This is a genomic window from Anoxybacillus andreesenii (assembly GCF_030813005.1).
Taxonomy (GTDB): Bacteria; Bacillota; Bacilli; order Bacillales; family Cytobacillaceae; genus Robertmurraya; species Robertmurraya andreesenii.
The window spans coordinates 1-55662 of sequence record NZ_JAUSTU010000018.1 but is presented as its reverse complement, the minus strand read 5'-3'; the positions used below and the strand labels follow the sequence as shown (position 1 = coordinate 55662).

73 protein-coding genes, 1 rRNA gene, 1 pseudogene and 2 other annotated features (1 of these 77 only partly in view) are annotated in these 55662 nt (G+C 41.4%); of the genes and pseudogenes, 68 read left to right on the top strand and 7 right to left on the bottom strand.

All coding sequences use genetic code 11. The annotated features are described in order from the left end of the window. From J2S07_RS16500 to rpsI, 61 genes are all read left to right on the top strand, one after another. A protein-coding gene (locus J2S07_RS16500) for a PIN/TRAM domain-containing protein (protein ID WP_307151506.1) crosses the window boundary here: on the top strand, positions 1-452 show its final stretch. 631 nt of this gene lie to the left of the window's left edge; only the last 452 of its 1083 coding nucleotides appear in the window; the start codon falls outside the window, past its left edge; it ends in the stop codon at positions 450-452. A 16-nt stretch (positions 453-468) separates the two neighbouring features. After that, positions 469-1158, top strand: a complete 690-nt coding sequence (ispD, locus tag J2S07_RS16495) for a 2-C-methyl-D-erythritol 4-phosphate cytidylyltransferase (RefSeq protein WP_307151505.1) — start codon at positions 469-471, stop codon at positions 1156-1158. Continuing rightward, the gene (gene ispF / locus J2S07_RS16490) at positions 1158-1637 is read left to right on the top strand and encodes a 2-C-methyl-D-erythritol 2,4-cyclodiphosphate synthase (protein ID WP_307151504.1); all 480 of its coding nucleotides are present in this window, start codon (positions 1158-1160) and stop codon (positions 1635-1637) included. Before ispD ends, ispF begins: the two co-directional genes overlap by 1 nt. A 189-nt stretch (positions 1638-1826) precedes the next feature. Then, complete coding sequence (gene gltX, locus J2S07_RS16485; RefSeq protein ID WP_307151503.1) at positions 1827-3287, top strand: glutamate--tRNA ligase; 1461 nt, start codon at positions 1827-1829, stop codon at positions 3285-3287. 45 nt (positions 3288-3332) lie between these two features. Continuing rightward, positions 3333-3581 (top strand) — a binding site (T-box leader). Between the two features lie 78 nt (positions 3582-3659). Next, entirely contained in the window at positions 3660-4307 is a 648-nt protein-coding gene (gene cysE / locus J2S07_RS16480; RefSeq protein WP_307151502.1) for a serine O-acetyltransferase, read from the top strand. Position 4308: 1 nt separating this feature from the next. After that, positions 4309-5706, top strand: a complete 1398-nt coding sequence (cysS, locus tag J2S07_RS16475; RefSeq protein WP_307151501.1) for a cysteine--tRNA ligase — start codon at positions 4309-4311, stop codon at positions 5704-5706. 6 nt (positions 5707-5712) lie between these two features. Beyond that, positions 5713-6138 (top strand): Mini-ribonuclease 3, encoded by a 426-nt coding sequence (locus J2S07_RS16470; RefSeq protein WP_307151500.1) that lies wholly within the window; start codon positions 5713-5715, stop codon positions 6136-6138. Then, complete coding sequence (gene rlmB / locus J2S07_RS16465; RefSeq protein WP_307151499.1) at positions 6135-6875, top strand: 23S rRNA (guanosine(2251)-2'-O)-methyltransferase RlmB; 741 nt, start codon at positions 6135-6137, stop codon at positions 6873-6875. Before J2S07_RS16470 ends, rlmB begins: the two co-directional genes overlap by 4 nt. Before the next feature lie 5 nt (positions 6876-6880). Further along, positions 6881-7390 (top strand): NYN domain-containing protein, encoded by a 510-nt coding sequence (locus J2S07_RS16460; protein ID WP_307151498.1) that lies wholly within the window; start codon positions 6881-6883, stop codon positions 7388-7390. Positions 7391-7460: 70 nt separating this feature from the next. After that, positions 7461-8120 carry an RNA polymerase sporulation sigma factor SigH gene (sigH, locus tag J2S07_RS16455; protein ID WP_307151497.1) on the top strand — a complete coding sequence of 220 codons (660 nt, stop codon included), beginning with the start codon at positions 7461-7463 and terminating at the stop codon, positions 8118-8120. Between the two features lie 231 nt (positions 8121-8351). Beyond that, positions 8352-8495 carry a 50S ribosomal protein L33 gene (gene rpmG / locus J2S07_RS16450; protein WP_307151496.1) on the top strand — a complete coding sequence of 48 codons (144 nt, stop codon included), beginning with the start codon at positions 8352-8354 and terminating at the stop codon, positions 8493-8495. A gap of 51 nt (positions 8496-8546) precedes the next feature. After that, a complete protein-coding gene (secE, locus tag J2S07_RS16445; protein WP_307151495.1) occupies positions 8547-8726 on the top strand; it encodes a preprotein translocase subunit SecE in 180 nt (59 codons plus the stop codon). Between the two features lie 141 nt (positions 8727-8867). Continuing rightward, positions 8868-9401 (top strand): transcription termination/antitermination protein NusG, encoded by a 534-nt coding sequence (gene nusG / locus J2S07_RS16440; protein WP_307151494.1) that lies wholly within the window; start codon positions 8868-8870, stop codon positions 9399-9401. A 170-nt stretch (positions 9402-9571) separates the two neighbouring features. Continuing rightward, positions 9572-9997 (top strand): 50S ribosomal protein L11, encoded by a 426-nt coding sequence (gene rplK / locus J2S07_RS16435; protein WP_141434103.1) that lies wholly within the window; start codon positions 9572-9574, stop codon positions 9995-9997. 149 nt (positions 9998-10146) lie between these two features. Continuing rightward, positions 10147-10845, top strand: a complete 699-nt coding sequence (gene rplA, locus J2S07_RS16430; protein ID WP_307151493.1) for a 50S ribosomal protein L1 — start codon at positions 10147-10149, stop codon at positions 10843-10845. A gap of 50 nt (positions 10846-10895) precedes the next feature. Next, positions 10896-11040 (top strand) — a sequence feature (ribosomal protein L10 leader region). Positions 11041-11203: 163 nt separating this feature from the next. Continuing rightward, a complete protein-coding gene (gene rplJ, locus J2S07_RS16425) occupies positions 11204-11704 on the top strand; it encodes a 50S ribosomal protein L10 (RefSeq protein WP_307151492.1) in 501 nt (166 codons plus the stop codon). A gap of 55 nt (positions 11705-11759) precedes the next feature. Further along, on the top strand, positions 11760-12125 hold the full coding sequence (gene rplL / locus J2S07_RS16420; RefSeq protein ID WP_307151491.1) for a 50S ribosomal protein L7/L12: 366 nt from the start codon (positions 11760-11762) through the stop codon (positions 12123-12125). A 110-nt stretch (positions 12126-12235) separates the two neighbouring features. Further along, a complete protein-coding gene (locus tag J2S07_RS16415; protein WP_307151490.1) occupies positions 12236-12841 on the top strand; it encodes a class I SAM-dependent methyltransferase in 606 nt (201 codons plus the stop codon). A gap of 266 nt (positions 12842-13107) precedes the next feature. After that, positions 13108-16665, top strand: a complete 3558-nt coding sequence (gene rpoB / locus J2S07_RS16410; protein ID WP_307151489.1) for a DNA-directed RNA polymerase subunit beta — start codon at positions 13108-13110, stop codon at positions 16663-16665. Positions 16666-16791: 126 nt separating this feature from the next. Further along, positions 16792-20391, top strand: a complete 3600-nt coding sequence (gene rpoC, locus J2S07_RS16405) for a DNA-directed RNA polymerase subunit beta' (RefSeq protein ID WP_307151488.1) — start codon at positions 16792-16794, stop codon at positions 20389-20391. 152 nt (positions 20392-20543) lie between these two features. Beyond that, the gene (locus tag J2S07_RS16400; protein ID WP_307151487.1) at positions 20544-20792 is read left to right on the top strand and encodes a 50S ribosomal protein L7ae-like protein; all 249 of its coding nucleotides are present in this window, start codon (positions 20544-20546) and stop codon (positions 20790-20792) included. A gap of 101 nt (positions 20793-20893) precedes the next feature. After that, the gene (rpsL, locus tag J2S07_RS16395) at positions 20894-21316 is read left to right on the top strand and encodes a 30S ribosomal protein S12 (protein WP_307151486.1); all 423 of its coding nucleotides are present in this window, start codon (positions 20894-20896) and stop codon (positions 21314-21316) included. A gap of 38 nt (positions 21317-21354) precedes the next feature. Next, positions 21355-21825 (top strand): 30S ribosomal protein S7, encoded by a 471-nt coding sequence (gene rpsG, locus J2S07_RS16390; protein WP_307151485.1) that lies wholly within the window; start codon positions 21355-21357, stop codon positions 21823-21825. Positions 21826-21876: 51 nt separating this feature from the next. Next, complete coding sequence (gene fusA, locus J2S07_RS16385) at positions 21877-23955, top strand: elongation factor G (protein ID WP_307151484.1); 2079 nt, start codon at positions 21877-21879, stop codon at positions 23953-23955. Between the two features lie 116 nt (positions 23956-24071). Beyond that, complete coding sequence (gene tuf / locus J2S07_RS16380; protein WP_307151483.1) at positions 24072-25259, top strand: elongation factor Tu; 1188 nt, start codon at positions 24072-24074, stop codon at positions 25257-25259. 327 nt (positions 25260-25586) lie between these two features. Continuing rightward, complete coding sequence (gene rpsJ, locus J2S07_RS16375) at positions 25587-25895, top strand: 30S ribosomal protein S10 (protein ID WP_003354783.1); 309 nt, start codon at positions 25587-25589, stop codon at positions 25893-25895. 75 nt (positions 25896-25970) lie between these two features. After that, positions 25971-26597, top strand: a complete 627-nt coding sequence (gene rplC / locus J2S07_RS16370; RefSeq protein WP_307151482.1) for a 50S ribosomal protein L3 — start codon at positions 25971-25973, stop codon at positions 26595-26597. A gap of 29 nt (positions 26598-26626) precedes the next feature. After that, entirely contained in the window at positions 26627-27250 is a 624-nt protein-coding gene (rplD, locus tag J2S07_RS16365; protein WP_307151481.1) for a 50S ribosomal protein L4, read from the top strand. Beyond that, complete coding sequence (gene rplW / locus J2S07_RS16360; RefSeq protein WP_307151480.1) at positions 27250-27534, top strand: 50S ribosomal protein L23; 285 nt, start codon at positions 27250-27252, stop codon at positions 27532-27534. Before rplD ends, rplW begins: the two co-directional genes overlap by 1 nt. Before the next feature lie 31 nt (positions 27535-27565). After that, positions 27566-28396 (top strand): 50S ribosomal protein L2, encoded by an 831-nt coding sequence (gene rplB / locus J2S07_RS16355; protein ID WP_307151479.1) that lies wholly within the window; start codon positions 27566-27568, stop codon positions 28394-28396. Positions 28397-28456: 60 nt separating this feature from the next. Then, the gene (gene rpsS, locus J2S07_RS16350) at positions 28457-28735 is read left to right on the top strand and encodes a 30S ribosomal protein S19 (RefSeq protein ID WP_307151478.1); all 279 of its coding nucleotides are present in this window, start codon (positions 28457-28459) and stop codon (positions 28733-28735) included. 17 nt (positions 28736-28752) lie between these two features. Continuing rightward, positions 28753-29094 carry a 50S ribosomal protein L22 gene (rplV, locus tag J2S07_RS16345; RefSeq protein ID WP_307151477.1) on the top strand — a complete coding sequence of 114 codons (342 nt, stop codon included), beginning with the start codon at positions 28753-28755 and terminating at the stop codon, positions 29092-29094. A gap of 3 nt (positions 29095-29097) precedes the next feature. Continuing rightward, positions 29098-29754: a 30S ribosomal protein S3 gene (gene rpsC, locus J2S07_RS16340; protein ID WP_307151476.1), complete on the top strand. Its 657-nt coding sequence runs from the start codon at positions 29098-29100 to the stop codon at positions 29752-29754. A gap of 2 nt (positions 29755-29756) precedes the next feature. Then, the gene (rplP, locus tag J2S07_RS16335; RefSeq protein ID WP_307151475.1) at positions 29757-30191 is read left to right on the top strand and encodes a 50S ribosomal protein L16; all 435 of its coding nucleotides are present in this window, start codon (positions 29757-29759) and stop codon (positions 30189-30191) included. Beyond that, positions 30181-30384 carry a 50S ribosomal protein L29 gene (gene rpmC, locus J2S07_RS16330; protein ID WP_003351417.1) on the top strand — a complete coding sequence of 68 codons (204 nt, stop codon included), beginning with the start codon at positions 30181-30183 and terminating at the stop codon, positions 30382-30384. Before rplP ends, rpmC begins: the two co-directional genes overlap by 11 nt. A gap of 22 nt (positions 30385-30406) precedes the next feature. Then, positions 30407-30670, top strand: a complete 264-nt coding sequence (gene rpsQ, locus J2S07_RS16325) for a 30S ribosomal protein S17 (RefSeq protein ID WP_066321295.1) — start codon at positions 30407-30409, stop codon at positions 30668-30670. A gap of 40 nt (positions 30671-30710) precedes the next feature. Continuing rightward, complete coding sequence (rplN, locus tag J2S07_RS16320) at positions 30711-31079, top strand: 50S ribosomal protein L14 (protein WP_307151474.1); 369 nt, start codon at positions 30711-30713, stop codon at positions 31077-31079. A 35-nt stretch (positions 31080-31114) separates the two neighbouring features. Next, on the top strand, positions 31115-31426 hold the full coding sequence (rplX, locus tag J2S07_RS16315) for a 50S ribosomal protein L24 (protein ID WP_307151473.1): 312 nt from the start codon (positions 31115-31117) through the stop codon (positions 31424-31426). 25 nt (positions 31427-31451) lie between these two features. Further along, a complete protein-coding gene (gene rplE / locus J2S07_RS16310; RefSeq protein ID WP_307151472.1) occupies positions 31452-31991 on the top strand; it encodes a 50S ribosomal protein L5 in 540 nt (179 codons plus the stop codon). 25 nt (positions 31992-32016) lie between these two features. Continuing rightward, complete coding sequence (gene rpsN, locus J2S07_RS16305; protein WP_009499044.1) at positions 32017-32202, top strand: 30S ribosomal protein S14; 186 nt, start codon at positions 32017-32019, stop codon at positions 32200-32202. Positions 32203-32232: 30 nt separating this feature from the next. Next, complete coding sequence (gene rpsH / locus J2S07_RS16300; RefSeq protein ID WP_307151471.1) at positions 32233-32631, top strand: 30S ribosomal protein S8; 399 nt, start codon at positions 32233-32235, stop codon at positions 32629-32631. Between the two features lie 31 nt (positions 32632-32662). Next, positions 32663-33199, top strand: coding sequence for a 50S ribosomal protein L6 (rplF, locus tag J2S07_RS16295; RefSeq protein ID WP_307151470.1), 537 nt, complete (start codon positions 32663-32665; stop codon positions 33197-33199). 32 nt (positions 33200-33231) lie between these two features. Then, positions 33232-33594 carry a 50S ribosomal protein L18 gene (rplR, locus tag J2S07_RS16290; RefSeq protein ID WP_307151469.1) on the top strand — a complete coding sequence of 121 codons (363 nt, stop codon included), beginning with the start codon at positions 33232-33234 and terminating at the stop codon, positions 33592-33594. A 24-nt stretch (positions 33595-33618) separates the two neighbouring features. Beyond that, on the top strand, positions 33619-34119 hold the full coding sequence (gene rpsE / locus J2S07_RS16285; protein ID WP_307151468.1) for a 30S ribosomal protein S5: 501 nt from the start codon (positions 33619-33621) through the stop codon (positions 34117-34119). Positions 34120-34133: 14 nt separating this feature from the next. After that, a complete protein-coding gene (gene rpmD, locus J2S07_RS16280) occupies positions 34134-34316 on the top strand; it encodes a 50S ribosomal protein L30 (protein WP_307151467.1) in 183 nt (60 codons plus the stop codon). Positions 34317-34349: 33 nt separating this feature from the next. Beyond that, on the top strand, positions 34350-34790 hold the full coding sequence (rplO, locus tag J2S07_RS16275; RefSeq protein WP_307151466.1) for a 50S ribosomal protein L15: 441 nt from the start codon (positions 34350-34352) through the stop codon (positions 34788-34790). Further along, positions 34790-36082, top strand: a complete 1293-nt coding sequence (gene secY, locus J2S07_RS16270) for a preprotein translocase subunit SecY (protein WP_307151465.1) — start codon at positions 34790-34792, stop codon at positions 36080-36082. Before rplO ends, secY begins: the two co-directional genes overlap by 1 nt. A 57-nt stretch (positions 36083-36139) precedes the next feature. Next, positions 36140-36793: an adenylate kinase gene (locus tag J2S07_RS16265; RefSeq protein WP_307151464.1), complete on the top strand. Its 654-nt coding sequence runs from the start codon at positions 36140-36142 to the stop codon at positions 36791-36793. Further along, complete coding sequence (gene map, locus J2S07_RS16260) at positions 36790-37536, top strand: type I methionyl aminopeptidase (RefSeq protein WP_307151463.1); 747 nt, start codon at positions 36790-36792, stop codon at positions 37534-37536. The genes J2S07_RS16265 and map overlap by 4 nt, the downstream gene beginning before the upstream one ends. A 341-nt stretch (positions 37537-37877) precedes the next feature. Beyond that, on the top strand, positions 37878-38096 hold the full coding sequence (infA, locus tag J2S07_RS16255) for a translation initiation factor IF-1 (RefSeq protein ID WP_019157108.1): 219 nt from the start codon (positions 37878-37880) through the stop codon (positions 38094-38096). Positions 38097-38131: 35 nt separating this feature from the next. Beyond that, on the top strand, positions 38132-38245 hold the full coding sequence (rpmJ, locus tag J2S07_RS16250; protein ID WP_003156543.1) for a 50S ribosomal protein L36: 114 nt from the start codon (positions 38132-38134) through the stop codon (positions 38243-38245). Between the two features lie 21 nt (positions 38246-38266). After that, positions 38267-38632 carry a 30S ribosomal protein S13 gene (rpsM, locus tag J2S07_RS16245; protein WP_077210496.1) on the top strand — a complete coding sequence of 122 codons (366 nt, stop codon included), beginning with the start codon at positions 38267-38269 and terminating at the stop codon, positions 38630-38632. A 21-nt stretch (positions 38633-38653) separates the two neighbouring features. Further along, a complete protein-coding gene (rpsK, locus tag J2S07_RS16240; RefSeq protein WP_307151462.1) occupies positions 38654-39043 on the top strand; it encodes a 30S ribosomal protein S11 in 390 nt (129 codons plus the stop codon). A gap of 177 nt (positions 39044-39220) precedes the next feature. Beyond that, positions 39221-40165: a DNA-directed RNA polymerase subunit alpha gene (locus J2S07_RS16235; protein WP_307151461.1), complete on the top strand. Its 945-nt coding sequence runs from the start codon at positions 39221-39223 to the stop codon at positions 40163-40165. A gap of 66 nt (positions 40166-40231) precedes the next feature. Then, positions 40232-40594: a 50S ribosomal protein L17 gene (gene rplQ, locus J2S07_RS16230; RefSeq protein WP_307151460.1), complete on the top strand. Its 363-nt coding sequence runs from the start codon at positions 40232-40234 to the stop codon at positions 40592-40594. Between the two features lie 589 nt (positions 40595-41183). Beyond that, the gene (locus J2S07_RS16225; protein WP_307151459.1) at positions 41184-42023 is read left to right on the top strand and encodes an energy-coupling factor ABC transporter ATP-binding protein; all 840 of its coding nucleotides are present in this window, start codon (positions 41184-41186) and stop codon (positions 42021-42023) included. Further along, entirely contained in the window at positions 41999-42868 is an 870-nt protein-coding gene (locus tag J2S07_RS16220) for an energy-coupling factor ABC transporter ATP-binding protein (RefSeq protein ID WP_307151458.1), read from the top strand. The genes J2S07_RS16225 and J2S07_RS16220 overlap by 25 nt, the downstream gene beginning before the upstream one ends. After that, on the top strand, positions 42865-43662 hold the full coding sequence (locus J2S07_RS16215) for an energy-coupling factor transporter transmembrane component T family protein (RefSeq protein ID WP_307151457.1): 798 nt from the start codon (positions 42865-42867) through the stop codon (positions 43660-43662). Before J2S07_RS16220 ends, J2S07_RS16215 begins: the two co-directional genes overlap by 4 nt. A 9-nt stretch (positions 43663-43671) precedes the next feature. Continuing rightward, a complete protein-coding gene (truA, locus tag J2S07_RS16210; RefSeq protein WP_307151456.1) occupies positions 43672-44421 on the top strand; it encodes a tRNA pseudouridine(38-40) synthase TruA in 750 nt (249 codons plus the stop codon). A 161-nt stretch (positions 44422-44582) separates the two neighbouring features. Then, positions 44583-45020 (top strand): 50S ribosomal protein L13, encoded by a 438-nt coding sequence (gene rplM / locus J2S07_RS16205; protein WP_307151455.1) that lies wholly within the window; start codon positions 44583-44585, stop codon positions 45018-45020. Positions 45021-45038: 18 nt separating this feature from the next. Further along, positions 45039-45431 carry a 30S ribosomal protein S9 gene (gene rpsI, locus J2S07_RS16200; protein ID WP_307151454.1) on the top strand — a complete coding sequence of 131 codons (393 nt, stop codon included), beginning with the start codon at positions 45039-45041 and terminating at the stop codon, positions 45429-45431. 152 nt (positions 45432-45583) lie between these two features. Here rpsI and J2S07_RS16195 read toward each other — a convergent pair whose 3' ends face one another. Beyond that, positions 45584-46150: a Uma2 family endonuclease gene (locus tag J2S07_RS16195; protein WP_307151453.1), complete on the bottom strand. Its 567-nt coding sequence runs from the start codon at positions 46148-46150 to the stop codon at positions 45584-45586. A gap of 178 nt (positions 46151-46328) precedes the next feature. Between J2S07_RS16195 and J2S07_RS16190 the strand changes: the two are divergent. Further along, positions 46329-46607 (top strand): annotated as a pseudogene (locus J2S07_RS16190) (DUF3887 domain-containing protein); the annotation flags it as partial. Positions 46608-46743: 136 nt separating this feature from the next. Here the strand turns inward: J2S07_RS16190 and J2S07_RS16185 are convergent. Genes J2S07_RS16185 through J2S07_RS16170 form a run of 4 tightly spaced genes read right to left on the bottom strand, consistent with a single transcriptional unit; the run spans position 46744 to position 49938 of the window. Then, complete coding sequence (locus J2S07_RS16185; RefSeq protein WP_307151452.1) at positions 46744-47382, bottom strand: response regulator; 639 nt, start codon at positions 47380-47382, stop codon at positions 46744-46746. Between the two features lie 12 nt (positions 47383-47394). Next, positions 47395-48513, bottom strand: coding sequence for a GAF domain-containing sensor histidine kinase (locus tag J2S07_RS16180; RefSeq protein ID WP_307151451.1), 1119 nt, complete (start codon positions 48511-48513; stop codon positions 47395-47397). Between the two features lie 40 nt (positions 48514-48553). Continuing rightward, a complete protein-coding gene (locus tag J2S07_RS16175) occupies positions 48554-48901 on the bottom strand; it encodes a VOC family protein (protein WP_307151450.1) in 348 nt (115 codons plus the stop codon). A gap of 11 nt (positions 48902-48912) precedes the next feature. After that, positions 48913-49938, bottom strand: coding sequence for an S-adenosylmethionine:tRNA ribosyltransferase-isomerase (locus tag J2S07_RS16170; protein WP_307151449.1), 1026 nt, complete (start codon positions 49936-49938; stop codon positions 48913-48915). Between the two features lie 188 nt (positions 49939-50126). Here J2S07_RS16170 and J2S07_RS16165 point away from each other — a divergent pair, with 188 nt between their 5' ends. The 3 genes from J2S07_RS16165 (at position 50127) to salA (ending at position 52559) form a co-directional block, all read left to right on the top strand. Beyond that, on the top strand, positions 50127-50570 hold the full coding sequence (locus J2S07_RS16165) for a YbaK family protein (protein WP_307151448.1): 444 nt from the start codon (positions 50127-50129) through the stop codon (positions 50568-50570). 83 nt (positions 50571-50653) lie between these two features. Further along, positions 50654-51376: an N-acetylmuramoyl-L-alanine amidase CwlD gene (gene cwlD / locus J2S07_RS16160; RefSeq protein ID WP_307151447.1), complete on the top strand. Its 723-nt coding sequence runs from the start codon at positions 50654-50656 to the stop codon at positions 51374-51376. A 127-nt stretch (positions 51377-51503) separates the two neighbouring features. Further along, positions 51504-52559, top strand: a complete 1056-nt coding sequence (salA, locus tag J2S07_RS16155) for an iron-sulfur carrier protein/transcriptional regulator SalA (protein WP_307151446.1) — start codon at positions 51504-51506, stop codon at positions 52557-52559. A gap of 62 nt (positions 52560-52621) precedes the next feature. On the opposite strand, the gene gerD is transcribed toward salA, so the two are convergent. Further along, entirely contained in the window at positions 52622-53182 is a 561-nt protein-coding gene (gene gerD, locus J2S07_RS16150) for a spore germination lipoprotein GerD (RefSeq protein WP_307151445.1), read from the bottom strand. A 215-nt stretch (positions 53183-53397) separates the two neighbouring features. On the opposite strand from gerD, the gene J2S07_RS16145 reads away from it, so the two are divergent. After that, on the top strand, positions 53398-54018 hold the full coding sequence (locus tag J2S07_RS16145; protein ID WP_307151444.1) for a KinB-signaling pathway activation protein: 621 nt from the start codon (positions 53398-53400) through the stop codon (positions 54016-54018). 8 nt (positions 54019-54026) lie between these two features. On the opposite strand, the gene pdaB is transcribed toward J2S07_RS16145, so the two are convergent. Then, positions 54027-54779 carry a polysaccharide deacetylase family sporulation protein PdaB gene (pdaB, locus tag J2S07_RS16140; RefSeq protein ID WP_307151443.1) on the bottom strand — a complete coding sequence of 251 codons (753 nt, stop codon included), beginning with the start codon at positions 54777-54779 and terminating at the stop codon, positions 54027-54029. A 133-nt stretch (positions 54780-54912) separates the two neighbouring features. Here pdaB and J2S07_RS16135 point away from each other — a divergent pair, with 133 nt between their 5' ends. Further along, complete coding sequence (locus tag J2S07_RS16135; RefSeq protein WP_307151513.1) at positions 54913-55137, top strand: hypothetical protein; 225 nt, start codon at positions 54913-54915, stop codon at positions 55135-55137. Positions 55138-55576: 439 nt separating this feature from the next. Then, positions 55577-55662, top strand: a 16S ribosomal RNA gene (locus J2S07_RS16130); the annotation flags it as partial.

The following is a 55662-nucleotide window of genomic DNA, read 5'->3' as shown; positions in this document are numbered from 1 at the left end:
GTGGGCGCAGGGGTCTTGATATACTGAACCGTATTCAAAAGGAACTCTCTATCAATGTGGAGATTTATGAGGGAGACTTTGAAGAGATTCAAGAGGTAGATAGCAAACTTGTGAAACTAGCAAAGCTAACAAATGGTGTTGTGGTAACGAATGATTTCAACCTCAACAAGGTTTGTGAGCTGCAGAAGGTTTCTGTATTAAATATTAATGACTTAGCCAATGCTGTGAAGCCGGTTGTTCTTCCTGGAGAGGAAATGAGCGTACAGGTGATTAAAGACGGGAAGGAACACAACCAAGGCATTGCATATCTAGATGACGGAACGATGATCGTTGTTGAAGGCGGCCGCGATTATATTGGGAAGCATATTGAGGTATTGGTGACAAGTGTACTGCAAACGTCAGCGGGCCGAATGATTTTTGCCAAGCCCAAATTATTAGAACGAGCATTGTAAAAAGAGGAGTTTGGTTATGGCTTATGAAGTCATTATTCCTGCCGCAGGACAGGGGAAAAGAATGGGTGCAGGAAAGAATAAATTGCTGTTGGAATTAAAGGGCATTCCTGTTTTCATTCATACATTACAGGTCTTTGAACGAGATGAAAAATGTGACGGGATCGTTTTGGCGATATCCCCTCAAGATGAAGAGGAATTTAACATCCTCTTAAAAGAGCATCAAATTAAAAAAATAAAAGCGATCGTCTATGGCGGGAAAGAGCGGCAGGATAGTGTTTATCACGGCTTGGAAGCCGCTGGTTCAGAAGGAATTATTCTTGTTCATGATGCAGCAAGGCCTTTTATTGATGTTCCTACCATTCATAAGTCGGTTCATGTAGCCAATGAATACGGAGCAGCTGTCGTAGCGGTGCCGGTAAAGGATACGATAAAAAGAGTTCTTTATGATGAAGTGGTTGAAACGGTAGATCGATCAAGCTTGTGGGCGATTCAAACCCCACAAGCTTTTCGTATTTCCATATTAAAAGAAGCCCATCAGCATGCTAAGGATACGGGGTTTTTAGGAACGGATGAGGCAAGTCTTGTCGAAAGAATTCAACATCCCGTAAAGATTGTGGAAGGAAGTTATGATAATATTAAGCTGACCACAAAGGAAGATTTGTATTTTGCTGAAGCGATCTTAAAGAAGATGAAAGGTGATACATGATGTTTCGAATTGGACAAGGCTTTGATGTACATCAATTAGCAGAAGGAAGGCCTTTAATCATTGGAGGAATTGAGATTCCATATGAAAAGGGACTACTAGGACATTCTGATGCGGATGTGCTTTTACATACGATTACAGATGCATGCTTAGGAGCAATTGGAGAGGGAGATATCGGGAGACATTTTCCTGATACAGACCCTGCATTTAAGGATGCTGATTCAGCCAAGCTGCTCGAGCATATTTGGAAAATGATTAGGGAAAAAGGCTATGAGCTCGTTAATGCCGATTGTACGATCATTGCCCAGAAGCCAAAAATGGCTCCCTATATTGAGCCGATGAAAGCAAGAATTGCTGAATTACTAGAGTGCACACCAGAGCAAATCAATGTGAAGGCAACGACAACAGAGCAGCTTGGTTTCACTGGAAGAGGAGAAGGGATTGCTGCACAAGCAGTTGTTTTGCTGCAAAAGGCAAAGTAATCCTTGTTTAATATTGGATGCTGGCTTTAGCCATATACGTATATGTGAACGAGTTTTACTCGGTACGAGTAACGTAGAGAACGTATACGTATATGGCGGTAAGAGTCACATTCTAGTTTCACATGGACTACTTTTAAAACAGCTAATCACGTGGTATCATTATTTCGATATAGAGGTAGGAGGAGCAATATGTCAAGTGATATTCGGGTTCGTTACGCACCAAGTCCAACAGGACATTTACATATTGGGAATGCGCGTACAGCATTATTTAACTATTTATTTGCGAGAAATCAGGGTGGTAAATTCATCATTCGCATTGAAGATACAGATAAGAAGAGGAATATTGAAGGCGGAGAGGAGAGCCAGCTCAAATATTTAAAGTGGCTAGGAATGGATTGGGATGAAAGCATTGATCTAGACGGGGGCTATGGCCCATACCGTCAATCAGAGCGAAATGAAATCTATGAACAGTATTATCAGGAGCTTTTAGACAAGGGCTTAGCGTATAAATGCTACTGTACAGAGGAAGAATTAGAGGCAGAAAGAGAAGCCCAAAGCGATTCCAAGCAAATTGCTGGATATTCAGGTAGATGTCGTCATCTTTCAGCAGAAGAAAGAGAGAAATTTGAACAAGAGGGACGAAAGCCAAGCATTCGCTTCCGTGTTCCTGAAGGCAAGGTGTACGCTTTTGATGACATGGTGAAGGGTCATGTTTCCTTTGAGTCGGATGGCGTGGGAGGAGACTTTGTTATCGTGAAAAAAGATGGTACGCCAACCTATAATTTTGCGGTTGCGGTCGATGATTATCTCATGAAAATCTCCCATGTTCTACGAGGGGATGACCATATTTCCAATACGCCAAAGCAATTAATGATTTATGAAGCATTAGGCTGGGAAGCACCTATTTTTGGGCATATGACACTAATCGTCAATGAAAGTCGGAAAAAGCTAAGCAAGCGAGATGAATCGATCATTCAATTTATTGAGCAATACGAGGAGCTTGGGTATCTTCCAGAGGCATTATTTAATTTTATTGCCTTACTTGGATGGTCTCCAGCTGGTGAAGAAGAGATCTATTCTAAAGAAGATTTGATTCAAATTTTCGATGCGGAGCGTTTGTCAAAATCACCAGCATTATTTGACAAACAGAAGCTTGCCTGGATGAATAATCAATATATCAAAAAGACGGATATTGAGAAGCTTGTTGAGATTTCCTTGCCTCACTTAATCAAAGCTGGACGAGTACCAGAACAGATGACTGATCAAGAGCTGCAGTGGGCTAAGGGCTTAATCGCTTTATATCAGGAGCAAATGAGCTATGGAGCAGAAATTGTGGAGCTTTCGGGTCTCTTCTTTAAGGATGACGTAGAGATGGATGAGGAAGCAAAGGAAGTCATTGCGGATGAGGATGTCCCAGCAGTATTAGCGGCTTTCCTGCAGGAGGTTGAACAGCTCGAAGAATTTACAGCTGATGAGATTAAGCAATCCCTCAAAGCTGTGCAAAAGGCAACGGGTCAAAAAGGGAAGAAGCTCTTTATGCCAGTTCGTGTTGCAACAACGGGTCAAACGCACGGACCAGACCTACCGAAAGCAATTGCGCTATTAGGCCGTGAAAAGGTTGCCAGCCGTTTAAAGCAGATTTTGGGTTAACAGATTGAAAAAAGTGTAATATAGTATATATACGAATTTCATAGTTGAAAAATGTTGATGAGGAAAAGTAGAAAAGTGATGCTTTAAAGAGAGAACCAACTTGGGAAAATATTTGTTTTTCCTCGGCTGAAATTGGTTCAGGCCCCTCGCTTTTTGAAATGCGCCTCTGAGTCCCACTTCGAACAAGGCCCTGTCCTCCAGTAGATTTGGGCGGATTGCTTCCGTTACAAGTGTAGAGTTGAGGCTGATTATAGCCTAAACAGAGTGGAACCGCGTAGATTATACGTCTCTGTCATGTTGACAGAGGCGTTTTTATTTGGAGAAAACGGCTTTCGTATGGAAAAAGAGCCTTGGAGAAAAGGGGGTTGGAAAATGTTTAAAAGACTGAAGGAGGATATTGAAGTTGTTTTTGAACAGGATCCAGCGGCCAGAACCTATTTAGAAGTCATCTTGACCTATTCTGGCTTACATGCGATTTGGGCGCATCGCGTTGCCCACGCATTTTATAAGCGAAAATTATTTTTTATTGCTCGAGTCATTTCACAGGTGAGTAGATTTTTTACTGGAATTGAAATTCATCCCGGTGCCAAAATAGGCCGCCGCTTTTTCATTGATCATGGCATGGGTGTGGTCATTGGAGAAACCTGCGAAATTGGTGACAATGTAACCGTCTTTCAGGGTGTTACCTTAGGTGGTACGGGAAAGGAAAAGGGAAAACGTCATCCCACGATTAAGGATAATGCGTTAATCGCTACAGGTGCCAAGGTGCTTGGTTCGATCACCGTCGGGGAAAATTCAAAGATTGGCGCAGGCTCTGTGGTTCTGAAGGAGGTCCCTCCGAACTCGACAGTGGTTGGCATACCAGGAAAGGTCGTCATTCAGGATGGAGTCAGACTTAATAAGGACTTAAATCATTCTGATTTACCGGATCCGGTGGCCGATCGTTGCAGAATCATGGAGGAGCAAATTAGGCAACTACAAGAAGAATTGAAGGAATTACAGCGTGAAAGGAGCCATTAATATGGGCATTAAAATATATAATACGCTAACGAGAAAAAAGGAAGAGTTTGTTCCACTAGAAGAAGGCAAGGTCAAAATGTATGTTTGTGGACCAACTGTCTATAATTATATTCATATCGGAAATGCACGCCCTGCCATTGTTTTTGATACAGTAAGGAGATATTTGGAGTTTCGTGGCTATGATGTGAATTATATTTCCAATTTTACAGATGTGGATGATAAGCTGATTCGAGTCGCTGGCGAGCTCGGGGAAGAGGTGCCGGTCATCGCCGATCGTTTTATTCAGGCTTATCACGAAGATGTTCAGGCGCTAGGATGCCGTCAAGCAGATACCCATCCTCGTGTCATGGAAAATATGGACATCATTATCGGTTTTATTGCTACTTTAATTGATAAAGGCTACGCGTATGAATCAGAAGGCGACGTGTATTTTCATACACGTAAATTCAAGGAATACGGAAAGCTTTCCCATCAATCGATCGATGAGCTTCGTATCGGTGCACGTATTGCTGTAGGGGAAAAGAAGCAGGATGCACTGGATTTTGCCCTATGGAAAGCGGCAAAGCCAGGGGAAATTTATTGGGAGAGCCCATGGGGAAAAGGTCGTCCAGGCTGGCATATCGAATGCTCCGCGATGGCTAGAAAGTACCTAGGGGACACCATTGACATTCATGCCGGGGGCCAGGATTTAGCCTTTCCACACCACGAGAACGAAATTGCCCAATCGGAGGCATTGACAGGCAAAGAGTTTGCACGATATTGGATGCATAACGGTTATATTAATATCGATAACGAAAAGATGTCTAAGTCATTGGGGAATTTTGTTCTCGTTCATGAAATTATTGAGCGCCATGATCCTCAAGTGTTGAGGTTTTTCATGCTATCTGTTCACTACCGCAATCCAATCAATTATTCGGAGGAGCTCCTTGAAAATACGCAATCAGCTCTCGAAAGGATTAAGACATCCTTCCAAAACCTTAAGCATCGGATTGAGGCTAGCTCTAATCTAACGGAAAATGATCAGCATTGGCTCGATCAGATTCAACAGCAGCACGGAGAATTTATTGAGGCGATGGATGATGACTTTAATACAGCGAATGCCATTTCAGTTCTTTTCGAATTATCCAAGCTTGCGAATCTGTATCTGATGGAAAAAAATACGGCGGTTACTGTCATTGAAGCTTTCATCAACGAATTCGAAACTCTTTTTGGAGTGCTGGGTTTAACACTTGAAGAGGAAATGCTGCTCGATGAAGAAATTGAAGAGCTGATTCAAAAACGAATCCAAGCACGCAAAGACAGGAATTTTAAGCTAGCAGATGAGATTCGTGATCAACTGAAGGATATGAACATCATTTTAGAGGATACAGCACAGGGCACTCGCTGGAAAAGAGGCTAATCGAAGATGCTTGAGTATGAACATCATTTAGAGGTAAAGCAATTAAATTCTTTGGCTCTAGCTTATATGGGTGATTCCGTCTATGAGGTCTATGTCCGCGAGCATCTTTTGCAAAATGGCAAGGTGAAGCCCAATCATTTGCATAAGGAAGCAACTCATTATGTATCAGCCAAGGCACAGTCGAGTATCATCCATTCTTTACTTGAACAGAAGCTCTTAACAGACGAAGAAATCGCTGTGGTCATGAGAGGGAGAAACGCAAAGTCAGGTACCGTACCGAAAAATACCGATGTACAAACCTATCGGTACGGTACGGCTTTTGAAGCATTAATTGGTTACTTGTATCTAATGAGACAGGAAGAACGGTTAGAGGAAATTATTGAGAAGTCCTTTGAGATTGTGAAGGATAAGAAGGGAGGAGTCACAACATGAATCAAGATTATATTATCGGCAAGAATCCAGTCATCGAAGCGTTAAAATCTGATCGGGATGTTAACAAAATTCTCATTGCGGAAGGCTCACAAAAGGGGCAGATGCAGCAGGTAATTGGACTTGCGAAGGAGAAAAATGTTCTCGTTCAATTTGTACCAAAGAAAAAAATTGATGGACTTGTTGAAGGGAATCATCAAGGAGTCATTGCCCAGGTGGCGGCCTATCAATATGCGGAGCTAGATGATTTATTTTCAATTGCCGAACAGAGAAACGAGGCTCCCTTCTTTATTCTTTTAGATGAAATAGAAGATCCTCATAATCTTGGATCGATCATGAGAACGGCAGATGCAGTTGGTGCCCATGGGATTATTATTCCAAAGCGTCGTGCTGTAGGGCTGACGGCAACGGTTGCCAAAGCCTCAACAGGAGCGATCGAATATATTCCAGTTGTTCGAGTCACTAATATGGCAAGAACAATAGATGAATTAAAGAAACGGGGCGTATGGATTGCAGGTACGGATGCATCGGGGAAAGAGGACTTCCGCACCTTTGATGGCACTTTACCATTGGGTCTTGTGATCGGAAGTGAAGGAAAAGGGATCGGGCGACTGGTTCGAGATAAATGTGATTTTCTCATTCGTTTGCCGATGAAAGGACAAGTGACATCATTAAATGCTTCTGTAGCAGCAGCACTTCTCATGTATGAAGTTTTTCGAAAACGTACCCCTCTTGAGTGATGAAAATGGACATCCTCATTGTGGACGGTTATAACATCATCGGTGATTGGCCAGAGTTGAGAGCCCTGAAGAGTAAAGATTTAGCAGCGGCCAGAGATCGCTTGATTGAGAGAATGGCAGAGTATCAAGCGTACTCTGGCTACCGTGTGATTGTAGTTTTTGACGCACAATACGTTAAAGGGGTCGAAAAGAAACTTCGAAATCATCAAGTGGAGGTTATTTTTACCCGAACAAATGAAACTGCCGATGAACGAATTGAAAAGCTAGCGATCGCGTTAAGCAATCGCAGAACTCAGGTCCATGTCGCAACCTCTGATTATACAGAGCAGTGGGCGATTTTTGGACAAGGAGCTCTACGGAAATCCGCCCGTGAGCTATTAATAGAGATGGAATCGGTGGAAAAGAAAATTGAAAACAAAGTCAAAAAAATTCAAGAAAAAAGCCCAAATTCGAAGATACCTCTTAGTCCGGAAGTGGCAGAAATTTTCGAAAAATGGCGCAGAGGTGAGCGATGAGCGGTTGACGGGGGAAAAACGGCTACTGTATAATATTTCTAACTAGCTTGTGCGGTCGGAGGGATCGAACTTGAGTGCTGACTACAGAACAAAGGGCGATGAGAGCTTTATTGATTACATCCAGCTTGAGGATGAAGAGTTAGTAGAATTGGTTCATCAAGGGACTGGTGAAGCCTTGGATTACTTGATTCACAAGTACCGTAATTTCGTGCGGGCAAAAGCTAGATCTTATTTTTTAATTGGAGCGGACAAAGAAGACATTGTTCAAGAGGGAATGATAGGTTTATATAAGGCAATTCGTGATTTTAAGGAGGACAAGCTCACTTCTTTTAAAGCGTTTGCAGAGCTGTGTATCACGAGGCAAATTATTACGGCCATCAAGACGGCAACAAGGCAGAAGCATATTCCGCTTAATTCTTATGTTTCTTTGGACAAGCCTATTTATGATGAGGAATCGGATCGAACGTTAATGGATATTATCTCTGGTGCAAAGGTGATGGATCCAGAGGAGCTGATTATCAATCAGGAAGAGTTTGATCATATCGAAGTGAAAATGGCGGAGCTTCTAAGCGATTTGGAACGAAAGGTTCTGGCCCTCTATCTTGATGGACAATCCTATCAGGAGATATCCGAGGAATTGAATCGGCATGTTAAGTCCATTGATAATGCGCTCCAAAGAGTAAAGAGAAAACTAGAGAAATATTTGGAAGTAAGAGAGTTGACGTTGTGATGGTGGTCGCCGATGGACGAGCGCACTCCGCATTTCTTATTGTCTAGCTCCATGCGCTATCGGCTCTTTGGTTTACAGCCAATCCGTCAAGGAGATTAAAGGACAATCTCCATGCCGGCTCGTCTTTACTTGTCGCCGATGGACGAGCGCATTCCGCATTTCTTATTGACACTAATGTTTGTCCATGTTACAGTTTTATAGATAAAATAGATGAAATTAGTGGGTGACAAGATGAATAAAAAGGTTGCCCTTGCTTGCAGTGTTTGTGGCTCAAGAAATTATTCTACCACAAGCAAGAAGGAATCAGAGCGATTGGATCTTAAGAAATTTTGCAGCACTTGTAATGCTCATACAATCCATCGAGAAACGAAATAGATGAAAGTTTAAATAGACTAGCAATCCCTTAAAAAGTTGGAGGTCTCACTCATGCAACGCATTGTAAATTTCTTCAAAGACGTTGGTCGTGAAATGCAAAAGGTCAGCTGGCCGAAGCGTAAGGAATTAACAAGCTACACGATTACCGTTATCGCCACTGTCGTATTCTTTACCGTCTTTTTTGCCGTCGTTGATTTAGGAATTTCTGAATTGATTCGATTAATTCCTTGAATAACCTAGGTATCTTAATGGTATAATGGAAAATATAACAGCAATTTTTTTACAAAGCCCGGTGACGGGTTTTTTAATTTGCAAAAAAATAGACAGGCCTATTTTGAATTGTAGGGAGGGAAGGACAAATTGTCCTGAAGAATGGAAAAGAATTGGTATGTAGTCCATACTTACTCTGGTTACGAAAATAAAGTAAAAACAAATCTCGAGAAGCGTGTCGAAACGATGGGCATGCAGGATAAGATTTTTCGAGTAATCGTCCCAGAGGAAGAAGAAACAGATATTAAGAATGGCAAGAAGAAAACAGTTAAACGCAAGGTATTCCCTGGGTACGTTTTAGTTGAACTGATCATGACTGATGACTCTTGGTATGTGGTTCGAAATACACCAGGTGTAACAGGGTTTGTTGGTTCCGCAGGCTCAGGCTCTAAGCCCACCCCACTTTTACCAGAAGAAATTAATTCCATTCTAAAGAGTATGGGTGTTGAAGAAAAACGCATCGATATTGATTTCGAGATGGGTGAATCCGTTCGCGTGAAGGAAGGTCCTTTCGCTAATTTCACGGGCTCAATTGAAGAGATCGACAAGGATAAAGCGAAGCTGAAGGTTCTTGTGAATATGTTTGGCCGTGACACTCCAGTTGAGCTTGATTTTACACAGATTGAAAAAATTTAATCCGAAAAACTTGAAATCGGCCTTGAAAAGTGATAACATTTCAAAGGTCAGTATGTCTCATTGTAGACAAAATATTGTCGAGTTCTTTATTTTTATATAAAGAAAACTAGATGAGTGGGAGGGGAAATTGCCCCTATTACCACATCACGGACTTTAAGGAGGTGTGTCTCGTGGCTAAAAAAGTAATTAAGGTTGTTAAATTGCAAATTCCTGCAGCTAAAGCGAATCCAGCACCACCAGTTGGACCTGCATTAGGTCAAGCCGGTGTTAATATCATGGGATTCTGTAAAGAGTTTAACGCTCGTACAGCTGAACAAGCTGGTTTAATCATACCTGTTGAAATTACGGTATTTGAAGACCGTTCATTTACGTTTATTACGAAAACTCCACCTGCTGCCGTTCTTCTTAAGAAAGCAGCTGGAATCGAGTCTGGTTCTGGTGAACCAAACCGTAATAAAGTAGCGACAGTTAAGCGTGACAAGGTACGCGAGATTGCTGAAACCAAAATGCCAGATCTAAATGCAGCTAGTGTTGAAGCAGCTATGCGCATGGTTGAAGGTACTGCACGCAGCATGGGTATCGTTATCGAAGACTAATCCATGCAAATTGTTTAAGGTTGATTAAGAGGTTGCGACGTTGAATTTAGTTTCACTCGCAACCTTTGTTCTGTGGAAAAACACTTGTGTTTTTCTGAAGTGGGAGGTTAGGTTATTCCGCTAAAACCACAATCAAGGAGGAAATTATAATGGCAAAAAGAGGTAAAAAGTATTTAGAAGCTACTAAGCTTGTAGATCGTTTTAAAGCTTACCCAGTTGAAGAGGCAATCGATCTTGCCAAGAAAACAAACGTTGCTAAGTTTGACGCAACCGTTGAAGTTGCATTTCGTTTAGGAGTAGACCCTAAGAAAGCGGACCAACAAATCCGTGGAGCAGTCGTTCTTCCAAACGGAACTGGTAAAACTCAACGTGTTCTCGTATTTGCTAAAGGTGAAAAAGTAAAAGAAGCAGAAGCTGCTGGTGCAGATTATGTTGGAGATGCAGAATACATCAACAAAATCAACCAAGGTTGGTTTGAGTTTGACGTAATTGTTGCAACACCTGATATGATGGGTGAAGTTGGTAAGCTTGGTCGTGTATTAGGACCTAAAGGCTTAATGCCAAACCCTAAAACAGGAACAGTTACATTTGATGTAACAAAGGCAGTTCAAGAAATCAAAGCTGGTAAAGTTGAATACCGCGTTGATAAATCTGGAAACGTTCATGTACCTATTGGTAAAACATCATTTGATAACGAAAAGCTTGTTGAAAACTTCAACACAATTTTCGATACAATGGTGAAAGTGAAGCCTGCTGCTGCAAAAGGCACATACATGAAGAATGTAACGATTGCCACTACAATGGGACCTGGAGTTAAGGTAGATCCTTCTTCTGTTTCTGGAAAATAAAAGTAATTGACAACGGGAATGATTTTTTATATAATCTATTCTGTTGTGAAAATATAATAACATTTGTACCGCAGACAGTAGGGGCATTGCGCTTAATTATCCTACCGAGGTCATACGATAGATTGAACTTAGTTGTTATGTAACTATTGTATACTACCTCCATGTCTGTTGATGTGGAGGTTTTTAACTTTATCAAACAGAAGCTTCCGCTTCTGCTCGATAAAGTTAGCCTCCGGCAGATGCCTCAGATTTTTAAAGGAAATTTTTCGAGCTTGCTCGAAAAAATCTGGGCGCAAATACGCCAAAGTGTATTTGATTGTGTCGGTATGAATGTAGAAATTCTACAGGAGGTGTAAAGATGAGCAACGCTATCGAACAAAAGAAACTAATCGTAGACGAAATCGCTGATAAACTTAAATCAAGTGTATCAACAGTTGTCGTTGATTACCGTGGTTTAAACGTTGCCGAAGTAACAGAGCTTCGTAAACAGCTACGTGAGGCTGGAGTAGAATTCAAGGTTTACAAAAATACTCTAACTCGCCGTGCGGCAGAAGCTGCTGAACTTACTGGATTAAACGAGGTTCTTACTGGACCAAATGCGATCGCATTCAGCACTGAGGATGTTGTAGCACCAGCAAAGATCATTAACGAATTCGCAAAGAAGAATGAAGCTCTTGAAATTAAAGCAGGTGTTATCGAAGGAAACGTTGCAACTGTTGAAGATATCAAAGCTCTTGCCGATCTACCATCTCGCGAAGGCTTACTATCTATGCTACTCAGCGTGCTTCAAGCACCTATCCGCAACCTTGCTCTTGCTACAAAAGCTGTGGCAGATCAAAAAGAAGAACAAGGCGCATAAGCTAGAAACTTTTTTGACCATTTAAAATAAAACAATTCCAAGGAGGAAAATAATCATGACTAAAGAACAAATCATTGAAGCAGTTAAAAATATGACTGTTTTAGAATTAAATGACCTAGTAAAAGCAATCGAAGAAGAGTTTGGCGTAACTGCTGCTGCTCCTGTAGCTGTTATGGGTGGAGCTGCTGCTGGTGCAGCTGCTGAAGAGCAAACTGAATTTGACGTTGTTCTTGCATCTGCGGGCGACCAAAAAATTAAAGTAATCAAAGTGGTTCGTGAAATCACTGGTCTTGGACTTAAAGAAGCAAAAGAACTTGTTGACAACACTCCAAAAGCAATCAAAGAAGGTGCTTCTAAAGAGGAAGCTGAAGAAATCAAAGCTAAACTTGAAGAAGTTGGAGCAAACGTTGAAGTTAAGTAATTTTTGATTAGGAAAATAGCTCGCTCTCGTAGCGGGCTTTTTTGCTTTTTGTGAGAATATTACTTATAATTGCGATTCAGGAAGTATTTTTAGATGCTAGAGGTGAGGCCATGTCTGATCATTATTATTCTCGGGAGCAAAAGGTGGAAAGCAACCCGTCCTTTTGGGACTTCACATTAAGAAATCACCGTATGAAATTTAAGACGGATAGTGGAGTTTTTTCAAAAAGGGAGGTAGATTTTGGTTCGCGGTTATTAATAGAAGCCTTCGAGCCACCTAGTGTGGAGGGTGACATATTGGACGTCGGATGTGGATATGGCCCGATCGGCTTATCCATTGCAAAAGACACCGGCCGTCATGTACATATGGTCGATGTCAATGAACGAGCTCTGTCACTTGCAAAGGAAAATGCTGCCCTTAACCAGGTTGGGAATGTTTCTATATATGAAAGTGACTGCTTGGTAAATGTTAAGAGCTACGATTTTGCCTGTATTCTAACCAATCCTCCGATTCGAGCAGGGAAAAAGATTGTTCATCAAATTTTTGAACAAAGCTATTCATATTTGAAAGAGAACGGGGAACTATGGGTCGTAATTCAAAAAAAACAGGGAGCACCCTCCGCCATTGAAAAATTAACGGACGTTTTTGGGAATGTTGAAACATTTGAAAAGAAAAAAGGTTACTATATTTTACGCGCAAAAAAATATTTGACTTGACATTTCCATTATGTTAACATTATACAATGCCAACATATTATAAACTGGCGCCTGTACTAAATTCAACAAAAATTGTATAAAGTTGGTTTTAGTGGGGGAAACTAACAAAATAATAGTTTGAAGTGTGAAGAATGTGGTTTTGAGAATAAAACCCTTTTTCTTTTTGTCTTATAAGATAGAAGGCTTTTGGCTAATTAGCCACTTTCTAATTTTCTTATAAATTTGCAGTATATGCACTATAACGCTTGATTTGAGGGGTGAATCAGTTGACAGGTCAACTAGTTCAGTATGGACGACACCGAGAGCGTAGAAGTTACGCACGAATCAGTGAAGTTTTAGAATTACCAAATCTTATTGAAATCCAAACCTCTTCTTATCAATGGTTTCTTGATGAGGGATTACGTGAAATGTTCCAGGATATTTCACCGATTGAGGACTTCACAGGTAATCTATCGCTTGAATTTATTGATTACAGTCTTGGCGATCCGAAATATTCTGTTCCGGAATCGAAGGAGCGAGATGTTACATACTCAGCACCGCTTCGTGTGAAGGTACGTCTTGTTAATAAAGAGACGGGTGAAGTCAAGGATCAGGATGTATTTATGGGAGATTTCCCACTAATGACTGAAACAGGAACATTCGTCATTAATGGAGCAGAACGGGTAATTGTTTCACAGCTAGTCCGCTCACCGAGTGTGTATTATAGCGGAAAAGTAGATAAAAATGGAAAAAGAGGCTATACAGCTACAGTAATCCCAAACCGTGGTGCTTGGCTGGAATATGAAACAGACGCCAAAGATGTAGTTTATGTGAGAATTGATCGTACGAGGAAATTACCTGTTACGGTTCTTTTGCGTGCGTTAGGATTCGGCTCCGATCAAGAAATATTAGATCTGATTGGAGACAACGAGTATCTTCGAAATACCCTTGAAAAGGACAATACGGAAGGTACAGACAAAGCGCTCTTAGAAATTTATGAGCGTCTGCGCCCAGGTGAACCACCTACAGTTGAGAATGCTAAAAGCTTATTGGTGTCAAGATTCTTTGATCCTAAACGATATGATCTTGCAAACGTAGGTCGTTATAAAATCAACAAAAAACTCCATATAAAGAACCGTTTGTTCGGGCAACGCCTTGCTGAAACGCTAGTAGATCCTGAAACAGGTGAAATTATTGCGGAGAAAGGCGTCATGCTTGATCGTCGTACTTTAGATCGTATTATCCCAAATTTAGAGAAAAATATTGGTTTCAAAACATTAAGCCCAATTAGTGGCGTAGTTGAAGATGATGTTCTTTTACAATCAATTAAAATCTATGCTCCAAATGAAGATGATGAGAAAGTAATTAACGTGATCGGGAACGCCTACGTTGAAGAGGCGGTCAAGAATATTTCACCTGCAGATATCATTGCTTCCATCAGCTACTTCTTTAACCTTCTTTATGGAGTAGGAGATACAGATGATATTGATCATTTAGGAAATCGTCGTTTGCGTTCTGTTGGGGAATTATTGCAGAACCAATTCCGTATTGGTCTTTCACGGATGGAACGTGTTGTTCGTGAAAGAATGTCTATCCAAGATACAAATACCATTACTCCACAGCAGTTAATTAATATTCGCCCAGTTATTGCTTCGATTAAAGAGTTCTTCGGAAGCTCTCAATTATCTCAGTTTATGGACCAGACCAATCCTTTAGCGGAGTTAACGCATAAGCGTCGTCTCTCAGCACTAGGACCTGGTGGTTTAACTCGTGAACGTGCTGGAATGGAAGTTCGTGACGTTCACTACTCTCACTATGGACGTATGTGTCCAATTGAGACTCCTGAGGGACCGAATATTGGACTTATTAACTCGTTATCATCTTATGCAAAGGTGAATCGCTTTGGATTTATCGAAACGCCGTATCGTCGTGTCGATCCGGAAACAGGCAAGGTAACCAATCATATTGATTACTTGACTGCGGATGAAGAGGATAATTATGTTGTTGCCCAAGCAAATGCACGCTTAGGGGAAGATGGCGCATTCTTAGATGAAGATATCATCGCTCGTTTCCGTGGAGAAAATACCGTCGTTCACAGAGATCGTGTTGACTACATGGATGTTTCGCCTAAGCAGGTTGTTTCTGCTGCGACAGCATGTATTCCGTTCTTAGAAAACGATGACTCCAACCGTGCACTAATGGGTGCGAACATGCAACGACAAGCTGTTCCGTTAATGCAACCGGAAGCTCCTCGAGTGGGTACTGGAATGGAATATGTATCTGGTAAAGACTCTGGTGCGGCCGTTATTTGTAAGCGCGAAGGTATTGTCGAGCATGTTGAGGCTAGAGAAATTTGGGTTCGCCGTGTTAAAGAGGTTGATGGTCAAGAGGTAAAAGGTGATCTTGACAAATATAGATTATTAAAATTTGTTCGTTCCAACCAAGGTACATGCTATAACCAACGTCCAATTGTTAAGGTTGGTGATCGTGTAACAAAGGGAGAAATTCTTGCTGATGGTCCTTCTATGGAGCTTGGGGAATTGGCTCTTGGTCGTAATGTGCTTGTTGCATTCATGACATGGGACGGCTATAACTATGAAGATGCGATCATCATGAGTGAACGTCTGGTAAAAGATGATGTCTATACTTCTATTCATATTGAAGAATATGAGTCAGAATCTCGTGATACCAAACTAGGACCAGAGGAAATCACTCGTGATATTCCAAATGTTGGGGAAGATGCACTAAGAAATCTGGATGAGCGCGGCATCATTCGCATTGGAGCAGAGGTAAAAGACGGAGATCTGCTCGTTGGTAAAGTCACGCCTAAGGGAGTGACCGAATTAACTGCGGAAGAGCGCTTGTTGCATGCAATTTTCGGAGAGAAGGCACGTGAGGTTCGTGACACATCCCTTCGTGTACCGCATGGTGGCGGTGGAATCGTCCATGATGTTAAGGTATTTAATCGTGAAGATGGTGATGAGCTTCCTCCAGGTGTCAATCAGCTCGTTCGGGTTTATATCGTTCAGAAACGTAAGATTCATGAGGGCGATAAAATGGCTGGTCGACACGGTAACAAAGGGGTTATCTCCCGAATTCTTCCTGAGGAAGACATGCCGTATCTACCAGATGGTACACCAGTAGATATCATGTTGAATCCATTAGGGGTTCCTTCTCGTATGAACATCGGTCAGGTATTAGAGCTACACCTAGGGATGGCGGCTAGACAGCTTGGCATTCACGTTGCTTCTCCTGTATTCGACGGAGCGACAGAGGAAGATGTCTGGTCAACCATTGAAGAAGCTGGCATGGCTAGCGATGCCAAGACGATCCTCTATGATGGTCGTTCTGGTGAACCGTTTGATAACCGTGTTTCCGTAGGGGTTATGTATATGATTAAGCTTGCACACATGGTTGATGATAAGCTTCACGCTCGTTCTACCGGTCCTTATTCACTCGTTACTCAGCAGCCGCTAGGCGGTAAGGCTCAGTTTGGTGGACAAAGATTTGGAGAAATGGAAGTGTGGGCATTAGAAGCCTACGGTGCAGCCTATACCCTTCAAGAAATTTTAACCGTCAAGTCCGACGATGTCGTTGGACGTGTTAAAACATATGAAGCAATCGTTAAAGGCGAGAATGTTCCTGAGCCAGGAGTTCCGGAATCCTTCCGCGTGTTAATGAAGGAGCTTCAAAGCTTAGGTCTTGACGTGAAAATTCTTTCAGGTGACGAGAAGGAAATTGAAATGCGTGACCTAGAAGATGATGATGAACAGCAAGCAGAGTCGTTAACAGTTGCTCCTGTAACCGAAGAATTTGAATCAGAAAAAGTTGGTTCAAAAGAATAATATATCCGCACGCTCTCAAAAAAACTCCTGCTTCCCTCATCGCTTATAGAAAATGGGAAGTGGGAGCTAATAATCTTAGATTAGCCATAAGGGTAAAACCTGTAGATCAAAAGGGAGGTAGGCCCCTTGCTTGATGTTAATAATTTTGAGTATATGAAAATCGGTCTTGCTTCACCCGATAAAATCCGTTCTTGGTCATTTGGTGAGGTAAAGAAACCAGAAACAATCAACTATCGTACATTAAAACCAGAGAAGGACGGTCTGTTTTGTGAGCGTATCTTTGGTCCTCAAAAAGACTGGGAATGTCATTGTGGAAAATACAAGCGAGTTCGTTATAAAGGTGTCGTTTGTGACCGATGTGGTGTAGAAGTAACAAGAGCGAAGGTTCGTCGTGAACGCATGGGTCATATTGAACTAGCAGCCCCTGTTTCACATATTTGGTATTTCAAAGGAATCCCAAGCAGAATGGGATTAATCCTTGATATGTCACCTCGTGCCTTAGAAGAGGTTATCTATTTTGCTTCTTACGTAGTGACAGAGCCTGGCGACACTCCTCTGGAAAAGAAACAACTTCTCTCAGAAAAAGAATACCGTGCATATCGTGAAAAGTACGGGAATAAATTTCAGGCCTCTATGGGTGCTGAATCTATTAAGAAGCTACTAACAGATATTGATTTAGATAAAGAAGTCGATATTTTAAAAGAAGAATTAAAAACAGCCCAAGGGCAACGTCGTACAAGAGCGATTAAACGTCTTGAAGTACTCGAAGCTTTCCGCAATTCCGGAAACGAGCCTTCTTGGATGATCTTAGACGTTCTGCCGGTGATTCCACCTGAACTACGTCCGATGGTTCAATTGGATGGTGGCCGTTTTGCAACCTCCGATTTGAACGATCTGTATCGTCGTGTGATTAACCGTAATAATCGTCTCAAGCGCTTGTTAGATCTTGGTGCTCCTAGTATCATTGTGCAAAACGAAAAGCGTATGCTTCAGGAAGCTGTGGATGCCCTTATTGATAACGGTCGTCGTGGACGTCCAGTAACTGGTCCAGGAAATCGTCCGTTGAAGTCTCTTTCTCATATGCTAAAAGGAAAGCAAGGACGTTTCCGTCAAAACCTTCTCGGTAAGCGGGTTGACTACTCCGGACGTTCTGTTATCGTCGTCGGTCCAAACCTTAAGATGTATCAATGTGGATTACCGAAGGAAATGGCGATTGAGTTATTCAAGCCTTTTGTTATGAAAGAGCTTGTTGAAAAGGGATTAGCCCATAATATCAAATCAGCAAAACGCAAAATCGAACGACTTCAGCCTGAGGTATGGGACGTTTTAGAAGAGGTTATTAAGGAACATCCAGTTCTATTAAACCGTGCCCCAACTCTACACAGACTTGGAATTCAAGCGTTTGAACCAACGCTTGTTGAAGGCCGTGCCATTCGCTTGCATCCACTGGTTTGTACAGCCTACAACGCCGACTTTGACGGTGACCAAATGGCGGTACACGTGCCGCTTTCAGCTGAGGCCCAGGCGGAAGCAAGACTATTGATGCTTGCTGCACAAAACATTCTTAATCCAAAAGACGGGAAACCGGTTGTTACTCCTTCACAGGACATGGTATTAGGAAACTATTACCTAACTTTAGAACGTGAAGGTGCTGTCGGTGAGGGAATGGTCTTCAAGGATACAAATGAAGCGCTTATCGCTTATCAAAATGGCTATGTTCATTTGCATACACGAATTGCTGTCCATGCAGGTTCCTTAAACAATGAAACCTTTACAGACGAACAAAACCAACAATTGCTCATTACGACTGTAGGTAAGCTTGTCTTCAATGAGATTTTACCGAAATCTTTCCCATACATTAATGAGCCTACAAAGAAAAACTTAGAAGAAGAAACACCTAAGAAGTACTTTGTAGAAAAGGGCTCTGACGTCAAGGAAATGATCAAGAATCTACCGTTAGTAGATCCATTCAAGAAGAAAATCCTTGGTAATATCATTGCTGAGGTCTTTAAGAGATTTAAGATTACCGAGACATCGAAAATGCTTGATCGCATGAAAAATCTTGGTTTCAAATACTCAACAAAAGCTGGTATTACAGTTGGTGTGGCCGATATTGTCGTCTTGAAGGAAAAGCAAGAAATCATCAATGAGGCACAAAATAAAGTAGATAATGTCATGAAGCAATTCCGTCGTGGTTTGATCACAGAGGATGAGCGCTATGACCGTGTTATCTCGATTTGGAGTGCTGCGAAGGACACCATCCAAGCGAAACTTATGAAGTCATTGGAGAAAACAAACCCAATCTTCATGATGAGCGATTCGGGCGCCCGTGGTAACGCATCGAACTTTACGCAGCTAGCAGGTATGCGCGGACTCATGGCAAACCCAGCTGGTCGTATTATTGAGTTGCCGATTATTTCAAGTTTCCGTGAAGGATTAACCGTATTAGAGTACTTTATTTCTACACACGGAGCGCGTAAAGGTCTAGCGGATACAGCTCTTAAAACAGCTGACTCAGGTTACCTAACTCGCCGCCTTGTCGATGTAGCACAGGATGTTATTGTTCGTGAGGACGATTGTGGTACTGACAGAGGTCTCCTAGTCTCTGCGTTGCGTGATGGAACAGAAATTATTGAGTCCCTAGAGGAACGCTTAATTGGCCGATATGCAAGAAGAGCTGTCAAGCACCCTCAGACAAACGAAGTAATTGTTCCGGAAAACGGCTTAATTACGGAAGATCTAGCACTAGAACTAACCGAAGTAGGAGTAGAGGAAGTTTGGATTCGCTCTGCCTTTACTTGTAATACTCGTCATGGTGTATGTAAAAAATGTTACGGTCGTAACCTTGCAACTGGTCAAGAGGTTGAAGTCGGCGAAGCAGTTGGTATTATCGCTGCCCAATCGATTGGTGAGCCAGGTACACAGTTAACGATGCGTACATTCCATACCGGAGGAGTTGCTGGCGATGATATCACTCAGGGTCTCCCACGTATCCAGGAAATTTTTGAAGCTCGTAATCCAAAGGGGCAGGCTGTTATTTCCGAAATCGAAGGTGTGGTTGTTGGCATCAACGAAGGTAGAGACCGTCAGCATGAAATTGTTGTTCAAGGTGAAATTGAGTCTCGCACCTATACAGCTCCTTATACAGCACGCCTAAAGGTTGCTGTAAACGACCAAGTCGAGAGAGGTCAAGAATTAACAGAGGGCTCCATCGATCCGAAAGAGCTAATTAAAGTTAAAGATGTGACCGCTGTTCAAGAGTATCTGCTTAAAGAGGTACAAAAGGTTTACCGTATGCAAGGGGTTGAAATTGGTGACAAACACGTTGAAGTAATGGTGCGCCAGATGCTTCGAAAAATTCGTGTCATCGATGCAGGGGAAACCGATGTATTACCAGGCTCCCTTCTTGACATCCATCAATTCACTGATGCCAACGAAAAGGCATTGCTTGAAGGTAAACTTCCAGCCACTGGTCGCCCAGTGTTACTTGGAATTACAAAAGCATCTCTTGAAACAGATTCCTTCTTATCAGCAGCATCCTTCCAAGAAACAACAAGAGTTCTTACTGATGCAGCGATCAAAGGAAAACGTGATGAGCTTCTCGGCTTAAAGGAAAATGTAATCATTGGTAAGCTCGTTCCAGCTGGTACTGGAATGCAACGTTACCGTAAAGCAGAGCCTGTTGCGATTATAGAAGAAGCAGAAGATGCTATAACGATTGAGTAACGAAATCCATATTGTGCGGCACTTATATACATATAGGTGCCGCATCATAATTTTTCAAGATGGAAATACAATTTGTTGTTGACATTGATTTTTGAAAATGCTAATATAGCAAAGGTGCTCCTATTAACCTGTTACTTTGGAGGATATGAAAGATGTCTTATGATAAAGTATTGCAGGCCCAAAATATTATAGTAGGAACAAAACAGACGGTTAAAGCGATGCGGAATGGCCAAGTAGTGGAAGTAGTTGTGGCAAAGGATGCAAATTCTTCGCTAACATCAAAAGTTATTAGCACAGCTACTGAAATGAACATTCCGATTACCTATGTGGATTCTATGAAATCACTAGGAAAAGCATGTGGTATTGAAGTCGCAGCATCAACCGTTGGGTTAATCCGTTAAAAACTGTTTTTGCAGATCGTTCTGTAAGAACTTTGTTTTTTGCTTCAAAATGAACCACCTGGATGTGTGGGCTTAAGAAAAATCGAAGGGAGGAAATCATAATGCCTACTATTAACCAATTAGTGCGCAAGCCTCGTAAATCAAAAGAGGAAACTTCAAAATCTCCTGCGCTTAATAAAGGTTATAACAGCTTCAAAAAAGCACAAACTAATGTATCATCTCCACAAAAACGCGGTGTTTGTACTCGTGTTGGTACAATGACTCCGAAGAAACCAAACTCAGCATTACGTAAATATGCTCGTGTTCGTTTAACGAATGGCATCGAGGTAACTGCTTATATTCCTGGTATCGGACATAACCTACAAGAGCACAGCGTTGTGTTAATCCGTGGCGGACGTGTTAAGGACTTACCAGGGGTACGTTATCACATTGTTCGTGGAGCATTAGATACTGCTGGAGTGAACAACCGTATGCAAGGTCGTTCTAAGTACGGTACGAAGAAACCAAAAGCAGCAAAAAAATAAACTAGACACTATCAGCTTCATTGAAAGGAGGAACAAGGATGCCACGTAAAGGTCCAGTAGCAAAAAGAGACGTTTTACCAGATCCGATTTACAACTCAAAGCTAATCACTCGTCTAATCAACAAAATGATGGTTGACGGTAAAAGAGGTAAAGCTCAATCCATTCTTTACGCGTCATTTGATATTATTCGTGAACGCACTGGCAAAGATCCAATGGAAGTATTTGATCAAGCATTGAAGAACATCATGCCAGTTCTAGAAGTTAGAGCACGCCGTGTAGGTGGATCTAACTACCAAGTACCAGTAGAGGTGCGCCCTGAACGCCGTACAACTCTTGGTCTTCGTTGGTTAGTAAACTATGCACGACTTCGCGGTGAGAAAACAATGGAAGAGCGTCTTGCGAATGAAATTCTTGATGCAGCGAACAACACTGGTGCATCAGTGAAGAAACGCGAAGATACTCACAAAATGGCTGAAGCAAACAAAGCGTTTGCTCACTATCGTTGGTAAGATTCAATATCTATTCAAACTATTACTCATACTAGGAAGGAGAAAGACCCAATGGCAAGAGAGTTCTCCTTGGAAAATACACGTAATATCGGGATCATGGCTCACATCGATGCCGGTAAAACAACGACCACTGAGCGTATCCTGTACTACACTGGTAAGATTCACAAAATCGGTGAAACACATGAAGGTGCTGCTCAGATGGACTGGATGGAGCAGGAGCAAGAACGCGGAATTACCATTACATCTGCTGCAACAACTGCACAATGGCATGGTCACCGTGTTAACATTATCGATACTCCAGGACACGTAGACTTCACTGTTGAAGTTGAACGTTCCCTTCGTGTATTAGATGGTGCGGTTACCGTTCTTGATGCTCAATCTGGGGTAGAACCACAAACAGAAACAGTTTGGCGCCAAGCTACTACTTATGGTGTACCACGAGTAGTGTTTGTTAATAAAATGGACAAAATCGGTGCTGACTTCCTTTATTCTGTAAAAACAATTCATGACCGTCTACAAGCAAATGCTCATCCAATCCAATTACCAATTGGAGCAGAGGATCAGTTTAATGCGATCATTGACCTAGTAGAAATGAAAGCACATTTCTATAGCAATGATTTAGGTACGGATATTGAAGTAAAAGAGATTCCTGAAGAATATCAAGCACAAGCTGAAGAATACCGTGAAAAGCTAATTGAAGCGGTAGCGGAGCTTGATGAGGAATTAATGGAGAAGTACCTTGGCGGAGAAGAAATTTCAATCCCTGAACTGAAGGCTGCAATTCGTAAAGCAACAGTTAATGTTGAATTCTTCCCTGTTATGTGTGGTACTGCATTCAAAAACAAAGGTGTTCAATTAATGCTTGATGCAGTAATTGATTACCTTCCATCTCCATTAGATGTACCTGCAATCAAAGGTACATTACCTGATTCTGAAGAGGAAGTAGAGCGTCATTCAAGTGATGAAGAGCCATTCTCAGCACTTGCATTCAAAGTTATGACAGACCCTTATGTAGGTAAATTAACATTCTTCCGTGTGTATTCTGGAACTCTAGAATCTGGATCGTATGTTCAGAACTCTACTAAAGGTAAGCGTGAGCGTGTAGGTCGTATTCTTCAAATGCACGCGAACAGCCGTCAAGAAATCTCCATTGTGTATGCTGGTGATATCGCAGCTGCGGTTGGTCTTAAAGATACAACTACTGGAGATACACTTTGTGATGACAAAAACCCTGTTATCCTTGAATCCATGGTATTCCCTGAGCCGGTAATTGAACTCTCAGTGGAACCGAAGTCAAAAGCGGACCAGGACAAAATGACAACAGCTCTTCAAAAGCTTCAAGAAGAGGATCCAACATTCCGTGCACATACTGACCAGGAAACTGGCCAGGTCATCATTGCTGGTATGGGTGAGCTTCACCTAGATATCATTGTTGACCGTATGAAGCGCGAATTCAAAGTAGAAGCCAACGTTGGTGCGCCACAGGTTTCTTACCGCGAAACATTCCGTTCTTCTGCACAAGTGGAAGGGAAATTCGCACGTCAATCTGGTGGTCGTGGACAATATGGTCACGTTTGGATCGAATTCTCTCCAAATGAAGAAGGAAAAGGCTTTGAATTTGAGAATGGTATCGTAGGTGGGGTTGTTCCACGTGAATACATCCCTGCAGTACAAGCTGGTCTAGAAGATGCTCTTGAAAGAGGGGTCCTAGCAGGCTATCCATTAGTAGACATCAAAGCTAGATTATTCGATGGATCTTACCATGATGTTGACTCTTCAGAAATGGCGTTCAAAATTGCTGCATCCATGGCATTAAGAAATGCTGCAGCAAAATGTAACCCTGTCATTCTTGAGCCAATTATGAAGGTCGAAGTTGTTATTCCTGAGGAATACATGGGAGACATCATGGGTGGAATCACTGCACGTCGTGGACGTGTTGAAGGTATGGAAGCGCGCGGTAATGCGCAGGTAGTTCGTGCCATGGTTCCACTTTCTGAAATGTTCGGTTATGCTACTTCTCTTCGTTCAAGCACACAAGGACGTGGAGTATTCTCTATGGTGTTTGACCACTATGAAGAAGTACCAAAATCAATTTCAGAAGAGATTATCAAAAAAAATAAAGGTGAATAATTGATTTTCACCCGTCTTTAAAGTATAACTACTTATGTAAGAGGTAGTAAGAAAGGAATAACCTTTCTTACTATCCATATACTTATTATTTTTATAATTAAAGGAGGATTTTCCTAATGGCAAAAGCTAAATTTGACCGTTCAAAACCACACGTTAATATCGGAACTATTGGTCACGTTGACCACGGTAAAACTACTTTAACAGCTGCTATCACTACTGTACTTGCAAAGAAAATGGGTGGTGAAGCAAAAGGTTACGACCAAATCGATAACGCTCCAGAAGAAAAAGAGCGTGGAATCACAATCTCAACTTCTCACGTTGAGTATGAAACTGAAAATCGTCACTATGCACACGTTGACTGCCCAGGACACGCTGACTACGTTAAGAACATGATCACTGGTGCTGCTCAAATGGACGGCGGGATTCTAGTAGTATCTGCTGCTGATGGCCCAATGCCGCAAACACGTGAGCACATCCTTCTTTCTCGTCAAGTAGGTGTACCTTACCTTGTTGTATTCATGAACAAGTGTGACATGGTAGACGACGAAGAGCTACTTGAATTAGTAGAAATGGAAATTCGTGACCTTCTTTCTGAATATGAATTCCCTGGTGACGATATTCCTGTTATCAAAGGTTCTGCTCTTAAAGCTCTTGAAGGCGAACCAGAATGGGAAGAAAAAGTTCTTGAGCTTATGGCTGCTGTTGATGAGTACGTTCCAAACCCAACTCGTGACACTGAGAAGCCATTCATGATGCCAGTTGAGGACGTATTCTCTATCACTGGTCGTGGAACTGTTGCAACTGGACGTGTTGAGCGTGGACAAGTTAAAGTTGGTGACGTTGTAGAAATCATCGGTTTAACTGAAGAGCCTAAGTCAACTACTGTAACAGGTGTTGAAATGTTCCGTAAGCTTCTTGACTATGCAGAAGCTGGAGACAACATTGGTGCACTTCTTCGTGGGGTTGCTCGTGAAGAAATCCAACGTGGTCAAGTTCTTGCAAAGCCAGGTTCAATCACACCACACGTAAAATTCAAAGCTGAAGTTTACGTTTTATCAAAAGAAGAAGGTGGACGTCATACTCCATTCTTCTCTAACTACCGTCCTCAGTTCTACTTCCGTACAACTGACGTAACTGGTATTTGTAATCTTCCTGAAGGCGTAGAAATGGTTATGCCTGGAGATAACATCGAAATGAACGTAGAGCTTATTGCTCCAATTGCTATCGAAGAAGGAACTAAGTTCTCAATTCGTGAGGGTGGACGTACAGTAGGCGCTGGCGTTGTTGCTACTATCGTTGAGTAATTAAACAGATTAAAATAGAAAGCAGATGGGTGACGATCCATCTGCTTTTTTTGTTTTATGGATAGATCGAAATAGAATAGTATGACTATTTTTCTTCCTCTTGAAAACAACTATGACTGTCTTTATAATAGTAAAAGTGTTAACGATAAAGAAGTGAAATTTACTGTTGCATTTCCTGCATAATTTATTGTATAATAGACAATGTTGGTCTTTGACTGCGATGATGTGAGAGGTTGCTGACACACCCGGCCGCTTTGCCATGGCGAGTGTGTGGGAAATTCTCACGGAGAATGTCTATTCTAAAATAGGCGAAAAGGAGGGAAAATAATGGCAAAACAAAAGATTCGTATCCGTTTAAAAGCATATGATCACAGAATCCTTGATCAATCTGCAGAGAAGATTGTAGAAACAGCAAAACGTTCTGGTGCGGCTGTATCTGGTCCGATTCCATTACCAACTGAAAAGTCTGTTTACACAATTTTACGTGCGGTGCACAAGTACAAGGACTCTCGTGAACAATTTGAGATGCGCACTCACAAACGTCTAATTGACATTGTGAATCCAACTCCACAAACGGTTGATTCTCTAATGCGTTTAGACTTACCATCAGGCGTAGATATTGAAATCAAATTATAATTCGTATCGATGCTTCTAATTGAGAAATTTAATGATGAAATAAACAAATGATGAAATTTAGGAGGTGTGACTGAAATGACCAAAGGAATCTTAGGAAGAAAAATTGGTATGACTCAAGTGTTTGCTGAAAATGGAGATCTTATCCCGGTAACAGTTGTTGAAGCAGCTCCAAACGTAGTTCTTCAAAAGAAGACAGTTGAAACCGATGGATATGTATCCGTTCAATTAGGATTTGAAGACAAGCGTGAAAAGCTTTCAAACAAACCTGAAAAAGGCCATGTTGCTAAGGCAAATACTGCTCCTAAGCGCTTCGTACGTGAATTCCGCGGGGAAGGCTTAAACGAGCTTGAGGTTGGTCAGGAAGTCAAAGTTGATATTTTCGCAGAAGGCGATGTAGTAGATGTAACAGGAATCTCAAAAGGTAAAGGTTTCCAAGGTGCAATCAAGCGTCATGGACAATCTCGTGGACCAATGGCTCACGGTTCTCGTTATCACCGTCGCCCAGGTTCAATGGGACCTGTTGCTCCAAACCGTGTATTCAAAGGTAAATTATTACCAGGACGCATGGGCGGAGAGCAAGTAACTGTACAAAACCTTGAGATTGTAAAGGTTGATGTTGAACGCAACCTATTATTAATCAAAGGGAACGTACCTGGAGCAAGGAAAGCTCTATTAAAAATTAAAAGTGCGGTTAAAGCGTAATTGATTAAGTCAGAAAGGAGGAAATAAGAATGCCAAAAGTTACATTATATAACCAAACTGGATCACAAGTTGGTGAAGTGGAACTTAATGATTCAATCTTTGGTATTGAGCCAAACAACCATGTGTTATTCGAAGCTGTTGTTGCTCAAAGAGCTTCCTTACGTCAAGGAACTCACAAAACTAAAATTCGTTCTGAAGTAGCTGGCGGTGGCCGTAAGCCATGGCGCCAAAAAGGAACAGGTCGTGCTCGTCAAGGTTCGATTCGTTCTCCACAATGGCGCGGAGGTGGTACCGTATTTGGTCCTGTACCACGTAGCTACAGCTATAAATTACCGAAAAAGGTACGTCGCTTAGCTATTAAATCTGCATTATCTTCTAAAGTATTAGAAGAAAACATTTTAGTATTAGAAAACCTTGCTTTTGAAGCACCAAAAACAAAGGAATTCAAGGCAGTTCTTAAAGGTTTATCTGTAGATTCTAAAGCGTTAATCGTTACAGCTAACTTAGATGAAAACGTAGCATTATCTGCTCGTAACATCCCTGGTGTAACTGTAGTAACTGCTGAAGGAATCAACGTATTGGATGTTTTAGGTCATGACAAATTAATCATGACAAAAGCAGCAGTTGAAAAAGTAGAGGAGGTGCTTGCATAATGGATGCACGCGATATCATTAAGCGCCCCGTTATCACTGAGCGTTCAACTGACATAATGGCAGAGAAGAAGTACACATTTGAAGTTGACGTGAAAGCAAATAAAACTCAAATTAAAGACGCTATCGAAGAAATCTTCGGCGTTAAAGTTGAGAAAGTAAACGTTCAAAACTATAAAGGTAAGTTCAAGCGCATGGGTAAATTCGGCGGATACACGAACAAACGCCGTAAGGCCATTGTAAAACTTACTGCTGACAGCAAAGAAATTGAATTCTTTGAGGTTTAAATCATTAAAACAAGAAGAGGAGGGAAAATAAATGGCGATTAAAAAGTATAAACCTACCTCTAATGGTCGTCGCGGTATGACAGTGTCAACTTTTGAGGAAATCACAACTGATACTCCCGAAAAGTCATTGTTAGCGCCTTTAAACAAACAGGCTGGCCGTAACAACCAAGGTAAAATTACTGTTCGTCATCAGGCTGGCGGTCATAAACGTCAATATCGTATTATCGATTTCAAACGTAACAAAGATGGAATACCAGGCCGCGTTGCTACGATCGAATACGATCCAAACCGTTCAGCAAACATTGCATTAATTCATTATGTTGATGGAGAAAAGCGTTATATTCTAGCTCCTAAGAACCTACAAGTAGGAATGGAAGTAATGTCTGGTCCAGAGGCAGATATCAAAGTAGGAAATGCTCTTCCATTAGAGAACATGCCAATGGGTACTGTTATTCACAACATCGAATTAAAACCTGGTCGTGGAGGACAATTAGTTCGTTCGGCTGGAACAAGTGCACAAGTACTTGGTAGAGATGGTAAGTATATCCTTGTTCGTTTAAATTCTGGTGAAGTTCGCATGATTCTAGGAACTTGTCGTGCTACTGTAGGTCAGGTTGGTAACGAACAGCATGAACTTATTCACATTGGTAAAGCAGGTCGTTCTCGTTGGTTAGGCAAACGCCCAACAGTACGTGGATCTGTTATGAACCCTAACGATCACCCACACGGTGGTGGTGAAGGACGTTCACCAATCGGACGTAAGTCTCCAATGTCACCATGGGGCAAACCAACTCTTGGTGCTAAGACTCGTAAGAAAAACAAGAAATCTGATAAATTTATCGTGCATCGTCGTAAAAAATAACGGGATTGGGCTACGGTTCAACCAAAGAGCCGTAGGGCAATCACGAAGGGAGGTTCACACATGGGTCGCAGCTTGAAAAAAGGACCTTTTGTTGATGATCATTTAATGAAAAAGATCGAAAAGCTTAATGAAACTGATGGCAAGCAAGTAATCAAAACTTGGTCACGCCGTTCTACGATCTTCCCACAATTCATCGGACACACACTTGCTGTTTATGATGGTCGTAAACATGTACCTGTATATGTCACTGAAGACATGGTTGGTCACAAGCTTGGAGAATTTGCTCCAACTCGTACTTACAAAGGTCATGCCAGTGATGATAAGAAAACAAGACGTTAATGAGAGGAGGCATTCAGATGCAAGCAAAAGCTGTTGCAAGAACAGTCCGTATTGCGCCTCGTAAAGCTCGTTTAGTTGTAGATCTAATTCGAGGAAAGCAAGTAGGTGAAGCAGTAGCCATTCTAAAACATACGCCAAAGGCTGCTTCTCCAATCGTTGAAAAATTATTAAACTCTGCCATTGCGAACGCAGAGCATAATTATGAAATGGACGTTAATAGCCTTGTTGTATCACAAGTATTCGTTGATGAAGGACCAACTTTAAAACGTTTCCGTCCTCGTGCAATGGGTCGTGCAAGTGCAATCAACAAGCGTACTAGCCATATTACTATCGTATTAACAGAGAAGAAGGAGGGATAATCAGTGGGTCAAAAAGTACATCCAGTCGGTTTGCGTATCGGGATCATCCGTGATTGGGAATCTAAGTGGTACGCAGGCAAAGACTATGCCGATCTTTTACACGAAGACCTAAAGGTTCGTGAGTATATTACAAAGCGTTTAAGCGATGCTTCTGTTTCTAAAGTAGAAATCGAACGTGCTGCTAACCGTGTGAACATTACTATCCATACTGCAAAACCAGGAATGGTTATCGGTAAAGGTGGTACTGAAGTTGAAGCGCTTCGTAAGGCACTTAACCAACTTACAGGCAAACGTGTTCATATCAACATTCTTGAAATTAAAAAAGCTGATATCGATGCGAAATTAGTTGCGGAGAACATTGCTCGTCAATTAGAAAACCGCGTATCTTTCCGTCGTGCACAAAAACAAGTCATTCAACGTGCTATGCGCGCTGGTGCTCAAGGTATCAAGACAATGGTTTCCGGACGTTTAGGCGGTGCTGATATCGCTCGTTCTGAATCTTACAGTGAAGGAACTGTTCCACTTCATACTCTACGCGCTGACATCGACTATGCAACTGCAGAAGCAGATACAACTTATGGTAAATTAGGCGTAAAAGTATGGATTTACAAAGGAGAAGTCCTTCCTACAAAGAAGAAAACTGAGGAAGGAGGCAACTAAGTATGTTATTGCCAAAACGCGTTAAATATCGTCGTCAACACCGTGGTAAAATGCGCGGTAATGCGAAAGGCGGCACTGAAGTAAGCTTTGGTGAATTCGGTTTACAAGCAACTGAAGCATCTTGGATTACAAACCGCCAAATTGAAGCTGCACGTATTGCGATGACTCGTTATATGAAACGTGGCGGTAAAGTTTGGATTAAGATTTTCCCACACAAGCCATACACAGCTAAGCCTCTTGAAGTCCGCATGGGTTCCGGTAAAGGTGCTCCTGAAGGATGGGTTGCAGTTGTTAAGCCAGGCAAAGTAATGTTTGAAATTGCAGGTGTTTCTGAAGAAATCGCACGTGAAGCACTTCGTCTTGCTGCACACAAGCTTCCAGTAAAATGTAAGTTTGTAAAACGAGAAGAAATTGGTGGTGAATCAAATGAAAGCTAATGAAATTCGTGACCTTACCACTGCCGAAATCGAACAAAAAGTTAAGTCTTTAAAAGAAGAGCTTTTCAACCTACGCTTTCAATTGGCGACAGGACAACTAGAGAATACAGCTCGCATACGTGAAGTACGCAAAGCGATTGCTCGCATGAAAACTGTTATTCGTGAAAGAGAGATCGGCGTTAATAATCGATAATTCTTGAGAGGAGGTTCGCACGATGAGTGAACGCAACCAACGCAAGGTTTACACAGGACGTGTGGTTTCAGACAAGATGGATAAGACAGTTACAGTTCTTGTTGAAACATACAAAAAGCATCCGTTATATGGTAAACGCGTGAAGTACTCTAAGAAGTACAAAGCTCATGATGAGCAGAACCAAGCAAAAGTCGGCGATATCGTTCGTATTATGGAAACTCGCCCACTTTCCGCAACAAAACGCTTCCGTTTAGTAGAAGTAGTAGAAAAAGCTGTTATTATATAATGCTCGGAATTAGTTTTGATCCCGAAGGGAGGTTACAAACATGATTCAACAAGAAACACGTTTAAAAGTTGCTGACAATTCAGGTGCTCGTGAAGTATTAACGATTAAAGTTCTTGGTGGTTCTGGCCGTAAGACAGCTAACATCGGTGATGTGATCGTTTGTACAGTGAAACAAGCAACACCAGGAGGCGTTGTCAAAAAGGGTGACGTTGTCAAGGCTGTTGTTGTTCGTACAAAGAGCGGTGCTCGTCGTGCGGATGGTTCATACATTCGTTTCGACGAAAATGCATGTGTCATTATCCGTGATGATAAGAGCCCACGCGGTACTCGTATTTTCGGACCTGTTGCTCGCGAACTGCGTGATAATAACTTTATGAAGATTGTTTCTTTAGCTCCAGAAGTACTATAATTCCAAACAAATTGCCTTTAAGGAGGTGCGAACAGATGCATGTAAAAAAAGGTGACAAAGTAATGGTCATCTCTGGCAAAGATAAAGGCAAAACAGGTGTGATTTTAGCGGCTTTCCCTAAAAAAGATCGCGTATTAGTTGAAGGTGTTAACATCGTCAAAAAGCACTCTAAGCCGAATCAATTGAATCCACAAGGTGGAATCATTAGCCATGAGGCACCTATTCATGTATCAAACGTTATGCCAATCGATCCGAAGTCTGGTGAACCAACTCGCGTAGGCTACAAAGTGGTAGATGGCAATAAAGTACGTGTTGCAAAAAAATCCGGTGAAGTTCTAGATAAATAGTTCATAGAAGAAGGGAGGTACAAGAATGAACCGCCTAAAAGAAAAGTTCCAAAAGGAAATTACTCCTGCTCTAATGAGCAAATTTAATTATAAATCAGTTATGCAAGTACCTAAGCTAGAAAAAATCGTTATCAACATGGGTGTTGGTGATGCAGTACAAAACGCAAAAGCATTGGATAATGCTGTTGAGGAATTAGCAACCATCACTGGTCAAAAGCCAGTTGTGACTCGTGCTAAAAAATCAATCGCTGGTTTCCGTCTTCGTGAAGGAATGCCAATCGGTGCAAAAGTTACCCTTCGTGGTGAGCGTATGTACGAATTCTTCGATAAATTAGTTTCTGTATCTTTACCACGTGTGCGTGACTTCCGCGGTATCTCTAAGAAGTCTTTCGATGGACGTGGAAACTACACACTAGGTGTAAAAGAGCAGTTAATCTTCCCTGAAATTGATTATGATAAAGTAAGCAAGGTTCGTGGTATGGATATCGTTATCGTTACTACAGCTAATACTGATGAAGAAGCTCGTGAACTTTTAACTCAATTTGGAATGCCATTCCAAAAGTAATCGCTAAAATAAGGGAGGCGAAAACGTGGCTAAAAAGTCAATGATTGCGAAGCAAAAACGCACGCCTAAATATAAGGTACAAGAATATACCCGCTGCGAACGTTGCGGTCGTCCACATTCTGTATACCGTAAATTTAAGCTTTGCCGTATTTGTTTCCGTGAATTAGCATACAAAGGACAAATTCCTGGTGTGAAAAAAGCAAGCTGGTAAACCCCATTTCTGGGAAGGAGGTAAAAAACAATGGTCATGACAGATCCAATTGCAGATTTCCTAACTCGCATCCGTAATGCGAATATGGTTCGTCACGAAAAATTAGAGGTACCTGCTTCTAATATTAAGAAAGAGATCGCTGAAATCTTAAAGCGTGAAGGTTTCGTTCGTGATGTGGAATATATCGAGGATAACAAGCAAGGCATCATTCGTGTTTTCTTAAAATACGGCCCAAACAACGAGCGTGTTATCACAGGCTTAAAGCGTATTAGTAAGCCAGGACTTCGTGTTTATGCAAAGACAAATGAAGTTCCTCGCGTACTAAACGGACTTGGTATCGCATTAGTATCTACTTCTCAAGGCGTTCTTACAGACAAAGAAGCTCGCGCTAAACAAATTGGCGGAGAAGTATTAGCATACGTTTGGTAATAGAGTTTCTTAAAGAATGGAGGTGCAATGAATGTCTCGCGTAGGTAAAAAACCAATTGAAATTCCAACAGGTGTTACTGTTACAATTAACGGCAACATCGTTACTGTTAAGGGTCCTAAAGGAGAATTAACAAATACCTTTAACCCTGATATCGAAATTAAGGTGGAAGAAAACGTGATTAACGTTTCCCGTCCATCAGATTCAAAAGAACATCGTACCAATCACGGTACAACTCGTGCCCTTTTAGCAAATATGGTTGAGGGTGTATCTAAAGGATTCGAAAGAAGCCTAGAGCTTATCGGTGTCGGTTACCGTGCTCAAAAGCAAGGCAAGAAGCTTGTCTTAAACGTTGGTTACTCACACCCTGTTGAAATTGAACCTGAAGAAGGCCTTGAAATCGATGTTCCTTCCAATACAAAAGTTACAGTTAAAGGTATTAATAAGGAGCGTGTTGGAGCTTTAGCTGCTAACATCCGTGATGTTCGTCCACCAGAGCCTTATAAAGGTAAAGGTATCCGTTACGAAGGCGAATACGTACGTCGTAAAGAAGGTAAAACAGGTAAGTAATGCCGCTTAGGTAAACGAAAGGAGTGACCAAAATGATTACGAAGGCTGACAAAAATGCAACTCGTAAGAAAAGACATGCACGTGTTCGTGCTAAGCTTACTGGTACTGCAGCCCGTCCTCGTTTAAATGTGTTCCGCTCAAACAAGCACATTTATGCGCAACTCATTGACGATGTAAATGGAGTAACGATCGCAAGTGCTTCTACTTTAGATAAAGAGGCTGGTCTAGAATCTACAAGCAATGTTGATGCAGCAGTTAAGGTCGGAGAGCTAGTTGCAAAGCGCGCAGTAGAAAAGGGCATCACAGCTGTTGTATTTGACCGTGGAGGATACCTCTATCATGGACGTGTTAAAGCACTAGCTGATGCAGCTCGTGAAAACGGATTGGAATTTTAAGAGTCAAAGGAGGGACATAAAAAGATGCGTCGTATTGATCCAAACAAACTTGAACTTGAAGAACGTGTAGTTACAGTGAATCGCGTAGCGAAAGTTGTAAAAGGTGGACGTCGTTTTCGCTTCTCTGCTCTTGTAGTAGTAGGAGATAAGAACGGTCACGTTGGTTTTGGTACTGGTAAGGCTCAAGAGGTACCAGATGCAATTCGTAAGGCAATTGAAGATGCAAAGAAAAACCTAATTGAAGTACCAAGAGTAGGAACTACTCTTCCTCACCAGGTTATCGGTCACTTTGGCGCTGGTGAAGTTCTTCTTAAACCAGCTGCAGAAGGTACTGGAGTTATCGCTGGAGGCCCAGTTCGTGCGGTTCTTGAGTTAGCTGGTGTAGGTGATATTCTATCTAAGTCACTAGGAACAAACACACCAATTAACATGGTGCGTGCAACATTGGACGGTTTAAAACAATTAAAACGTGCTGAAGACGTAGCTAAATTACGTGGTAAGTCAGTAGAAGAACTGTTAGGATAAGGAGGGAAATGGAAATGGCAAACAAATTACAAATTACCCTCACTCGCAGTGTCATCGGTCGTCCACAAGATCAAAAGGATACCGTAAAAGCATTGGGCTTACGCAAAATGCATCAAACGGTAGAGCAAACTGATAATGCTGCTATCCGCGGTATGATCAACAAGGTTGCTCACCTAGTTACGGTTAAAGAAATATAATTTCAATTCTTCTTCAAATAAGGAGGTGCCAACATGAAACTTCATGAATTAAAACCTGCAGAAGGTTCTCGTCACGAGCGCAAACGCAAAGGCCGTGGTATCGGTTCAGGTAACGGCAAAACTGCTGGTAAAGGTCATAAAGGTCAAAAGGCTCGTTCTGGCGGTGGAGTACGTCCAGGCTTTGAGGGTGGTCAAACACCTTTATTCCAACGTCTACCAAAACGCGGCTTTACGAACATCAATCGTAAAGATTATGCAATCGTGAACCTTGATACTTTAAATCGTTTTGAGGATGGAACAGAAGTTACTCCAGAACTTCTTCTTGAAACAGGCGTTGTAAGCAACGAAAAAGCAGGTATCAAAATTCTTGCAAAAGGCAAAGTCGAGAAAAAGCTTACAGTTAAGGCTCATAAATTCTCCTCTGCTGCGAAGGAAGCGATTGAAGCTGCCGGCGGTAATACCGAGGTGATTTAATGTTTCAGACAATCTCCAATTTTATGCGCGTGGGTGATATAAGACGAAAGATCATATTCACCCTTTTAATGTTGATTGTATTCCGTATTGGGACTTTTATTCCCGTCCCTGGTGTGAACGCAGATGTGTTAAAGGCCCAGGACCAATTAAGTGTCTTTGGTGTTCTTAACACATTTGGGGGCGGTGCTCTTAAGAACTTCTCTATCTTAGCCATGGGTATCATGCCGTACATTACGGCTTCGATCATCATTCAGCTGTTACAGATGGATGTTGTTCCGAAATTTACAGAATGGTCTAAGCAAGGGGAAGTAGGGCGCCGTAAGCTTGCACAGTTCACACGTTATTTTACCGTTATTCTTGGGTTTATTCAGGCCCTTGGAATGTCCTATGGCTTCAATAATCTTGCAGGCGGTGCGTTAATTACGAACCCAGGTATTACAACTTACTTGCTAATAGCTACGGTTCTAACTGCCGGAACAGCCTTTTTAATGTGGTTAGGTGAACAAATCACGTCTAAGGGTGTAGGTAATGGAATTTCCATTATTATCTTTGCAGGGATTGTTGCTGGAATTCCATCAGCATTAAACCAAATTTATGCACAACAATTCCAAGATGCTGGGGATCAATTATTCCTTAACATTATCAAAATGGTCATAATCCTTGCTGTCATTATTGCTATTGTAGTCGGAACGATTTACGTAAACCAAGCTTTACGTAAAATTCCAATTCAGTATGCAAAGCGTATGGTTGCAGGACGTATGCCTACTGGGCAGTCCTCTCATTTACCGTTAAAAGTAAATGCTGCAGGTGTTATTCCAGTTATCTTTGCGATATCCTTCATTGTAACACCAAGAACCATTGCTGGATTTTTTGAGCAAAATGATGTTACTTTGTGGATACAAAAAGTGTTTGATTATTCTCATCCGATCGGGATGGTTGTTTATACAGCGCTTATCATTGCGTTTTCTTATTTCTATGCGTTTATACAAGTTAACCCTGAACAAGTTGCCGAGAACTTGAAGAAGCAGGGTGGTTATGTTCCAGGTATCCGTCCAGGGAAAAATACTCAGGAATATTTAACTCGTGTCCTATATCGTTTAACATTTGTTGGCTCGATTTTCTTAGCTGCTATTGCTATTTTACCGGTTTTCTTTGTGAAGCTTGCTGGTTTACCACAGTCTGCACAAATCGGCGGAACAAGTCTGCTTATCGTAATCGGTGTTGCACTCGAAACGATGAAACAGCTCGAGGCACAGCTTGTTAAACGTCATTATAAAGGTTTTATTAAATAATTCGGTATTGGGACCTTCACTGGCTCCCAAACCGACTCGCCTTAAGGAGGAATTTGTGTGAATTTAGTATTAATGGGTCTTCCAGGTGCTGGTAAAGGTACGCAGGCTGAGAAAATCGTTGAAAAATACGCCATTCCTCATATTTCAACTGGTGATATGTTTCGTGCAGCAATGAAAGAAGGAACAGAGTTAGGCTTGAAAGCAAAGTCTTATATGGATCAAGGAGCGCTTGTTCCAGATGAAGTGACAATCGGAATTGTGAGAGAACGTCTCAGCAAGGAAGATTGCCAAAAAGGATTTCTATTGGATGGTTTTCCTAGAACGGTTCCTCAAGCCGAGGCACTCGAAAGCATCCTTTCTGATCTTGGTAAAAGACTTGACTATGTTCTAAATATTGAGGTAGACCGCGAGATTCTAATGGAGCGCTTAACAGGCCGACGCATTTGCAAGAGCTGTGGTTCTACTTATCATTTAGTCTTTAATCCTCCTGCACAAGAGGGTGTTTGTAACCGTTGTGGTGGCGAACTATATCAACGTGCGGATGATAATGCGGAAACGGTTCAAAACCGTCTGCAAGTCAATATTGAACAAGCTCAGCCATTGCTTGATTTTTACGAAACAAAGGGATACTTGAGAAATATAGATGGTCAGCAGGATATTACAAAAGTGTTTGATGATATAGATAGTCTACTCGGGGGCTTGCATGCATGATTATTTGTAAAACCCCTCGGGAGATTGAAATCATGCGTGAGGCAGGTCGGATTGTTGCGCTAACCCACGAAGAATTAAAAAAGCATATTGCTCCCGGAATCACAACAAAGGAACTTGATGGGATTGCTGAAAGGTTCATTCGTTCCCAGAGTGCCATTCCTTCATTTAAAGGGTATAATGGCTTCTCCGGCAGTATTTGTGCATCCGTAAACGAAGAGCTCGTTCACGGAATTCCAGGGGATCGTATGTTACATGAAGGCGACATTATCAGCATTGATATTGGTGCAGAGTATAATGGCTACCACGGTGATTCCGCTTGGACTTATCCTGTTGGCGATATTGACGAAGAATCAGCTCGTCTGTTAGATATAACTGAGCAATCTTTGTATATTGGTCTTAAGGAAGCGAGTCCTGGTGTGCGTCTATCGAACATCTCCCATAGCATCCAAACATATGTAGAATCCAATGGTTTTTCGGTCGTACGAGAGTATGTCGGACATGGAATCGGGCAAGACTTACATGAGGATCCACAAATTCCTCATTACGGTCCACCTAATAAAGGTCCAACCTTAAAGCCGGGAATGGTACTTTGTGTTGAACCAATGGTGAATGTAGGCAGTCGTTATGTTAAGACATTAACAGATGATTGGACTGTTGTTACAACCGACGGAAAAAGATGTGCTCATTTTGAGCATACAATTGCTATCACCGAAACAGGCTATGAAATTCTTACGAGAGTTTGATGTTTAAATATTGATGGCAACAAGGTCGACTACAATTCACGTTCACAATTAGGTCAAATAGTCTTAATTTCATAGGGACGGGATACAGTTCAATATGCTATAATAGTAAGGTTGTTAGAAGATTGTTCTGTTTGATTTGCTGTTGGTGACGATAATTTTTGAGTTTCCAAAAGAAGAATCTACTGCATCTTAAGCTTATTGATTTCGTATCTCCAGAAGTTCAAAGAAGTTTATTAATAACCGGACTAACGGAAAACTACGATATGCATGAACAAAGTTTGAATCTATAAAATGGTCAGATTTTTTACGTTGTGAAAAATCTCAGAAGGGAGACGAGTTCGATGGCGAAAGATGATGTAATTGAAATTGAAGGTACAGTTCTTGAAACTTTGCCAAATGCGATGTTTAAGGTAGAATTAGAAAATGGTCATACAGTGTTGGCTCATGTTTCTGGTAAGATTCGCATGCACTTCATTCGTATTTTACCAGGAGACAAAGTAACTGTTGAGCTTTCCCCATATGACTTAACTCGCGGAAGAATCACCTACCGCTTTAAATAATTACTGCACTCCGTACTATTAAGGAGGTTAGGATAATGAAAGTAAGACCATCTGTTAAACCAATCTGCGAAAAGTGTAAAGTCATCCGCAGAAAAGGTAAAGTAATGGTTATTTGTGAAAACCCTAAGCATAAACAAAAACAAGGTTAATATTAAGGAGGTGCGCATTCAATGGCACGTATTGCTGGTGTAGACGTCCCACGTGAAAAACGTGTTGTGATTTCTCTAACTTACATCTATGGTATTGGAAAAAGTACTGCTCAAAAGGTTCTAGCAGAAGCTGGTGTTTCTGAAGACACTCGCGTTCGCGATTTAACAGAAGATGAATTAAATAAAATCCGTGATATCATTGACAAGCTAAAGGTTGAGGGTGACCTACGTCGTGAGGTATCTCTAAACATTAAGCGTCTAATGGAAATCGGAAGCTATCGTGGTCTTCGTCATCGTCGTGGTTTACCTGTTCGCGGTCAAAACACTAAGAACAATGCACGTACTCGTAAAGGTCCACGTAAAACTGTAGCTAACAAGAAGAAATAATCGGTAAAGGAGGTACTTTAAATGGCTCGCAAAACGAATACACGCAAACGTCGTGTTAAAAAGAATATTGAACAAGGTGTTGCACACATTCGTTCTACTTTTAACAACACAATCGTCACAATCACTGACGTTCATGGAAATGCAATTTCTTGGTCAAGTGCAGGTGCGTTAGGATTCAAAGGTTCTCGTAAATCTACTCCTTTCGCAGCACAAATGGCAGCTGAAACAGCAGCAAAAGCGTCACAGGAACATGGAATGAAATCTCTAGAGGTAACAGTTAAAGGTCCTGGTGCAGGTCGTGAAGCAGCAATCCGTGCTTTACAAGCAGCTGGTCTTGAAGTTACTGCTATTAGAGACGTAACTCCAGTACCACACAATGGTTGCCGTCCACCTAAACGTCGTCGTGTGTAATTTTTCTGTATAGAATTTTTATCCCTGTCTATAATGGGATATGATATGAAATTTTTTGTTTTGTATAATACAGAATCATTAGTCCAGTTGTTGTGCACAATCGGGAACGTATACAGGGGGAATTTCGGTTAAGGTTGCTTAACTGAGATTTCGACGTTTTGAAGGAGGGTATATTTGATGATCGAAATAGAAAAACCAAAAATCGAAACGGTTGAGATCAGCGATGATGCAAAGTACGGGAAGTTCGTCGTAGAACCACTTGAGCGTGGATATGGTACTACTTTGGGTAACTCCTTACGTCGTATCCTACTATCGTCACTCCCAGGTGCCGCTGTCACATCGATTCAAGCCGACGGGGTTCTTCATGAGTTTTCTACCATTGAAGGTGTCGTAGAAGATGTTACAACGATTATTTTAAATATTAAAAAGCTAGCTCTCAAAATCTACTCTGATGAAGAGAAGACGCTTGAGATTGATGTACAAGGTGAAGGTGTAGTAACAGCAGCCGATATCACTCATGATAGTGATGTAGAGATATTGAACCCGGATCTTCATATTGCCACCTTAGGTGCAAATGGGAATTTGCGGATGCGATTAACTGCTAGACGTGGCCGAGGTTATACGCCTGCTGATCAAAATAAGAGAGAAGATCAACCGATCGGTGTTATTCCAATCGATTCTATCTATACTCCGGTTTCACGTGTTGCTTTCCAAGTGGAAAATACACGTGTTGGTCAAATGTCTAACTATGATAAGTTAACCCTTGATGTATGGACTGATGGAAGCACTGGTCCTCAGGATGCGATTGCACTAGGTGCAAAAATCTTTACTGAGCATCTAAACATCTTTGTTGGTTTAACAGATGAGGCACAAAATGCTGAAATCATGGTTGAGAAGGAAGAAGACCAAAAAGAAAAGGTTCTAGAGATGACGATTGAAGAACTCGATTTATCGGTTCGTTCATATAACTGCTTAAAGCGTGCTGGGATCAATACTGTTCAGGAATTAGCAAATAAGACTGAAGAAGATATGATGAAGGTACGTAATTTAGGACGTAAATCTCTTGAAGAGGTAAAGAATAAATTAGAAGAACTCGGATTAGGCTTACGTAAGGATGACTGAACTGAATAAGCCAATCTGAAGTGAGAGAAGACCAGTTGATGACTTCAACAAAGGAGGGAAACTTTCATGGGATACAGAAAGTTAGGACGCACTAGTGCTCAGCGTAAAGCAATGTTACGTGACTTAGCTACAGACTTAATCATCAATGAGCGTATTGAAACAACAGAAGCTCGTGCGAAGGAACTTCGTTCGGTTGTGGAAAAAATGATTACGCTTGGTAAGCGTGGAGATCTTCATGCTCGTCGTCAAGCTGCTGCTTACATTCGTCATGAAGTGGCAAATGCAGAAGAAAACCAAGACGCTGTACAAAAGTTATTTGCTGATATTGCAACTCGTTACCAAGAGCGCCAAGGCGGATACACTCGTATCATGAAGCTTGGACCACGTCGTGGTGACGGAGCTCCAATGGTAATTATTGAATTAGTTTAATTAGTTTTAATTAGATTAGTGTCTAGCTGCAGCGCCTACACCCTCGAGGTCACAAGCCAATCCTCCCAGAAAGGAAAGAACACCTTTCAGTGAGGCTCGTCTTGTGCTTGTCGGGTGTGGACAAGGCGCTTCCGCTTTTCAAATGGGCATGGACAGTTTGAACAAGAGCTTGTTCATTGCCCTTTTTCTTTAACTACATCGTATGAATCGAACTAAGCCAACACTGAGTGTTACGATGAGCATGTATTTTGAAGAAACAGGATTATATCGCTGTAGCCTTTTTGATAGGCCCGTGGCGTCGACATGACTCGTCTAGCTCATGCACCTCTTAAGCGATTTAAGAGGTGCGGGCTTTATTTGTTTTTACCGAAACCCCGAGCCAAATGGAAGACATTTGCTTTACTAGGTTTTGCTATTATTTTATTTATAATTTCATAATGTCTTCGGATTATTAGGCTCGCCGAAAAGGCGAGTTTTCTTTTTTAGTTGTCATATATCACTAACTTTACAAAAAATGATATAGTAGATTTCAGAAAACTCTTATTTTGCCGAGAAGAGAATAGAGGAGCAGAGTGGAGAGGAGGACATGATGGAAACATCTGTAGTAAAAATTGATAATGTTTCATTCAAATACGAAGGTCAGGAAGAGTATGCCCTTCGAAACGTTTCCCTGCAAATTAAGGACGGGGAGTGGTTGGCCATAGTAGGTCATAACGGTTCAGGGAAGTCAACTCTAGCAAAACTATTAAATGGTCTGCAATACCCAAACGAGGGTCGTATTGAAATAGGCGGAATTTATCTCACAGAGGAAACCGTGTGGGATACAAGAAGGTTGATTGGGATGGTTTTTCAAAATCCTGATAATCAATTTGTTGGTACAACTGTCAAGGATGATGTGGCTTTTGGTTTGGAAAATAACGGGGTTCCCCGTGAAGTGATGGTTGAACGTGTTCGCACATCCTTACAGAAGGTGAAGATGGAGCAATTTCTCGATCAAGAGCCGCACCATCTTTCGGGTGGTCAAAAACAAAGGGTAGCCATTGCGAGTGTAATTGCTCTCCGTCCGAAGATTATTGTCCTAGATGAGGCAACCTCAATGCTTGATCCTCGGGGGCGAGAAGAGGTCCTCCGTACGATTAGAGAGCTTAAGGATGATAATGACATGACGGTGATCTCCATCACCCATGATTTAGAGGAAGCAGCAAAGGCGGATCGCATTATTGTCATGAACCGTGGAGAGCTTTATCGTGAAGGGGTACCAGAGGAAATTTTTCAAATGGATGAAGAATTGGTGAAGTTAGGATTGGATATTCCCTTCCCAGTGAAAATGAGCAAAATGTTGAAGGAAAAAGGAATCCCCATTAATAAACATTATTTAACAGAAGAAGAGTTGGTGGAACAGTTATGGACATCTCACTCCAGCAAGTAGAATACAGATATCAAGCAAACTCACCATTTGAACGGCTCGCGATCCAGGATGTCTCTATTGATATACCTTCTGGAATGTATCTGGCCATCATTGGACATACCGGCTCAGGGAAGTCTACCCTCCTTCAACACCTGAACGCGATCTTAAAGCCTACTGAAGGGCAGGTTGTCATTGGGGATCGGGTGATCACCAATGCGAAGAAACAGAAAAATTTGAAGGATGTTCGGAAGAGAGTGGGGATTGTTTTTCAATTTCCTGAGCATCAGCTATTTGAAGAAACCGTTGAAAAAGATATTTGCTTTGGTCCAATGAATTTCGGTGTTTCAGAAGAGGAAGCCAAAGAGCGAGCAAGAAGGGCAATTAAGCAGGTAGGACTGTCCGAGGAAATTTTGCATAAGTCGCCATTTGAGCTATCAGGAGGACAAATGAGACGGGTGGCTATTGCAGGGGTACTTGCTATGGAGCCGGAGGTTATTGTACTTGATGAGCCAACGGCAGGCCTCGATCCGAGGGGACGAAAGGAAATCATGGAAATGTTCTATCGGCTTCATAAGGAGCGAAACCTGTCAACGGTGCTTGTGACACATAGCATGGAGGATGCCTCCTTGTATGCGGATCAAATCGTGATTATGCACCAAGGGAAGGTGTACAAAAAAGGAAACCCGCGCGAGATTTTTCATACACCAGAAGGCTTAATCGACCTTGGCTTGGACGTACCTGAAGTGGTTCGGTTCCAACAAAAGCTAGAAAAAGCTTTTCAGACAAAGCTTAGCAGGACCTGTATTACATTGGATGAGCTGTCAGACGAAATTGCTCAGCTTTTCAAAGGGGGAATGCCAAAATGATGGAGAAGATGATATTTGGTCGTTACATTCCCGCTGAGTCACCCATGCATCGCATGGACCCAAGAGCTAAATTAATTCTCGTTTTTATGTTTGTATGTGTCGTCTTTATTGCGAATAATGCGGTTACTTATGGCCTTTTGGCTCTTTATACACTATTTATGGTTGCCTCTTCAAGGGTCCCGATTCGTTTTTTGATTGGAGGGCTTAAGCTTGTTTTGTGGCTCATCCTGTTTACGCTTGTCCTTCACCTTTTCTTTACGAAGGAAGGCCATGTGATTTTTCATTGGGGCTGGATCACCATCTATGAGGAGGGACTGAAGCAAGGGATTTTTATCTCGATGCGGTTCTTCTTGCTCATTCTGATGACATCCTTGCTTACGTTAACAACCACTCCGATTGAGATTACCGATGGAATTGAAGAATTGCTTGGTCCATTGAAGAAGATTAAGTTCCCTGTCCATGAGCTTGCCTTAATGATGTCCATATCGTTACGCTTCATCCCAACGCTTATGGAGGAGACAGATAAAATTATGAAGGCACAAACGGCAAGGGGTGTCGAATTTTCGAGCGGCCCGATGAAGGAACGTGTGAAGGCGATTATTCCTCTGCTCATTCCATTGTTTATTAGCTCCTTCAAACGGGCTGAGGAGCTGGCGACAGCGATGGAGGCAAGGGGCTATCGAGGCGGTGAAGGAAGAACGAAATATCGGCAGCTCAAATGGGGTGGGCTTGATACAGTCATGCTTCTTTTATTAGGAGCGGTAGCAGCTGCACAATTCTTTTTCAGATCTTAAGGAGAAGGTATGCAACGAATAAAATGCATCATAGCCTATGATGGCTCTCAGTTTTCTGGATATCAAATACAACCGAATAAACGAACGGTACAGGGTGAGCTTGAAAAGGCACTCATGAAGCTCCATAAAGGGGAGATGACGAAGGTCTATGCATCGGGGCGTACAGATGCAGGTGTTCATGCGAAAGGGCAGGTGATCCACTTTGATTCTGCGCTTTCGATACCAGCCGAAAGATGGGCGGTTGCCTTGAACTCATTGCTTCCTGATGAAATTGCTATCTTTGAGGTTGAACAGGTGGAGCCTTCTTTTCACGCAAGATTCGATGTTGAAGCGAAGGAATACCGTTATTTTGTCTACACAGGCAAGCTGCGGGATCCCTTTCAGAGAAATTTCGCCTACCATTATCCCTATCCACTGAACCTTCAAGCGATGCAGGAAGCGAGTGAGTGTTTGATTGGTACTCACGATTTTACGAGTTTCTGCTCTGCAAAGACAGAGGTCGAGGATCGGATTAGGGAAATTCGGGAAATTGAAATCGTCGAAACGGATGGTCGTCTCATGTTTCGGTTTGTCGGCAATGGTTTTTTGTATAATATGGTAAGAATCATGGTGGGTACATTGCTGCAGGTAGGCTCAGGGGATATCTCTCCTCAGGAAATCCCGGCAATCCTCGAAAAAAAAGATCGGACCTATGCTGGAAAAACAGCTCCACCACAAGGGTTATATTTATGGCAGGTCTATTACGAAAAAAAATTATGACAACCCGTCCTGGTGTCAAATATGTTCTTGACATCTGAAGGTCAGTGCTATATCATAATATGGTATGTATTTCAATCCCACGATAAGCCCCGGAACTTATTGTGATTTAGAATATACGTTTTAAATTTGAATGTGAAATGGACAATTTAGGAGGTAATCTCATGCGTACAACGTTTATGGCTAACGCTAACAATATCGAACGTAAGTGGTACGTGATTGATGCTGAGGGCAAGACTTTAGGTCGTCTTACTTCAGAAGTTGCATCAATTCTACGTGGAAAACACAAACCAACTTTTACACCACATGTTGATACAGGTGATCATGTAATTATCGTTAATGCTTCAAAAATTCAATTAACTGGTAAGAAGCTAACAGACAAAATCTACTACCGTCATTCAATGCACCCAGGTGGATTAAAGACAAGAACTGCGCTAGAAATGCGTACAAACTACCCTGAAAGAATGTTAGAGCTTGCTGTTAAAGGTATGCTTCCAAAGAATTCTTTAGGTCGTCAAATGTTCAAGAAATTGCATGTATATGCTGGAGCAGAGCATCCACATCAAGCACAAAAACCAGAAGTTTGGGAACTTCGCGGATAATTAAGGGAGGATAAATATATGGCACAGGTTCAATATATAGGTACTGGTCGTCGTAAGAGTTCTGTTGCACGTGTTCGTCTAGTTCCAGGCAATGGCACAATTACAATTAACGATCGTGACATTACAGATTACATTCCATTCGAAGCATTACGTGAAGTAGTAAAGCAACCTCTTAATGCTACTGAAACTCTTGGTAGCTACGATGTTCTTGTGAACGTTAAAGGTGGAGGCTATACTGGTCAAGCTGGTGCTATCCGTCATGGTATCGCTCGTGCATTACTTCAAGTTGACCCAGAATACCGTCCAACACTTAAGCGTGCAGGCTTATTAACTCGTGACGCTCGTATGAAAGAACGTAAAAAATACGGTCTTAAAGGCGCTCGTCGTGCACCACAGTTCTCAAAACGTTAATCTTCATAAAAACATTGATATATCAACGTTTACAGGCTATCTCATTGATGATGAGATAGCCTGTTTTTGTTGGAAGAAAGATTACATTAACACAGCCATGATTTAAAATAACAGACCGTCTATTAATGAAAAAAGCTAGTCACAAAATGTGATTAGCTTAGGTTGAATAATTCCTTGGTATTTATCTTAAATTCTTTAAAGAGGTTTGAGACAACAAATCCTCCTAGATTAACCAGAGTGAATTGAATCTCTGCATCATTATCCAAGAAATAAACCATTATATAATTTTCCATAGGGTCTACTATCCAGTATTCCTTAACACCGGAATTCATGTATAAATTCAGCTTTGTAATCATATCGTACGATTTGTTTGAAGGACTCAATATTTCAATAATAAAATCAGGAGCCCCAATGTATTCATTTTCGGTGAAGTTATCTTGGTTGCAAACTACAAATAGATCGGGGACAACGGTCTTTTTTTCATCTTTACTTTCATTATTAAAGACGACGTCAGTGGGTGCTGCAAAAACTTTACATTTACTCCCCTTCAACAAATTGTATAACTCGCCATGCAAGTAAGATGATATCTCTTGATGTTTGATGCTAGGAGATGGAGACATATATATAACTCCATCAATAAACTCTAACCTTTTATCTGTTTTTTTTCGTGCAGATTCAAATTCTTCATAGGTGCTATACCTTTCATTTAATAAACTCAAAGCAATCACCACCCTAAGTCAATTATACTCGAATTAATAACCAGAAAGAAATAATAATACAAGACATCCGCGCATTTGATTCGTAGTGGTATATTATTAAGGTTATGATAAAGGTACAGTTCAAATTTCATCACATGACCATACTCTCATTGATCGTGTAGATGGTATTGTGGAGATAGCTGAGGAAGTCGTTTCGTTATTAAATGAAGCGAAGTATGGCGATATACATACGATGTTTGATGAAACAATGAAGACCGAATTAACCGAGGAGCAGATGGGTCTGCTGACTCCAGTCATCGAGCAATCTGGGGACTTTGATAAGATTGATAAATCATCCGTTGAAGAAAAAGATGGTCATCATATCGTGACTCTCGTTTCCAAATACAGCAAAGAAAATCGTATTTATACAATCACCTTTAATGATAAAGAGGAAATAGCAGGGTTATTTGTTAAATAGGGCAAAGACTTAGCTCATAAATCAAAAGAACGCTGGCTTTCTTTTTGAAAAAATCTATTTAGCTGGAGGATACCGCCCAGCTCTTTTATTGGGAATTTGCTTAACAAAAAAGATGTAGTTTTACTCTACATCCATTTCAGTCAATGATTTGATTTTTCACCGCAAAAAGGGCGGCTTGGGTACGGTCAGCAAGCTCGAGCTTTGATAAAAGGTTTGAGACATGGGTTTTGACCGTTTTTTCGGTGATGAATAGAGATGCGGCAATTTCTTTATTGCTCTTTCCTTTGGCAATTTCCTTTAGGACGTCTAGCTCCCTTTTTGTTAAATCATCCAGTAAGTTTCTTTCCTGTTTCCCTCTAGATAGATTGGCTAGCAGATGGGAGGTGGCTTTAGGATGAAGCTGATTTTCTCCTCCCATGATCTTCTTGATGGAGGCAACGAGTTCATCGGGCTGGATGTCCTTTAATTGAAAGCCAGAGGCTCCCGCTTCAAGGGCAGGGATGACATGATCCTGGTCGGAGAAGCTGGTGAGCATCATGATATGGATGTTTGGATTCTCTTTTTTGATGATTTTTGTTGCCTCGACTCCGTTCATTTCTGGCATTACCAAGTCCATGAGAATGACATCGGGTTTTAAGGATTTCGCTAACTCCACGGCTTCCTTGCCATTTGCGCCTTCTCCGATAATATCAATTCCTTTTTGCGTGCGCAGGAAAAAAGCCAACCCTCTTCTAACGACATGGTGGTCATCAACAATTAATACACGTATGGTCACGTCAGTTTCCTCCTATAAGGGAATTCTAATTTGAATTTCTGTCCCGCTTCCTGGTTGGCTGCTTAATCGGAAGATTCCTTTCAGTGCTTCAGTACGAGATTTCATATTTTTTAATCCTAATGAGGGGATGGGGAGGTTTTCTTCATAAAGAAAGCCACAGCCTGTATCTTTAATCGTCAGTGTAACCTCATCTGGAGAGGTGTGGAAGATGAGCTTAGCTTTCGTCGTCTGGGCGTGTTTCTTACAATTGGCTAATGCCTCTTGTCCAATTCGCCATAATGCTTCCTCCACTTTGCCTGGAATGTTCGTCGCCCCGATTACTTGTGTTTCAATTTGTAAACCGAGTATTTCTGCATAGCTTCTTAACGCACTGACCAAGCCGTTCTCAAGTCCCTGTGGCCTTAGCTGCCATATTAATGCTCTCATTTCTCCGAGGGCCTCTTGGGCCATATCCTGAATATAGCTGAAGGTCTGTTTCATATCTTCCGGTTCTGACATTTCAACTCCGGCCCTTGCTGTCAGACTTAAGGAGAACAGGAGCTGATTCACAGAATCATGGAGATCTCGAGCAAGGCGGTTTCGCTCTGCAATCAGAGCCGTTTCCTGTTCGCGTTGGGTTAATTTCAGTCGTTTTAATGCCGTTCCAATTTGATAGGCAATTGCTTCAAGAAGGGCGAGTTCATTTTTTCGAAAATGGGTTTTATTCGGGGAGCCTACATTGAGGACCCCGAATCGTTCTTGCCCAGCACGGAGCGGGACGGTGGCGTGATGGGTTAAGCCACCGGTTTCCCCAGCTCCTTCCTCGATTACGTCCTCGATCCGTTTGCACTCAATGATATTTGTGGCCTTTTTCAATGTTTGATTATTATATTTATTGACGCACCAGCAATCGCCGTGGCACATTCTTTCTTTATTGTTTTGCGCTAGGGCAGGTGGAAGTGCCTCATCTGCAGCAAGATGGTGGCTGCCATTTTCATCGATCAAAAATATCCAGCCTGTTTGTAGACCTGTTACATGGAGAAGTTTTTTCAAAACAGAGCTTAGTGTAGGAATTGTGTCTGTTCCTTCATTAAGTAACTCCGCAATTTCCTTTAATATTGCCACGTCCTCATATTTTGCTTCCTCTGACATATTAGGCACCCCCGCTGTTTCCATCTATTGTCATTATATCTTATATCGCCCTTTTCCGATCAGTTTGGAGAAATTCAATGATATGGTTATTCGGCCCCTTATAAAATACAGTCTTCCATCCATTTTGAAGGGTGTAGGGCCCTTCTAAGATTTCCACGGAGGAAAATTGTTTCATCATTTCATTAAGGTTACTTACTTCGAAGCATAGATGAGTTGATTCCTGTTGGCCTTCGATTAATTCAATTCGAAAACCATGTAAGCACAAGAATGCGATTTCCTCTCCTATAAAGGAAAATCGGTTTTCGATTTCAAACCCCATTTCATTTTTATAAAAAGAAATAGAATCCTCTAGGTTTTGCACCTCCAAGCCAATATGATGGATTTGCATGGAATTCCCCCTCACAAAATTAGATTCATATCCCCGAATTCATGCCATAAATAACCCTTATCAATCGCTTGATGGTAGGCATGAAGTAAATGCTGTTCTGGTATAAAAGCAGTTAGCATATCGAGGTGGCTGGCCTTTGGTTCATGAAAGCCAGTAAGGATTCCGTCCACCACTTTTAAAGGGGTTTCCTCATTAATATAAAGATTGGTAAATCCAGATAGGTTGCCCGTTCTAGCCGCTGTCTCAAGAGCACGCACAACGGTTGTTCCAACGGCAATGACCCTTCCACCATCCGTTTTTGTTCTAACAATTTTCTCCATGGTAACAGCAGATAATTGATATTCCTCTTCGTTTTCTTCAGGCTTAAGCTCCCAATGTTCGTCGAAGTAGCTTAAACCTGTATGCAGTTGAATAAAATCAAGCCCAATATTCTTTTGCTTTAGCTTAAATAGCAGCTCCCAGCTAAAAGCTCTGCCTGCAGAAGGCATTTCAACTGAGCCGGGGTGGCTGGCAAAAACGGTTTGATAGTCATCCAATCCCCAAGGTTTTTCTATATATTCGTAGCGAATGGGCTCACCGATAGAGTAAATGATATTGTATAAATCGGTTCCCCTCTTATTAAACTGAATGGTTTTTAAAGGGGAATTCTCTTTTTCAGCAATGACGGTTGAGATTAATTCATCTGAAAAAAGAAGTTTGTCTCCCACTTTGATTGGATTGGCCATAATAAAGGCATCCCAAGTGTCCTCGTTTCTCCTTTTTGCCAACCGCACCTCCACATCCTGTGAAAGCTCGTTCCAGTCTCGTTTCCACTTCCCACGCAAAAGGGCAGGAATCGTACGACTATTATTTAAGATAATCAGATCCCCAGGCTGCAGATAATGAGAGAGATGGAAAAATCGGTCGTGGTTTACTTCACCCGTACACCGATTCAGTACCATCATTCTTACATGGTCTCGTCGTAGCCCCCTTTTTTCAGGGGGAAGGGTAGCATTTAATTCATTTGGTAGAAAGAAGTCCAAAGCTTTTGCTGGCATCATGATTCCTCCTTTATCTTGATGTCTTTAGATTACCGAGTATTTACAAAAATTCCGTCGTGAAAAAGCTTGAATATTTTCTACAACTTTTGGATGAGAAATTTCATCCCTTAAAAAAATTGGCAGCATAGTAACAAGTATTTCTCTAATAGAGTCGATAAAGACTAGACAAAAGGGGTGAGCAATCAGTGAATGTGGTGACAACCTTTAATGAAAAGAGAAGAGAGAAGCAATTGAAGTATGAAAAATCGGTCCTTCGGGAAATTTCGATAAAATCATTAAAAGAACGAGTGAGTCAGTATTTTGGTTCATCACAGCTTACATCTGCCCTGATTATGCAGGCGGGGATTGAAGAGGCCTGCTATGATGTGGCGATAGAGGCTTATTTGCTAGGAGCCCATTTTAGTCGATTTGGCTATTATGGGGAATCGGTTGAGGATGTAAGGAAGAGATGCGTTCGAGAAGAAAAACATTTAATTGATACATTATATAATTTCTTGATCTACTGGGGAAAAGGGCTAGAGGGAGTGTATAGCGAGTCCTTGTATTATTTATGTGAGCAATATGTATCAAGCTGGTGGATGGAGGGTTTCCGTAACGGTGAAAAGCGGCATAAATTAAAGCTTCACTAGGCGCTTAAATTCATGTTCTAATCATCCTACTTGTCCCATATATTGAATTGAAAAGGACGAGCGGGAAGGATTGGTTGGAGCAAATGAGCAAAAAGATTAAAATCGGTGCATTTATAGTTGGATTGACCCTTCTCATTTTTATTATTCAATATGAATTTATGGAGGATGACTCCCTGAAATCGTGGAACCTTCCTTTATCAGGTCAGATTATTTTATTAGACCCCGGCCATGGGGGACCGGACGGGGGAGCGGGTGACAAGGACGCACTTGAAAAGGATATTGCCTTGAGTATTTCAAAAAAGCTGAAGGATTATCTTCAACAGCAGGGTGCGCTTGTGATGATGACGAGAGAGGAAGATAAGGATTTAGCGTTGGAGGGGACGAAGGGATTAAGTCGAAGAAAAACAGAGGATCTCAAGAAAAGATTGGAAATTATCAATGAATCCGAGGCCAATTTCTATGTCAGCATTCACTTAAACTCGATTCCCTCTCCACAGTGGAGTGGTGCTCAAACCTTCTACACAACACAAATATCGGAAAATGAGCGTGCTGCAAAATTCATCCAGGATGAACTTCGAATCAATTTAGAGAATACGACAAGAAGGGCAAAGCCAATCAATCACGTATACATTTTAAAATATGCGAAAAAGCCTGGCGTTTTAGTGGAGGTAGGCTTCCTATCGAACCCTGCTGAGAGGGCTAACTTGAAAAAGGATGAGTACCAGGAGAAAATCGCAGCATCCATTTATAAAGGAATCCTTCGCTATTATTCGAAGGAGGAAGAATTAGTGGAGCCAGATTGGTAACTGTATCACCCCCTTTTCTTCATTTTTGAAACAAAAACCGTCAGACAGTGTGATTGAAATAACAGTCTTCTTTGTGATATATGTTATACTTAAGATGGAAATGAATAGAAGAAGGGGTGTCGCACCAATGTTAACAGAAGCAAAAGTTATTGAAATTCTTAGTGAGATTCAAGATCCTTTTTTACATAAATCGATCGCAGAGTTGAATGCCATCGAAGAAATCAAAATTAAAGAGGAAAAAAATCATGTAAGCGTTAAAATCGCTATTGCCAAAACAGGTACTGCCGAACAGCTTCAAATTCAACAGGAAGTGGTTCGTCGACTTAAAGCAGGTGGAGCGGAGACTGTAGGCATTCGCTTTTCGCAGCTTCCTGAGGAGGTGTTGGCTCAGCACCGTACGGCTACGGAAGAGAAGGACGCCGGACTTCTATCTCCAAACAGCAAAACGACCTTTGTTGCGATTGCTAGTGGTAAGGGTGGAGTTGGTAAATCAACCGTATCTGTTAACTTAGCCGTTTCTCTAGCAAGACTTGGGAAGAAGGTCGGGCTTGTTGATGCTGATATTTACGGATTTAGCGTGCCAGATATGATGGGCATTACGAAGCGACCTGCAGTTAGAGGGGAAAAAATCATCCCTGTTGAACGTTTTGGAGTTCAAGTGATCTCCATGGGCTTCTTTGTAGAGGATAATGCTCCAATTATTTGGCGTGGACCAATGCTTGGAAAAATGCTCAATAGCTTCTTTAATGAAGTAGAGTGGGGCGATTTAGATTACCTATTATTAGATTTACCACCTGGAACAGGGGATGTTGCATTAGATGTCCATTCCATGCTCCCTTCATGTAAGGAGTTAATTGTGACGACTCCACATCCAACAGCTGCATTCGTAGCGGCTCGTGCGGGGGCAATGGCGCTTAAGACTGAGCATGAGATTCTTGGTGTCGTTGAGAATATGGCCTATTTCGAAAGCAAGCTAACAGGTGAAAAGGAATATGTATTCGGCCAAGGTGGAGGCGAAAAGCTAGCTGAAGAGCTTAATACAGAAGTATTAGGTCAATTGCCGCTTGGCCAACCGGATTGGGATGACAATGATTTTGCTCCATCCGTATATCAGGAGGATCACAAGCTAGGAAAAATCTATTTAGATATTGCTAAAAAGGTCGTTGAAAAATTAGGTCAATAATTTTCGCATGAAGAAAACAGATATATATAGAAGAGAGGATGTCCGTTTGGGCATCCTCTTCGTTATTTTTTCTCGCTTTCGGCTTTTTCTGAGGCAGCCTTTAAAAGCATTTCTTCAATCTTTGCCTTATAAAGCGGACTCTCGAGGGTTTCTGTGACAACCTTTTGTAAATGCTCACGGTATTCCTTGCTTTTTAATAAGGTAGTTACTTCCTTTGTTAGTTCAGGATCCTTTAATACTTCAATCATCATCCCCTTATATTCGGGGTCCTTCATTAAATCCTTTAAGAGCTTTTCATTTTGTGTTTTCATGCTTTTTGCAATGGCCTCGGCGAATTTCGGGTCCTCGAAGGATTTTTTCCAGAATTCCGTTCCTTTATCTGAGGTTAGGGTTTTCTCTATTGTATTTGTTACCATCGCCTGATCCATGACGAGCTTTTCCTTCATTCCGTCATCAGACATGACCTCCTGTAGAGCCTTTTTTCCATCATCCGTCTTAAGAATGTCGACAACCATTTTCTTGGTTTCATCATAATCCACTTGTTTGCTGCCTGCTTCTGTTTGAGCACAACCAGAAATAAAGAGTGCGATGAGCACGGAGAGAAGGAGGTACTTTTTTTTCATAACGAAAGCTCCTTTCAGTAAGTTTCTATTGAGAAGTAAAAAAAATGATTTTAGGTCTTCTTGAAGGGTAGAACCATGCGAAGCTTAGTCTGTTCATCCATACTGTTATCATGGAGAATTTCGACAATTTTTATGCGTTTGTATCGAATACCTAGATTTTTCAGTCTTTCGTTGGTACAATCGAATGGGAAACTTGGAGATGGAGGAAAATAAACTTGAAAAGCCGCTATGTTGTTCGATTGTTTATGTCCACCTTGTTATTAGGCGGTCTAGTAACAGGTGTTATAGGATTTATTGTCCGCTGGGATAAGTTTCAACCGTATTTTACGGATTTTGATATTATCAATATTTTGCAAACGCTGTTTTGGTTATTTGGTGTTGGGCTTATTTTTAGCTTAATCAGTCAGATGGGGTTTTTCGCTTATTTAACGGTACATAGGTTTGGCCTTGGAATATTTAAATCGGTGAAATTGTGGAATAGTGTCCAACTCGTTTTAATCATCTTTGTCCTATTTGATTTGGTTTATTTTCGATATAGGGCCTTTGCAGATGGAGGAGGAGTGGGTCCATATCTCTTCGATGCTGCATTAGTGCTTGTAGTTGGTTTAATTATTGCGTTTATGAAAGCGAAGCAAACGAACAAGGATACGTTTGTTCCAGCCTTATTCTTTATGGTTGTGGTTTCTGTTCTTGAGTGGGTCCCTATCCTAACTGTGAATGAACAAAGCTGGGTGTATTTAATGATTTATCCATTATTAATTTGTAACGCTTATCAATTATTAATTCTTCATAAATTAAATCAGAAATCAAACGCAGAAAAGAAGCCTTCCAAATAGGAGGCTTCTTATTTTATTTCTCTTGTATTTGAATTGGCATTGGCGATCATTTCAGAAACTGAGATTAATTTAAGCCCTTTTTTATTTAAATGATCGATGATTGGTGGTAAAGCAGAAGCGGTTTGTTTGGCAGAATCAGATGCATGAAGAAGAATAATATCCCCCTTTTTTGCGGAGGAAACATTTTTCACGATTTTTTCAACCCCTGGATTCGTCCAATCCTGTGAATTAACACTCCAATGCACAACCGTAAGCCCCAATCTATTTGCCACTTTTAAGGTCTTTTGATCAAAATGACCATCGGGAGCACGGGCAAGCTTGATGTTCTTAATGTTCAATTTATGAAAAGCTTCTAACGCTCTTGCAAGATCCCTTCTAACTTCCTTTTCCTCGAGCTTCGTATACTCCACGTAGTTGTAACCAAGAATTCCAATTTCATATCCCTCTTTGACTATTCTCTCCACTAAATCGGGATGCCTTTCTGCCCAGGAACCTGATAGAAAGAAGGTTGCTGTGGATATATTCTTCTTTTTTAACACATCCAAAATCGGTTCGGCTTTTTCATCCCCCCATCCGATATTAAAGGTAAGAGCAATATCCTTTTCTCCTTTATAGATAGCCTTCGGATCGTTCTTTTCTGAAAAAACAGGGATATGAATAAAATTCTCTAGAAATAGAAACCAAGCCGTAAAAAAAGCTGCAACCATTACTATCAGCAGCTGTTTAATTGTTCTACCATTCAACACGAAAAAAAAGTTCATCCTCCATCACCTCGTCCAATACACTCCTTGTCTCATAGGTATGCGCATTTTAGAAAAATATGTTTGCAGGGTCATAAAAATAATGAAATTGGAAAACACTACAATAACCATCAAATATTTAGGAGTGGTTACTGTGTTAGGAATGCTGATCAATGACAAGGAAGTAAAGGAAATACAGTATTTGATTAAGAGGGAGATGGATGAAATCTTATTCGATTTAGAGGATGAAAGAATTGATCATATAGTTAAGCGAGCAATGGAGGAGCGATACAAAATCCTTTTTACGTTATTTAAGAGAGTGGCCCCAACAAATGAATGCTTGAGATATATTAGAACTTCCTCCTCAAAAAGCCTTTAAAAAATGGTTGACATTGTATTGCTATCTTGATATATTAATAAACGTCGCTGATAACAACTTACAAAAATGAATGAAAAATATTTTTTAAAAAGTTGTTGACTTGGAGATATAAATTATGTTATATTATAAAAGTCGCTTCAAGGCGATAGAGTAGAGGAAGTTCAATTCTTACAGGTTTAAAGAATTGGGTTTTACCTAATGAAACTTGCTCTTTGAAAACTAAACAAATCATACGTCAACATATAAAAGTGGAGGCGACTGTACAACTCCGAGAGGCGTTGGAAAGCCGGCTATTCAAATCCTGGTTTTGGGATTTGGAGAGACGGATTGAAACGACCGAGGAGTTAGGAGCCGAAACTAGCCAACGTTAATTCTAGTTGTTTTAAACAACAAATTTTTATGAGCTATATCAACTCTTTATATGAGCTATATCAACTCTTTATTGGAGAGTTTGATCCTGGCTCAGGACGAACGCTGGCGGCGTGCCTAATACATGCAAGTCGAGCGATATCTTTGGGGGCTTGC

Bases quoted from the DNA above. Each gene is read 5' to 3' on its own strand.
- ispD (WP_307151505.1), top strand. From the start codon at position 469: ATGGCTTATGAAGTCATTATTCCTGCCGCAGGACAGGGGAAAAGAATG.
- ispF (WP_307151504.1), top strand. From the start codon at position 1,158: ATGTTTCGAATTGGACAAGGCTTTGATGTACATCAATTAGCAGAAGGA.
- gltX (WP_307151503.1), top strand. From the start codon at position 1,827: ATGTCAAGTGATATTCGGGTTCGTTACGCACCAAGTCCAACAGGACAT.
- cysE (WP_307151502.1), top strand. From the start codon at position 3,660: ATGTTTAAAAGACTGAAGGAGGATATTGAAGTTGTTTTTGAACAGGAT.
- cysS (WP_307151501.1), top strand. From the start codon at position 4,309: ATGGGCATTAAAATATATAATACGCTAACGAGAAAAAAGGAAGAGTTT.
- J2S07_RS16470 (WP_307151500.1), top strand. From the start codon at position 5,713: ATGCTTGAGTATGAACATCATTTAGAGGTAAAGCAATTAAATTCTTTG.
- rlmB (WP_307151499.1), top strand. From the start codon at position 6,135: ATGAATCAAGATTATATTATCGGCAAGAATCCAGTCATCGAAGCGTTA.
- J2S07_RS16460 (WP_307151498.1), top strand. From the start codon at position 6,881: ATGGACATCCTCATTGTGGACGGTTATAACATCATCGGTGATTGGCCA.
- rpmG (WP_307151496.1), top strand. From the start codon at position 8,352: ATGAATAAAAAGGTTGCCCTTGCTTGCAGTGTTTGTGGCTCAAGAAAT.
- secE (WP_307151495.1), top strand. From the start codon at position 8,547: ATGCAACGCATTGTAAATTTCTTCAAAGACGTTGGTCGTGAAATGCAA.
- nusG (WP_307151494.1), top strand. From the start codon at position 8,868: ATGGAAAAGAATTGGTATGTAGTCCATACTTACTCTGGTTACGAAAAT.
- rplA (WP_307151493.1), top strand. From the start codon at position 10,147: ATGGCAAAAAGAGGTAAAAAGTATTTAGAAGCTACTAAGCTTGTAGAT.
- rplJ (WP_307151492.1), top strand. From the start codon at position 11,204: ATGAGCAACGCTATCGAACAAAAGAAACTAATCGTAGACGAAATCGCT.
- rplL (WP_307151491.1), top strand. From the start codon at position 11,760: ATGACTAAAGAACAAATCATTGAAGCAGTTAAAAATATGACTGTTTTA.
- J2S07_RS16415 (WP_307151490.1), top strand. From the start codon at position 12,236: ATGTCTGATCATTATTATTCTCGGGAGCAAAAGGTGGAAAGCAACCCG.
- J2S07_RS16400 (WP_307151487.1), top strand. From the start codon at position 20,544: ATGTCTTATGATAAAGTATTGCAGGCCCAAAATATTATAGTAGGAACA.
- rpsL (WP_307151486.1), top strand. From the start codon at position 20,894: ATGCCTACTATTAACCAATTAGTGCGCAAGCCTCGTAAATCAAAAGAG.
- rpsG (WP_307151485.1), top strand. From the start codon at position 21,355: ATGCCACGTAAAGGTCCAGTAGCAAAAAGAGACGTTTTACCAGATCCG.
- fusA (WP_307151484.1), top strand. From the start codon at position 21,877: ATGGCAAGAGAGTTCTCCTTGGAAAATACACGTAATATCGGGATCATG.
- tuf (WP_307151483.1), top strand. From the start codon at position 24,072: ATGGCAAAAGCTAAATTTGACCGTTCAAAACCACACGTTAATATCGGA.
- rpsJ (WP_003354783.1), top strand. From the start codon at position 25,587: ATGGCAAAACAAAAGATTCGTATCCGTTTAAAAGCATATGATCACAGA.
- rplC (WP_307151482.1), top strand. From the start codon at position 25,971: ATGACCAAAGGAATCTTAGGAAGAAAAATTGGTATGACTCAAGTGTTT.
- rplD (WP_307151481.1), top strand. From the start codon at position 26,627: ATGCCAAAAGTTACATTATATAACCAAACTGGATCACAAGTTGGTGAA.
- rplW (WP_307151480.1), top strand. From the start codon at position 27,250: ATGGATGCACGCGATATCATTAAGCGCCCCGTTATCACTGAGCGTTCA.
- rplB (WP_307151479.1), top strand. From the start codon at position 27,566: ATGGCGATTAAAAAGTATAAACCTACCTCTAATGGTCGTCGCGGTATG.
- rpsS (WP_307151478.1), top strand. From the start codon at position 28,457: ATGGGTCGCAGCTTGAAAAAAGGACCTTTTGTTGATGATCATTTAATG.
- rplV (WP_307151477.1), top strand. From the start codon at position 28,753: ATGCAAGCAAAAGCTGTTGCAAGAACAGTCCGTATTGCGCCTCGTAAA.
- rplP (WP_307151475.1), top strand. From the start codon at position 29,757: ATGTTATTGCCAAAACGCGTTAAATATCGTCGTCAACACCGTGGTAAA.
- rpmC (WP_003351417.1), top strand. From the start codon at position 30,181: ATGAAAGCTAATGAAATTCGTGACCTTACCACTGCCGAAATCGAACAA.
- rpsQ (WP_066321295.1), top strand. From the start codon at position 30,407: ATGAGTGAACGCAACCAACGCAAGGTTTACACAGGACGTGTGGTTTCA.
- rplN (WP_307151474.1), top strand. From the start codon at position 30,711: ATGATTCAACAAGAAACACGTTTAAAAGTTGCTGACAATTCAGGTGCT.
- rplX (WP_307151473.1), top strand. From the start codon at position 31,115: ATGCATGTAAAAAAAGGTGACAAAGTAATGGTCATCTCTGGCAAAGAT.
- rplE (WP_307151472.1), top strand. From the start codon at position 31,452: ATGAACCGCCTAAAAGAAAAGTTCCAAAAGGAAATTACTCCTGCTCTA.
- rpsH (WP_307151471.1), top strand. From the start codon at position 32,233: ATGGTCATGACAGATCCAATTGCAGATTTCCTAACTCGCATCCGTAAT.
- rplF (WP_307151470.1), top strand. From the start codon at position 32,663: ATGTCTCGCGTAGGTAAAAAACCAATTGAAATTCCAACAGGTGTTACT.
- rplR (WP_307151469.1), top strand. From the start codon at position 33,232: ATGATTACGAAGGCTGACAAAAATGCAACTCGTAAGAAAAGACATGCA.
- rpsE (WP_307151468.1), top strand. From the start codon at position 33,619: ATGCGTCGTATTGATCCAAACAAACTTGAACTTGAAGAACGTGTAGTT.
- rpmD (WP_307151467.1), top strand. From the start codon at position 34,134: ATGGCAAACAAATTACAAATTACCCTCACTCGCAGTGTCATCGGTCGT.
- rplO (WP_307151466.1), top strand. From the start codon at position 34,350: ATGAAACTTCATGAATTAAAACCTGCAGAAGGTTCTCGTCACGAGCGC.
- secY (WP_307151465.1), top strand. From the start codon at position 34,790: ATGTTTCAGACAATCTCCAATTTTATGCGCGTGGGTGATATAAGACGA.
- map (WP_307151463.1), top strand. From the start codon at position 36,790: ATGATTATTTGTAAAACCCCTCGGGAGATTGAAATCATGCGTGAGGCA.
- infA (WP_019157108.1), top strand. From the start codon at position 37,878: ATGGCGAAAGATGATGTAATTGAAATTGAAGGTACAGTTCTTGAAACT.
- rpmJ (WP_003156543.1), top strand. From the start codon at position 38,132: ATGAAAGTAAGACCATCTGTTAAACCAATCTGCGAAAAGTGTAAAGTC.
- rpsM (WP_077210496.1), top strand. From the start codon at position 38,267: ATGGCACGTATTGCTGGTGTAGACGTCCCACGTGAAAAACGTGTTGTG.
- rpsK (WP_307151462.1), top strand. From the start codon at position 38,654: ATGGCTCGCAAAACGAATACACGCAAACGTCGTGTTAAAAAGAATATT.
- J2S07_RS16235 (WP_307151461.1), top strand. From the start codon at position 39,221: ATGATCGAAATAGAAAAACCAAAAATCGAAACGGTTGAGATCAGCGAT.
- rplQ (WP_307151460.1), top strand. From the start codon at position 40,232: ATGGGATACAGAAAGTTAGGACGCACTAGTGCTCAGCGTAAAGCAATG.
- J2S07_RS16225 (WP_307151459.1), top strand. From the start codon at position 41,184: ATGGAAACATCTGTAGTAAAAATTGATAATGTTTCATTCAAATACGAA.
- J2S07_RS16220 (WP_307151458.1), top strand. From the start codon at position 41,999: ATGGACATCTCACTCCAGCAAGTAGAATACAGATATCAAGCAAACTCA.
- J2S07_RS16215 (WP_307151457.1), top strand. From the start codon at position 42,865: ATGATGGAGAAGATGATATTTGGTCGTTACATTCCCGCTGAGTCACCC.
- truA (WP_307151456.1), top strand. From the start codon at position 43,672: ATGCAACGAATAAAATGCATCATAGCCTATGATGGCTCTCAGTTTTCT.
- rplM (WP_307151455.1), top strand. From the start codon at position 44,583: ATGCGTACAACGTTTATGGCTAACGCTAACAATATCGAACGTAAGTGG.
- rpsI (WP_307151454.1), top strand. From the start codon at position 45,039: ATGGCACAGGTTCAATATATAGGTACTGGTCGTCGTAAGAGTTCTGTT.
- J2S07_RS16180 (WP_307151451.1), bottom strand. From the start codon at position 48,513: ATGTCAGAGGAAGCAAAATATGAGGACGTGGCAATATTAAAGGAAATT.
- J2S07_RS16175 (WP_307151450.1), bottom strand. From the start codon at position 48,901: ATGCAAATCCATCATATTGGCTTGGAGGTGCAAAACCTAGAGGATTCT.
- J2S07_RS16170 (WP_307151449.1), bottom strand. From the start codon at position 49,938: ATGCCAGCAAAAGCTTTGGACTTCTTTCTACCAAATGAATTAAATGCT.
- cwlD (WP_307151447.1), top strand. From the start codon at position 50,654: ATGAGCAAAAAGATTAAAATCGGTGCATTTATAGTTGGATTGACCCTT.
- salA (WP_307151446.1), top strand. From the start codon at position 51,504: ATGTTAACAGAAGCAAAAGTTATTGAAATTCTTAGTGAGATTCAAGAT.
- gerD (WP_307151445.1), bottom strand. From the start codon at position 53,182: ATGAAAAAAAAGTACCTCCTTCTCTCCGTGCTCATCGCACTCTTTATT.
- pdaB (WP_307151443.1), bottom strand. From the start codon at position 54,779: ATGAACTTTTTTTTCGTGTTGAATGGTAGAACAATTAAACAGCTGCTG.